Source organism: Planobispora rosea, from assembly GCF_014648175.1.
GTDB lineage: Bacteria > Actinomycetota > Actinomycetes > Streptosporangiales > Streptosporangiaceae > Planobispora > Planobispora rosea.
Genome location: NZ_BMQP01000010.1, coordinates 1 through 57088 on the forward strand (window position 1 = coordinate 1; position 57088 = coordinate 57088).

General features: G+C 71.6%; 51 protein-coding genes and 2 tRNA genes. 22 read left to right on the top strand and 31 right to left on the bottom strand.

What is annotated here, in order from left to right:
• The first annotated feature begins 381 nt into the window (after nt 1–381).
• On the top strand, nt 382–816 hold the full coding sequence (locus IEZ08_RS12030) for a hypothetical protein (protein WP_189242155.1): 435 nt from the start codon (nt 382–384) through the stop codon (nt 814–816).
• Between the two features lie 53 nt (nt 817–869).
• Nucleotides 870–1097: a hypothetical protein gene (locus IEZ08_RS12035; protein WP_189242156.1), complete on the top strand. Its 228-nt coding sequence runs from the start codon at nt 870–872 to the stop codon at nt 1095–1097.
• Nucleotides 1098–1101: 4 nt separating this feature from the next.
• Here IEZ08_RS12035 and IEZ08_RS12040 read toward each other — a convergent pair whose 3' ends face one another.
• The 7 genes from IEZ08_RS12040 to IEZ08_RS12070 all read right to left on the bottom strand — a co-directional run bounded on the left by IEZ08_RS12040 (nt 1102) and on the right by IEZ08_RS12070 (nt 8415).
• Nucleotides 1102–1869 (bottom strand): group II truncated hemoglobin, encoded by a 768-nt coding sequence (locus tag IEZ08_RS12040; RefSeq protein ID WP_189242157.1) that lies wholly within the window; start codon nt 1867–1869, stop codon nt 1102–1104.
• Nucleotides 1870–2105: 236 nt separating this feature from the next.
• Nucleotides 2106–2182 (bottom strand) — tRNA-Met (locus tag IEZ08_RS12045).
• A 116-nt stretch (nt 2183–2298) separates the two neighbouring features.
• A tRNA-Met gene (locus IEZ08_RS12050) sits at nt 2299–2375 on the bottom strand.
• Nucleotides 2376–2482: 107 nt separating this feature from the next.
• Complete coding sequence (locus IEZ08_RS12055; RefSeq protein ID WP_189242158.1) at nt 2483–5488, bottom strand: UPF0182 family membrane protein; 3006 nt, start codon at nt 5486–5488, stop codon at nt 2483–2485.
• 178 nt (nt 5489–5666) lie between these two features.
• Nucleotides 5667–6716: a YlbL family protein gene (locus IEZ08_RS12060; protein ID WP_068926889.1), complete on the bottom strand. Its 1050-nt coding sequence runs from the start codon at nt 6714–6716 to the stop codon at nt 5667–5669.
• Nucleotides 6717–6776: 60 nt separating this feature from the next.
• On the bottom strand, nt 6777–7202 hold the full coding sequence (locus IEZ08_RS12065) for a molybdenum cofactor biosynthesis protein MoaE (protein WP_068926891.1): 426 nt from the start codon (nt 7200–7202) through the stop codon (nt 6777–6779).
• 139 nt (nt 7203–7341) lie between these two features.
• The gene (locus IEZ08_RS12070) at nt 7342–8415 is read right to left on the bottom strand and encodes an NAD-dependent epimerase/dehydratase family protein (protein WP_068929163.1); all 1074 of its coding nucleotides are present in this window, start codon (nt 8413–8415) and stop codon (nt 7342–7344) included.
• Between the two features lie 79 nt (nt 8416–8494).
• Between IEZ08_RS12070 and IEZ08_RS12075 the strand changes: the two genes are divergently transcribed.
• The 3 genes from IEZ08_RS12075 (at nt 8495) to IEZ08_RS12085 (ending at nt 11519) form a co-directional block, all read left to right on the top strand.
• The gene (locus tag IEZ08_RS12075) at nt 8495–9805 is read left to right on the top strand and encodes a zinc-dependent metalloprotease (RefSeq protein WP_084780692.1); all 1311 of its coding nucleotides are present in this window, start codon (nt 8495–8497) and stop codon (nt 9803–9805) included.
• A 59-nt stretch (nt 9806–9864) separates the two neighbouring features.
• Entirely contained in the window at nt 9865–10407 is a 543-nt protein-coding gene (locus IEZ08_RS12080; RefSeq protein ID WP_373294346.1) for an NUDIX hydrolase, read from the top strand.
• Nucleotides 10408–10523: 116 nt separating this feature from the next.
• A complete protein-coding gene (locus IEZ08_RS12085) occupies nt 10524–11519 on the top strand; it encodes an endonuclease/exonuclease/phosphatase family protein (RefSeq protein ID WP_229803060.1) in 996 nt (331 codons plus the stop codon).
• A 23-nt stretch (nt 11520–11542) separates the two neighbouring features.
• On the opposite strand, the gene IEZ08_RS12090 is transcribed toward IEZ08_RS12085, so the two are convergent.
• Nucleotides 11543–12388, bottom strand: coding sequence for an alpha/beta fold hydrolase (locus IEZ08_RS12090; RefSeq protein WP_068926895.1), 846 nt, complete (start codon nt 12386–12388; stop codon nt 11543–11545).
• Nucleotides 12389–12660: 272 nt separating this feature from the next.
• Between IEZ08_RS12090 and IEZ08_RS12095 the strand changes: the two genes are divergently transcribed.
• Entirely contained in the window at nt 12661–12981 is a 321-nt protein-coding gene (locus tag IEZ08_RS12095; protein ID WP_141704242.1) for a hypothetical protein, read from the top strand.
• Nucleotides 12982–13127: 146 nt separating this feature from the next.
• Here the strand turns inward: IEZ08_RS12095 and IEZ08_RS12100 are convergent, their stop codons facing one another.
• The 3 genes from IEZ08_RS12100 to IEZ08_RS12110 all read right to left on the bottom strand — a co-directional run bounded on the left by IEZ08_RS12100 (nt 13128) and on the right by IEZ08_RS12110 (nt 15208).
• On the bottom strand, nt 13128–13769 hold the full coding sequence (locus IEZ08_RS12100; RefSeq protein WP_229803061.1) for a hypothetical protein: 642 nt from the start codon (nt 13767–13769) through the stop codon (nt 13128–13130).
• A complete protein-coding gene (locus IEZ08_RS12105; protein WP_068926897.1) occupies nt 13766–14281 on the bottom strand; it encodes a M48 metallopeptidase family protein in 516 nt (171 codons plus the stop codon). The genes IEZ08_RS12100 and IEZ08_RS12105 overlap by 4 nt, the downstream gene beginning before the upstream one ends.
• Before the next feature lie 141 nt (nt 14282–14422).
• Nucleotides 14423–15208 carry an enoyl-CoA hydratase/isomerase family protein gene (locus IEZ08_RS12110; RefSeq protein WP_068926899.1) on the bottom strand — a complete coding sequence of 262 codons (786 nt, stop codon included), beginning with the start codon at nt 15206–15208 and terminating at the stop codon, nt 14423–14425.
• A 210-nt stretch (nt 15209–15418) separates the two neighbouring features.
• On the opposite strand from IEZ08_RS12110, the gene IEZ08_RS12115 reads away from it, so the two are divergent.
• The 3 genes from IEZ08_RS12115 to IEZ08_RS12125 all read left to right on the top strand — a co-directional run bounded on the left by IEZ08_RS12115 (nt 15419) and on the right by IEZ08_RS12125 (nt 19438).
• Complete coding sequence (locus IEZ08_RS12115) at nt 15419–16519, top strand: ThiF family adenylyltransferase (RefSeq protein WP_189242159.1); 1101 nt, start codon at nt 15419–15421, stop codon at nt 16517–16519.
• A gap of 101 nt (nt 16520–16620) precedes the next feature.
• The gene (locus tag IEZ08_RS12120) at nt 16621–17988 is read left to right on the top strand and encodes an ABC1 kinase family protein (RefSeq protein WP_444544052.1); all 1368 of its coding nucleotides are present in this window, start codon (nt 16621–16623) and stop codon (nt 17986–17988) included.
• Nucleotides 17989–18367: 379 nt separating this feature from the next.
• Complete coding sequence (locus tag IEZ08_RS12125) at nt 18368–19438, top strand: winged helix DNA-binding domain-containing protein (protein WP_203863359.1); 1071 nt, start codon at nt 18368–18370, stop codon at nt 19436–19438.
• Between the two features lie 461 nt (nt 19439–19899).
• Here IEZ08_RS12125 and IEZ08_RS12130 read toward each other — a convergent pair whose 3' ends face one another.
• The 4 genes from IEZ08_RS12130 to IEZ08_RS12145 all read right to left on the bottom strand — a co-directional run bounded on the left by IEZ08_RS12130 (nt 19900) and on the right by IEZ08_RS12145 (nt 23934).
• Nucleotides 19900–20094, bottom strand: a complete 195-nt coding sequence (locus IEZ08_RS12130) for a hypothetical protein (protein ID WP_068926903.1) — start codon at nt 20092–20094, stop codon at nt 19900–19902.
• 65 nt (nt 20095–20159) lie between these two features.
• Nucleotides 20160–20429 (bottom strand): WhiB family transcriptional regulator, encoded by a 270-nt coding sequence (locus tag IEZ08_RS12135; protein ID WP_068926905.1) that lies wholly within the window; start codon nt 20427–20429, stop codon nt 20160–20162.
• Nucleotides 20430–21001: 572 nt separating this feature from the next.
• Nucleotides 21002–21868: an acyl-CoA thioesterase II gene (gene tesB, locus IEZ08_RS12140; RefSeq protein ID WP_068929169.1), complete on the bottom strand. Its 867-nt coding sequence runs from the start codon at nt 21866–21868 to the stop codon at nt 21002–21004.
• Nucleotides 21865–23934, bottom strand: coding sequence for an ATP-dependent DNA helicase UvrD2 (locus IEZ08_RS12145; protein WP_068926909.1), 2070 nt, complete (start codon nt 23932–23934; stop codon nt 21865–21867). Before IEZ08_RS12145 ends, tesB begins: the two co-directional genes overlap by 4 nt.
• 177 nt (nt 23935–24111) lie before the next feature.
• Between IEZ08_RS12145 and IEZ08_RS12150 the strand changes: the two genes are divergently transcribed.
• Nucleotides 24112–25107 (top strand): alpha/beta hydrolase, encoded by a 996-nt coding sequence (locus IEZ08_RS12150; protein WP_068926911.1) that lies wholly within the window; start codon nt 24112–24114, stop codon nt 25105–25107.
• 120 nt (nt 25108–25227) lie between these two features.
• A complete protein-coding gene (locus IEZ08_RS12155) occupies nt 25228–25479 on the top strand; it encodes a mycoredoxin (RefSeq protein WP_068926913.1) in 252 nt (83 codons plus the stop codon).
• A gap of 100 nt (nt 25480–25579) precedes the next feature.
• Here IEZ08_RS12155 and IEZ08_RS12160 read toward each other — a convergent pair whose 3' ends face one another.
• From IEZ08_RS12160 to nudC, 3 genes are all read right to left on the bottom strand, one after another.
• A complete protein-coding gene (locus IEZ08_RS12160) occupies nt 25580–25963 on the bottom strand; it encodes a hypothetical protein (RefSeq protein WP_068926915.1) in 384 nt (127 codons plus the stop codon).
• A 106-nt stretch (nt 25964–26069) separates the two neighbouring features.
• Nucleotides 26070–26276: a hypothetical protein gene (locus tag IEZ08_RS12165; protein WP_141704243.1), complete on the bottom strand. Its 207-nt coding sequence runs from the start codon at nt 26274–26276 to the stop codon at nt 26070–26072.
• Nucleotides 26277–26499: 223 nt separating this feature from the next.
• The gene (gene nudC / locus IEZ08_RS12170) at nt 26500–27480 is read right to left on the bottom strand and encodes an NAD(+) diphosphatase (RefSeq protein ID WP_229803080.1); all 981 of its coding nucleotides are present in this window, start codon (nt 27478–27480) and stop codon (nt 26500–26502) included.
• 271 nt (nt 27481–27751) lie between these two features.
• On the opposite strand from nudC, the gene IEZ08_RS12175 reads away from it, so the two are divergent.
• The 4 genes from IEZ08_RS12175 to IEZ08_RS12190 are packed head-to-tail and all read left to right on the top strand — an operon-like array spanning nt 27752 to nt 33439.
• Nucleotides 27752–28927, top strand: coding sequence for an ATP-grasp domain-containing protein (locus IEZ08_RS12175; RefSeq protein ID WP_189242160.1), 1176 nt, complete (start codon nt 27752–27754; stop codon nt 28925–28927).
• Entirely contained in the window at nt 28924–30606 is a 1683-nt protein-coding gene (locus IEZ08_RS12180; protein ID WP_203863360.1) for an IucA/IucC family protein, read from the top strand. The genes IEZ08_RS12175 and IEZ08_RS12180 overlap by 4 nt, the downstream gene beginning before the upstream one ends.
• Nucleotides 30603–32297, top strand: a complete 1695-nt coding sequence (locus tag IEZ08_RS12185) for an IucA/IucC family protein (protein ID WP_189242161.1) — start codon at nt 30603–30605, stop codon at nt 32295–32297. Before IEZ08_RS12180 ends, IEZ08_RS12185 begins: the two co-directional genes overlap by 4 nt.
• Nucleotides 32294–33439 (top strand): alanine racemase, encoded by a 1146-nt coding sequence (locus IEZ08_RS12190; protein ID WP_189242162.1) that lies wholly within the window; start codon nt 32294–32296, stop codon nt 33437–33439. Before IEZ08_RS12185 ends, IEZ08_RS12190 begins: the two co-directional genes overlap by 4 nt.
• A gap of 22 nt (nt 33440–33461) precedes the next feature.
• Here IEZ08_RS12190 and IEZ08_RS12195 read toward each other — a convergent pair whose 3' ends face one another.
• The 10 genes from IEZ08_RS12195 to IEZ08_RS12240 all read right to left on the bottom strand — a co-directional run bounded on the left by IEZ08_RS12195 (nt 33462) and on the right by IEZ08_RS12240 (nt 50130).
• A complete protein-coding gene (locus tag IEZ08_RS12195; RefSeq protein ID WP_189242163.1) occupies nt 33462–36866 on the bottom strand; it encodes an ATP-dependent helicase in 3405 nt (1134 codons plus the stop codon).
• Between the two features lie 40 nt (nt 36867–36906).
• Nucleotides 36907–40146, bottom strand: a complete 3240-nt coding sequence (locus IEZ08_RS12200) for an ATP-dependent helicase (protein ID WP_189242164.1) — start codon at nt 40144–40146, stop codon at nt 36907–36909.
• A gap of 162 nt (nt 40147–40308) precedes the next feature.
• The gene (locus IEZ08_RS12205; protein ID WP_189242165.1) at nt 40309–41928 is read right to left on the bottom strand and encodes a beta-N-acetylhexosaminidase; all 1620 of its coding nucleotides are present in this window, start codon (nt 41926–41928) and stop codon (nt 40309–40311) included.
• 89 nt (nt 41929–42017) lie between these two features.
• Nucleotides 42018–44921, bottom strand: coding sequence for a CDP-glycerol glycerophosphotransferase family protein (locus tag IEZ08_RS12210; RefSeq protein ID WP_229803062.1), 2904 nt, complete (start codon nt 44919–44921; stop codon nt 42018–42020).
• Nucleotides 44922–45029: 108 nt separating this feature from the next.
• The gene (locus IEZ08_RS12215) at nt 45030–45347 is read right to left on the bottom strand and encodes an MGMT family protein (protein ID WP_068926935.1); all 318 of its coding nucleotides are present in this window, start codon (nt 45345–45347) and stop codon (nt 45030–45032) included.
• A 16-nt stretch (nt 45348–45363) separates the two neighbouring features.
• A complete protein-coding gene (locus tag IEZ08_RS12220; protein WP_068926936.1) occupies nt 45364–45732 on the bottom strand; it encodes a hypothetical protein in 369 nt (122 codons plus the stop codon).
• A 99-nt stretch (nt 45733–45831) separates the two neighbouring features.
• Nucleotides 45832–47043, bottom strand: a complete 1212-nt coding sequence (locus IEZ08_RS12225; protein WP_068926938.1) for a S8 family serine peptidase — start codon at nt 47041–47043, stop codon at nt 45832–45834.
• Nucleotides 47037–47966: a hypothetical protein gene (locus IEZ08_RS12230; protein WP_229803063.1), complete on the bottom strand. Its 930-nt coding sequence runs from the start codon at nt 47964–47966 to the stop codon at nt 47037–47039. The genes IEZ08_RS12225 and IEZ08_RS12230 overlap by 7 nt, the downstream gene beginning before the upstream one ends.
• Before the next feature lie 206 nt (nt 47967–48172).
• A complete protein-coding gene (locus IEZ08_RS12235; protein WP_229803064.1) occupies nt 48173–49402 on the bottom strand; it encodes a S8 family serine peptidase in 1230 nt (409 codons plus the stop codon).
• Nucleotides 49396–50130, bottom strand: a complete 735-nt coding sequence (locus IEZ08_RS12240; RefSeq protein WP_229803065.1) for a hypothetical protein — start codon at nt 50128–50130, stop codon at nt 49396–49398. The genes IEZ08_RS12235 and IEZ08_RS12240 overlap by 7 nt, the downstream gene beginning before the upstream one ends.
• Nucleotides 50131–50259: 129 nt before the next feature.
• Between IEZ08_RS12240 and IEZ08_RS12245 the strand changes: the two genes are divergently transcribed.
• Both IEZ08_RS12245 and IEZ08_RS12250 read left to right on the top strand, forming a co-directional pair.
• On the top strand, nt 50260–50754 hold the full coding sequence (locus IEZ08_RS12245; protein WP_068926944.1) for a hypothetical protein: 495 nt from the start codon (nt 50260–50262) through the stop codon (nt 50752–50754).
• Entirely contained in the window at nt 50754–51056 is a 303-nt protein-coding gene (locus tag IEZ08_RS12250; RefSeq protein ID WP_068926946.1) for a transcriptional regulator, read from the top strand. The genes IEZ08_RS12245 and IEZ08_RS12250 overlap by 1 nt, the downstream gene beginning before the upstream one ends.
• Nucleotides 51057–51128: 72 nt before the next feature.
• On the opposite strand, the gene moeZ is transcribed toward IEZ08_RS12250, so the two are convergent.
• The gene (moeZ, locus tag IEZ08_RS12255; protein ID WP_068926948.1) at nt 51129–52310 is read right to left on the bottom strand and encodes an adenylyltransferase/sulfurtransferase MoeZ; all 1182 of its coding nucleotides are present in this window, start codon (nt 52308–52310) and stop codon (nt 51129–51131) included.
• 73 nt (nt 52311–52383) lie between these two features.
• Nucleotides 52384–53295 (bottom strand): alpha/beta fold hydrolase, encoded by a 912-nt coding sequence (locus IEZ08_RS12260; RefSeq protein WP_068926950.1) that lies wholly within the window; start codon nt 53293–53295, stop codon nt 52384–52386.
• A 158-nt stretch (nt 53296–53453) separates the two neighbouring features.
• Between IEZ08_RS12260 and IEZ08_RS12265 the strand changes: the two genes are divergently transcribed.
• The 3 genes from IEZ08_RS12265 (at nt 53454) to IEZ08_RS12275 (ending at nt 54889) form a co-directional block, all read left to right on the top strand.
• Nucleotides 53454–53789 (top strand): hypothetical protein, encoded by a 336-nt coding sequence (locus tag IEZ08_RS12265; protein ID WP_068926952.1) that lies wholly within the window; start codon nt 53454–53456, stop codon nt 53787–53789.
• 217 nt (nt 53790–54006) lie between these two features.
• Nucleotides 54007–54330, top strand: a complete 324-nt coding sequence (locus IEZ08_RS12270; RefSeq protein WP_141704245.1) for a hypothetical protein — start codon at nt 54007–54009, stop codon at nt 54328–54330.
• A gap of 205 nt (nt 54331–54535) precedes the next feature.
• Nucleotides 54536–54889: an SH3 domain-containing protein gene (locus IEZ08_RS12275; RefSeq protein ID WP_068926956.1), complete on the top strand. Its 354-nt coding sequence runs from the start codon at nt 54536–54538 to the stop codon at nt 54887–54889.
• A 230-nt stretch (nt 54890–55119) separates the two neighbouring features.
• Here the strand turns inward: IEZ08_RS12275 and ku are convergent, their stop codons facing one another.
• Nucleotides 55120–55941 carry a non-homologous end joining protein Ku gene (gene ku, locus IEZ08_RS12280; RefSeq protein WP_189242166.1) on the bottom strand — a complete coding sequence of 274 codons (822 nt, stop codon included), beginning with the start codon at nt 55939–55941 and terminating at the stop codon, nt 55120–55122.
• A 211-nt stretch (nt 55942–56152) separates the two neighbouring features.
• Between ku and IEZ08_RS12285 the strand changes: the two genes are divergently transcribed.
• On the top strand, nt 56153–56386 hold the full coding sequence (locus IEZ08_RS12285) for an Rv3202a family protein (RefSeq protein ID WP_068929174.1): 234 nt from the start codon (nt 56153–56155) through the stop codon (nt 56384–56386).
• A 76-nt stretch (nt 56387–56462) separates the two neighbouring features.
• Nucleotides 56463–57083, top strand: coding sequence for a TetR/AcrR family transcriptional regulator (locus IEZ08_RS12290; protein ID WP_084780696.1), 621 nt, complete (start codon nt 56463–56465; stop codon nt 57081–57083).
• Nucleotides 57084–57088: the final 5 nt, after the last annotated feature.

Consider the following 57088-nt stretch of genomic DNA (forward strand, 5'->3'; position numbering starts at 1 on the left):
GTTCCATTCCGTGTCACCATCCTAGCGGATCCGCCCGGTTCGTGTCAATCTGACCCGTTCCAGCACATCCATCCGGATTGCGACTGCCCCGTCTCCGAGGCAACCCCTCTACTTTACTCCACCATCCGGTTCATGTCCAATCGTGCGAACATGCCCGAAATGTCGGAAGTTTGGAGAGAGGGAGGCAGGGGCGCTCCCTGCACCAAGAACATTAGCAGGACTCCAGAGTCCCGAGGACAACTTGCCAACCATCCCCGGCATCCAAGCGTCCCAAACCTGGTGGTGGCGCGGGCAACCAGACGTCAAGCCATCCGCAATCGAGTCTGGATACGAAATAGGCACAAGGGCCGAGACTCTGGCCCTGCCACGGAGGTGACCACCATGACTCGCTCGGAGTTCGACGACATCCGCGCGCACATCGCAGCGGAGGCCGATCATCCCGGCGACCTTCTTCGAGTCGCCCGTTCCCTGTTGGACGATCTGGAGAGCGCGCGGATGCGAGAGGCGACCCTCCGCACCTACTACCTGCGTCTCCTCACCGCCGCGCGAGCGACAGTCGCCGCGGAGGCCGCGGGGTACCCGGCGCCGCTCACTTTCCTCACTGAGGAGTTGAACAAGCGGGGCCAACTGCCGGCGACCGAGGAAGAGGTCAACCGGATCCTGGCCGACGCGCACACCGCGGCGGCCCTGCTGGCCTCCCTGGAACGGGCCCCTGAGGAGCCGGTCGGGTTGGAGAAGACGTCAGTCCGGGCAGTTACCGGAAACGGCCCCCGTGTCCGGAGATGTTCGGGCACCAGCCGTACCCTCCCACGATGAGACCTTCCACGGCTTTGACCTGGTCTTGAAGGCATACCTGCAAGACTTCAGGCATGTGGCAGCGGGGGATGAACTGGGCTGCGACGTCCCTTGTGGGCGTCTTCGGGCTGCTCTGGCTCGGCGTCGTGGTTTTCGCAGCCGTCGATGCGTCGATGTGGTCACGGCTCGGGCAGGGGGGCTTCAGCACCTTCCTCATGGGCTGGGCCTGCTACAAGGCAGGCCTGCTGCTCCGCCGTACCGAGCCGAGGTTCGTCCCTCGGCACCGCCGGATCAGGGCGTGAGACCTCAGCCCTCGGGCACGTACGGCGGCGCCACGCCCCAGCCCCAGCGCGGCACCGGGGCCTGCCTCGGCGGGGTGGCACCCGGCTGGGAGTTGGCGAAAGCCAGGCGGGTTCCCCACTCGATGTAGCCCAGGAAGGCCGCGCGGAACTCCGGATCCCCGGGGAGGCCGACCTCGTCGGCGGCGTCCAGGAGGAGATTCACCCAGCGGCGGCGCTGCGGCTCGCTGATGCCCTTGCCGAGGTGCTGGGAGAGCATGTGCGGGTAGCCCCCGCGCTCCCGGGTGTAGCGGTCCGGGCCGCCGAAGACCTCGCCGAGCCACATGGCCACGTATCGGGGATGGCCGGGATCCATGTGCGCGAAGAGCGGGCCGATCAGGTCGTCCTTCAGCACCTTCGCGTAGAAGGTCTCGGTGAGCCGGTTGAACGCCTCGGCTCCGCCGGCCCACTCGTAGAGCGTCGGCACCGAGGAGCCCCGGCCGTGGACTCCCGTCGGCGCGTAGTGGCGCATCTCCTCGATGTCGCCGACGTAGGGCCGGATCTCGGCGAGGAAGGCCGGGAAGTCGGGGCCTTGCCGGAAGCCGCCCAGGTGATCCTCGGCGGAGGTCCAGGTGATGCGCAGGACGTAGCAGGCGGGCTCGTCCACGCACCGGGTGAGTTCGTAGTCCACGCACTGAGGGGCGTTCGCCAGAGGGACGGCGGCACGACGGTAGGCGGCCTCGAACTCCTCCGCGCGCTCGGCGGGAATGCGGTAGCGGATGTACTCAACGATCATCGGTTCACCTTCCTGGGGCGCACCTCATCGCTGACATGTAATCATGTAATCATGGATCATGTAACCCCTGTCGGCGCACTCCGTGGAGCTTCCGGCGATCCTCACGGAGGGAGCGACCGCCGACGACCGCCCCTTCTTCACGTGCTCGTTCCATCGGCACCGGGTTGTTGACCGCCCCTTCACCGGAGCCGGAAAAAGCAGAGGCCCGGATCTCGATGAGATCCGGGCCTCTGACGTGGTAGCGGGGACAGGATTTGAACCTGCGACCTCTGGGTTATGAGCCCAGCGAGCTACCGAACTGCTCCACCCCGCGTCGGTGTGTGCCATCACATTACCCGCCCCCGTCTCCGGAGGCAAACCGACTCCTCGCAGGAGGTTGACTACTCACAGCAGAAGGCCCGGATCTCGATGAGATCCGGGCCTCTGACGTGGTAGCGGGGACAGGATTTGAACCTGCGACCTCTGGGTTATGAGCCCAGCGAGCTACCGAACTGCTCCACCCCGCGTCGGTGTGTCCCCAACACTACAGGGCCTGGAGAGCAGATGCGAATCGATTGACGCGCGGGGCGTCCGGTGGACGCCCCGCGAATCTCCTGCGGCCCCCTGCGACCTCCTACGACGTCGGCGACGGCGACGGGGACGGGGACGGGGACGGTGCGGGCGTCGCGGACGGCGACGGCGTCCCGCTGGGAGCCGGTGTGGCCGTGGGAGCCGGCGTCGCCGTGGCGACCGAGGCCGGAAGGGCTCCGCCCAGCTTCCTCAGCGCCGCGTCGAGTTCCGCCTGGGCCTGGCCGTACTCCGTCCAGTTCGGCGGGTTGGCTGCCAGAGCCCGCTTCGCCTTCTCGTACGCCGCCTGGGCCTCCTCGATCGTCTTGGCCAGTTCGGTTCCGGACAGAGCCGGCTGGTCGGGCGTCTCCGGCTGGTCACCCGTCGTATCCGGCTGGTCCTCACCGGGGGGCTGCTGAGTCGTGCCCTCGCCGAAGACCTGCTTCAGGGCCTCCTCAAGGGTGTTGCCCGAGCCGACCTTGCTTCCGAAGCCGACCAGCACCCGGCGCAGGATCGGATACGGCTCCTGGCCGGAACCGCCGGCGATCTCCACGTAGACCGGTTCGACGTAGACCAGGCCTCCGGCGAATGGCAGGGTCAGCAGGTTTCCGTAACGGACCTTCGCCTGGCCCAGACCGAGCAGGTTGAGCTCACCGGAGAACTTGTTCTGGAAGTTGTTCTGCACCTGTCCCGGACCCGGAATCGTGGTGTTGGACGGCATCCGCAGGATACGCAGCTTCCCGTAGTCGGCTCCCGGGGTGGCGTTCACCGCCATGAACGCCGCCAGGTTGGGGCCCTGGCGCGGCACGAACGTGGTGGTCAGCGAGAACGACGGCTGCGTCGTCCCGGGCATCTTGACCGACAGGTAGTACGGCGGCTGCTTGACCTCACCCGCCGACGGGTCGTTGGGGACGTTCCAGAAGTCCTGCCCGCTGTAGAAAGCGTCCGCGTTGGTGATGTGGTAGCGGGACAGGACGTCACGCTGGACCTTGAACAGCGCCTCGGGGTAGCGCAGGTGCTGCTCGAGCTCCTTGGACATCTCCGCCTTCGGCTTGATGACGCCGGGGAAGGCGTTGGTCCAGGTCCGCAGGATCGGGTCGTTCTCCTCCCAGGCGTAGAGGTTCACGGTGCCGTCGTAGGCGTCCACCACGGCCTTGACCGAGTTGCGCATGTAGTTGATCTGGTCGCGCGGCTGCTGCACCACCAGTCGCGGATCGGTGACCGTGTCCCGCGTCATCGCGTCCAGGCTCTTGCTCTGGGAGTAGGGATAGGCGTTGGACGTGGTGTAGGCGTCGACGATCCAGACCACCCGGCCGTTGACGATGGCCGGATAGGGGTTGTTGTCCAGGCTCAGGAACGGCGCGACCTTGGCGATGCGCCGGGCCGGGTCACGCTCGTACAGGATCTTGGACTTGTCGGTGATGTCTCCCGAGAGCAGCAGATTGATCTCGCCGTACTTGGCCGCGTAGAGCATGCGGTTGAAGAACGAGCCGACCGGAACTCCGCCCTTGCCGGTGTAGGTGGTGTTCTTCTGTCCGCTGCCCGCGCCGGTGCTGGTGGAGAAGGGGTAGTCGAGCTCCTGTTCCCTGCCGCCCCCCACGATGGAGTACTCGGCCGAGAGCGGGTGCTCACCGAAGTAGATCCGCGGCTCGGTCAGCTTGGTCTGATCGACCAGCGGGCCGGTGACCGGCATGTCCTTGGCTGTGAAGTCGGGCAGGCCCTCGGCGTCGACCTTGTTGCCGGGCGCCGCCACGAAGCCGTACCCGTGGGTGTAGACCAGATGGCGGTTGATCCAGTTGTTCTGCTCCGCCGGCGGACCGGTGAGTTCTCGCACGGCCACCACGGTGTCGCGCATCGTGCCGGTGCTCGGGTCGGGATAACGGTCGACGTCGAGCTTCTCCGGGAAGTCGTAGAAGCCGCGGATCCGCTGCTTCTGCTGGTACGTCTGGCCGACCAGGTTCGGGTCGAGCAGGCGCACACCGGAGATCGAGGTGTCGGCGCTGACGTTGGCGTTGTCCGCGTTGCCCTGCGCGTTGTAGGGGATGACCTCGGAGCTCTCGACGCCGTAGGCCTTTCTCGTGGCCTGGATGTTGCGGTCGATGAACTCCCGCTCCCGCGCCTGCTCGTTCGGCTTGACCTGGAACTGCTGGACCAGGGCCGGGTAGACCCCGCCGATCAGGATGGCCGAGAGCACCAGGAGGCCGAAGGCGACGCCGGGCAGCATGCCGCCGGGCCGTACGATCCCCGCGAAGAACAGCGCCGCGCAGATCAGAGCGATGAACATCAGGATGGTCTTGGCCGGCAGCACCGCGTTGACGTCGGTGTACGAGGCACCGTGCACGAAACCGCGGTCGGAGAAGACCAGGCCGTACCGGTCGTACCAGTAGGCGACCGCCTTGAGCAGCACGAAGATGCCGAGCAGCGCCGACAGGTGCACCCGCGCCGCGCGCGAGGCGCGCACGCCCGGCGACTGGAGGCTGAACCCGCCGTACAGGTAGTGCACGATCGTGGCCATCACCGCGGAGAGCACCACCGCGGTGAACAGGAAGTTCAGCACCATCCGGATGAACGGCAGGGTGAACATGAAGAACGAGATGTCTTCCTTGAACTGGACGTCCACCTCGCCGAACGGCACGGCGTTGACGAACTCCAGCCAGGTCTTCCACTGCCCGGCGAGCGACGATCCCGCGAACAGCGCGAGCACCGCGACACCGATCAGGAAGATCATCTTGCGGTGCGGGTCGAGCGCCATCCGGTAGCGGTCGGCGCCGCTGACGCCGCCGCTGAACCTCTCGGGTGTCAGCATCGGCGGCATCCGGTAGGCGAGCAGCGTGTTGCCGCCCACGATGCCGACCATCAGCACCGCACCCACCACGAAGAGCAGGATCTGGGTGACGATCACGCCGGAGAACACCGAGGTGTAGTCCACCGAGTCGTACCAGAGGTAGTCGGTGAAGATGCCGGCGAAGAGGAAGAAGAACGCCACGATCGCAATCAGGGCGATCGCGACGGGAAGCAGCAGTCGCGGCCGGCGGGGCAGGCGCGCCCTACCGGCTCCGGGTCGGATACTCAAGGCCAACCCCTTGTCGTATGAGCACGGTCTGTGTCTGGCAACCTACACCGACGAGGGTCTCGCCGCGCTTAGCCGCCCTACACGGCTCGGCCGCGACATCCCGCGGTTTTTCAGGTCCAGTACGGCTAACGCACCGCGAGCCGGATCAGTGCCCGCCCCCGGTCCGTCCCAACCCGGCTCAGTCCGTCGAGCAGCTCGGCAGGGTGCCCGAGCCGGTGCGCACCACGCCGAGCGCCTGGACGGCCTCGTGGAGCGTCTTCACTTTGACCAGCGTGAGCCCGTCGGGCGCGGCGGCGAGCGCTTCGGCACAGTTCTCGGCGGGGGTGAGGAAGATCGTTGCTCCGGCCTCGCGGGCGCCCACCATCTTCTGCTGGATGCCGCCGATGGAACCGACCACACCGTCAGGAGTGATCGTCCCGGTCCCGGCGATGGACTTGCCCCCGGTCATCGAGCCGGGGGTGAGCTTGTCCATGATGCCGAGGGAGAACATCATCCCCGCGCTCGGCCCGCCGACGTCGCCGACGCTGATGTCCACGTCGAACGGGAACTTGTACCGGATTCCCATGGTGATGCCGACGACGGGTGCGCCGCCCTCCTCGGCGGCGACGGTCGGGACGGTCACGGTCACGTCCTTCCCGCCTCGTTTGACGACGAAGGTGACCTGCTCCCCCACCTTGTGCTTCTGGACGGTCGACGCGATCATCCTGCGATCGGTGACGGGGACCCCGTCGACCGAGACGATCTCATCCCCCTGCGTGAACTTCCCGTGCGCCGGAAAGCCCTTCTCGGTGCCCGCCACGACCACGAGCGCGGTGTAGTCGATCTTCAGTTCCGTGAGCGCCGCGGCGGTCGCGTCGTCCTGGGAGTTGGTCATCTCCTGGGTGTTGCGCTCCTCGACCTGCTCGGCGGTGGTCGTCGGCGGGAAGATGGTCTCCTCGGGCACGACCGCGATGGCCGGATCGACCCACCCCCGCAACGCGGTGAACAGGTCGATCCTGGTGCCGGGCCCGCCCTGGTAGGCCACCGTGACGAGGCTGAGCTTGCCGTCGGTCGGGTAGGTCTGGCGTCCCGTGATGCTGATCACCGGCTTGCCCTCGACGTCGCCGATGGTGTTCTCCGTCGGCCCGGGACTCAGCACGACGTACGGCACCGGCAGCACGGTGCCGGCGACACCCAGGCCGAGGGTGAGAAAACCGGCTGCCATCAGGGTCAGCGCACGTCGGGACATGAAAGGAAGCCTATGCGGTGATGACGATGGGGGACGGACGGCGGCACGGCGCTCCGGGCGTCACTCGCAGGCCCCCACCCATTCGGTCGAGCCGTCGGTGAAGACCTGGTTCTTCCAGATCGGGACCTCGCTCTTGAGGTCGTCGATCAGCCGCCGGGAGGCGGCGAACGCCTCTCCCCGGTGGGGGCAGGCGACCGCGACGATGACCGCGATGTCACCCAGCTCCAGGTCGCCGACGCGGTGCACCGCGGCCAGGGCGGTGACCGGGAAGTCACCGGCGACCTTCTCGGCCACTCTGCGCAGCTCCGCCTCGGCGCTGGGGTGCGCAGAGTAGGACAACCGGGTGACCGGCTTCCCGTGGTCCTGATCGCGGACCGTACCGATGAAGACCGCGGTCCCTCCCGCGGCGTGATCGCCCACCGCGGCGAGCACCTCGTCCACGGAGAGCGTCTCGTCACGAATGCCCAGCAACCGGATGACATCCACGCCGAAAGACTACCGCCCCGGAGCAAACGCGGTCGGGCCCCGCCGGATGCGCCGCATGCGCCGGCCGGACGGGGCCCGGGACAACGGGCACGAAGCCCGGGAACGCCCGGGAACGCCTGGGAGCGCCTGGGAACGGCGCCTAGGAACGGCGCTTCTTGCGGGCGACGCGGACGATCGCGGCGGTGCCGAGGACCGCCACGGTGGCGCCGGCGGCGGTGAGCGTGGCCTCCTTGCCGGACAGGCGGCGCCCGACGACGGCGTGCTTGCCCTCACGCAGCTCCAGGAGCTGGGTGAACGCGGCCTCGTTGGTCCACTGCGGTTTCCAGCCCGCCGCGCGCAGCGCGGCGCAGTCGACCACCCACGGATACACGACGTAGTGCAGGTCGGTGGCCGGGGCCGGGGTGACGCCCAGGCGGTGCAGGCGCTGGGCGGTGCCGAAGGTCAGCCCGGCGGGCAGCTCGAACCGGCGCAGCCCGGAGATCTCCTCCACCTGCTCCTGCTCCAGCCATCCCTCGCTGCCCACCGCGACCACGCCGGAGACCGTGCCGAGCGCGGCCAGCTCCAGTGCGGAGACCAGATCGTCGATGTGGCAGAACTGCCAGCGGGGGTTGCACCCCTTCACGGTGAGCAGCCTCGGCGCCTCGAAGTGCCGGGTGACCACGCTGTCCACGCCGGGGCCGGCCAGGACGGCCGGGCGCAGCACGGTCACCTCCAGGCCGGGATGGCTGCGGAGCGAGCGCCGGACCAGTGCCTCGATCTCCAGGTAGTCGCCGACGATCCCGGTGTCGAGCTCGGCCGCCACCGCGGAGTCCTCCGGCAGGGGGACCTCGTTGTCGGGCGCCGCGCCGTACACCATGGCGCTGGTGACCAGCACGACGCGGCGCACCCGGGCGGCGGCGCAGGCGGTGAGCACCGTCTGGGCGGCCCGGAGGTTGTAGGCACGCCGCTCCCCCGGGTCGGAGCCGAGCGTGTAGTCGCCCGCCAGATGAACGAGGACGTCGATGTCGGATATCCGGTTCGCCAAGAGCGGATCCCGGACGTCGAGCACCCGCCAGGTGACGTCGGGCACGTCACCGCGCTGGTCGTCGATGGCCACCACTCTGCGGAAATCCGCAGACGAGGCGACCTTCGTAAGGAACGCGCGGCCGATGCCCGAGGCCGCGCCGGTGACGGCGACGACCGGTGGCCGGAGGCGTTTCGAGGTAGGCACCAGGTCCTCACTTTGCACTGATCCGCCGTCCGACGGATAACGTGGCGGATGTGGACTCCTCCATCCTGCATGAGGTAGAGCGGTGACTGACTTGCCAGGTCGGGAAAACGACCCCAACGAGAACCCGTTCGCCATGTTCGGCAATCCTGAGCAGATCGCGGCAGCCATGCGCCAGTTCGCCGACATGCTGTCCGCTCCTCAGGGTTCCGGTCCCGTCAACTGGGACATGGCGAAGAACATCGCACGGCACTCCGTGGCCGCCGAGGGCGACCCGAGCGTCATGGAAGGCGAGCGGCGCCAGATCGTGGACGCCCTTAACCTCGCCGACCTGTGGCTCAACGAGGCCACCGTGCTCCCCAGCGGGGTGGGAAACCCCCAGGCGTGGAGCCGGTCGGAATGGATCGAGAAGACCGTTCCCGTCTGGCGGCAGCTCTGCGACCCGGTGGCCGCCCGCATGGTCGAGACCATGGGCGGCACTCTCGGCGCCGCGGGCCTGCCCGCGGAGGCCCAGGCCATGGCCGGACCGCTGATGGGCATGATGAAGCAGATGGGCAGCATGATGGTCGGCCAGCAGATCGGCCAGGCCCTCGGTTCGCTCGCCCGTGAGGTGGTCGGCTCCACCGACATCGGCCTGCCGCTGTCGGCCGACGCCGCCCTGCTGCCCGGCGGAGTCGCCGCGTTCAGCCAGGGGCTGGAGACGCCGGCCGACGAGATCCGCCTGTACCTCGCCCTGCGGGAGGCGGCCCATCACCGGCTGTTCCAGCACGTGCCGTGGTTGCGGGCGCACCTGCTCGGCGCCGTGGAAGAGTACGCCCGGGGCATCACCGTGGACGTCTCCGCCCTGGAGGAGCAGCTGCGCGGGCTCGACATCAACAACCCCGAGCAGCTCCAGCAGGTCCTGAGCGGCGGAGCCCTGCTCAAGCCCGAGGAGACCGAGCGGCAGAAGGCCGCCCTGTCCCGTCTGGAGACGGCGCTCGCCCTGGTCGAGGGCTGGGTCGGCACCGTCGTGTCCGGCGCCGCCGACGGCAAGCTGCCCTCCTCGGCGGCCCTGGGCGAGACGGTACGGCGCCGCCGCGCGAGCGGTGGCCCCGCCGAGCAGACCTTCGCCACCCTCGTCGGCCTCGAACTGCGCCCGCGCCGCCTGCGCGAGGCGGCCGCCCTGTGGCGGGCCCTGGAGGCCGACCGGGGCGTCGACGGCCGGGACGCGGTCTGGAACCACCCCGACCTGATGCCGACCGCCGACGACCTCGACGACCCGGAGCGCTTCGTCCGGGGCGAGCCCGAGTTCGACCTGTCCGGGCTGGAGGCCTCCCTCCGTGAGCCGGGCGACGAGGGCGAGGAGGACGGCAAGGACGGCGACAAGGGCGGCGGCAAGGAGAACGGCGGCTCGTGAGTGAGCGAGCCGACGGACACGGCGGCGCGGACGTGACCGGCGAAGGAGGCCGCGTCCGCCTGCACTCGGACGCCCGGGCGGTGCTCGGGCGGTGGGCCGCGCCCACCGCCGAGGAGGAGCTGCTGCGCAAGGAGTTCCTGGAACACCTGCACGCCCACGAGGACGGGATGTACCGCGAGTGCGTCCCCGGCCATCTGACGGCCACCACGGCGGTGCTGTCCCACGACGGCGAGCGGGTGCTGCTGACGCTGCACGGCAAGGCCAGGATGTGGCTCCCGATGGGCGGCCACTGCGAGACCGGCGACCTCTCGCTGGAGGGTGTGGCGCTGCGGGAGGCGACCGAGGAGTCGGGCATCCCGGGGCTGCGGCTCCTGCCCGGTCCGCTGGCGCTGGACAGGCATCGCGTCTGGTGTCATCCGCCGTTCAGCCACCATCTCGACGTCGAGTACGGTGCGGTCGCCTCCGCCGGGGCCGAGGCGGTGATCAGCGAGGAGTCTCTGGACCTGCGCTGGTTCCCGGTGGACGAGATCCCCGGCCCGACCGACGAGGCCACCCGCAGGCTCGCCCGCCGCGCGCGGGACGTCCTGCGCTCCGGAGGGTAGCCGATGCTCCCGGACCGTTTCACCGGATGTTCCTGGACCGTTTTATCCGTGCCTCACGAGCCTCTGATTAGGGTCGTTCCCATAGACGCAGGTGAGTGAAGCGGGGCAGTGTGAATGTGGATATCGCGTCCGGCAGCGACATCGGCGGAACGATCGTGACGCCGTCCCGTCGGCGTTGGCGCGTTCCCAAGGCTCTGGCCTGGGCCGCGGTCGCGCCGTTCGCCGCCTGGGCGGTGGCCAGGGTCTGCGGGCTGGAGCGCGGCTCGCTCCCCACCCAGATCATGACCGCGACGCCGTACGCGGCGGCGGGCTCGGTGGTACCCGTACTCGTCGGCGCGCTCGCCCGTAACCGTGCGGCCACCGCCATCGCGCTGGTCACCACGGCCGTGCTCGGTTTCAGCGTGCTCCCCAGGGCCGTCGGCTCGGCCGAGACCGGTACCGGCACCCCTCTGCGCGTGCTCACCCTCAACATGTTGTTCGGCCACGCCGAGCCCGCCGCCGTCATGGACCTCGTCAAACGGCTGAAGCCGGATGTGCTGAGCACGCAGGAACTCACCCCGGGGATGGTGGAGTCGCTGGACGCGGCGGGCATCGGCGAGCTGTTGCCGTACCGGGTGCTCCAGGACGAGTGGAGCGCCGGCGGCAGCGGGCTGTACGCCCGCCATCCGATGACCCCGCTGGAGAACCTGTTCCGGCCCATCGGGCACAACATGCCCGCCGCCGTGATCAACCTTCCCGGCACCAGGCCCATCGAGATCATCGATGTGCATCCCTACCCGCCGCTGGGCAGCCAGGTGCACGACTGGACGGCCGCCATCGGCGCCTTCCCGCCCCCCTCCCCCGACAGGATCCGCATCCTCGCCGGGGACTTCAACGCCAGCCTCGACCACGCGGTGATGCGGCGCTTCCTCGATCAGGGGTACGCGGACGCCGCCGACCGGGTCGGTCAGGGGCTCGTCCCCACCTGGCCGGCGGGCAAGAGCATCCCGCCGATCATCACCATCGACCACGTCGTGGTGGACCAGAGGGTGGGTGTGAACGAGGTCAGCGTCCACACCGTCCCCGGCACCGACCACCGCGCCGTCTTCGCCGACCTGCGCCTGCCCGCCTGACCGGGGGGCTCCCTGCCGGAGGGTCAGGCGAGGAAGTCCAGCAGGACCGGGCGGAGCGCATCGGGCCGGTGGAGTACTCCGTGGTCCTGGCCTTCGAGCGTCAGGTGGCGGGCGCCCGGGACGGCGTCGGCGACGGCACGGGTGGCGGCGAGGGCCCACCGGGGGCTGAGGCCGCCGTCGATCGCGAGTGTCGGCACCGTGATCGACGCCAGGCGATCGGCCGGCAGGACGTTTCCGGGGCCGCAGATCGCCACATCGTAGGGCAGCGTGTGGGCGAGCCCGGTGAACCAGCTCCAGACCTGGTCGTTCCGCATGCCCGCGACCGCCTCCGCGGGCACGTCCACCGCCTCGGTCAGGAAGAGCTCCACCGCGTCGTCGCGGCGGCCCTGCCCGATCAGAGCCTGGAGCCGCTCGGCCAGGTCGGCTCCGGGACGCCCTCTGCTGTCGTCGACCACGTACGGCGGTTCGTACACCGCCAGAGCGTCGATCGGCAGCCCCGTCCGGGCCGCCTCGATGGCCAGGATCGCGCCGGAGGAGTGCCCGAACACGGCAGCCGACCCGCCCACATGCTTGATCAGCGCGGCGATGTCCTCGACCTCCCGCTCGACGGCGTAACCGGCGATGCCGCCACCGCTGCTGTCACTGCTGACACCGCTGCTGGCACCGCTGTTGTCACCGCTGTCACCGCGCCCACGGCGGTCGTAGGCGATCGCGGTGAAGTCGGGGGCCAGGGCGGCCGCCAGCCCAGAGACGGTGGAACGGTCGTTGAAGGCGCCTCCCACCAGGATCACCGGCCGCCCTCCGCCCACGGCTTCGAAGGCGATGGCGGTGCCGTCGGCCGAGGTCACTGTCTGGAATGCGGTCGTCATGGTTCCTCCCGGGATCGCTTGTCACAGAGGGGTCGAAGTCACCGGCGGGTTCTCGACATCGATCATCGAATTTCAGCAGAGATGATGCCGGGCGCCGAAACGGCACACCACCACCCCGCCGCTCCGGTCCTACTCTCTCCTGCGCCGGTACGGCAGGCCGTCGTCCCACCCCGCTGCCGCTACGGACCTGTCCCTGTCGCTGTCGCGCGTCCGGGGCGCGGCGCTCGGAAATTCCGTGGAAACCGGGGCCGGAAGCCGGGACAGTTCTGCGCATGAAAACGAGCAGAGGATTGAAAGACCTGAAACGAGCGGCACGGTCGGGGAAACCCGTCCGCGTGTGGCGGGGCATCGATCGCGCTGATCGGCTGGACGGCTACGTCGTCGGCGTCGGTGAGAAGTGGGCCCTGCTGCACACCGTTTCGGAGGAGATCCGCCTCGACGGTTATTCGGCGGTGCGGTTGGCGGATGTCGAGCATGCGACGGCTTCGGGTTGGCCGGGTGCGCGGGATCACTCCCAAGAAGAAGGCGCGTCTTCAGGAGATCGGTCCCAGGGCCGACTGGAGCCTTTCCTGCTCCACCAGCAGGGTCGGTGACCTCACCCGGATCGACGCCGGTGGAGGGTATCAGGACGCGCTCCACCTGGTCGGAGGCTCCGCACCCGAGCTGCCTTGAGCCGGGAGGGCACGGCCGCCGGGCGAGGAGACCCCTGGCGGCGGGGGAACGGCGGCGCGCCGTACCGCTAGGCGCGGCCGGCGGCGAGGAGGTCGCGGGTGTTGTCCCAGCCTTCCAGGCCGGGATCGAGCCATCCGATGTCACCGGGGGTGCGCAGGCGGTGCCAGCCGGGGCCGGTGGCGACCATCCGGCGGCCGGGAGCCGAGGCGCGCAGGGATCGGACCGGATCGGGGTCGTCGAAGCCCGTCTCGGCCCATTCGGGATAGGGCAGGTGGGCGGCTATCGCCACGGCGCCGCCGCCCGCGGCCGGGCAGACGGCGATGCTCGCACGTCCCAGCTCCCGGAAGAGCTTCCCGATCAGCAGGGGCGGCAGGTCGGGCGCGTCCCCGCTCACCAGGACCAGCTGCCGGCCGTACGGCACCGCCTCGGAAACCGCGGTGAACGCCGCCCCGGTCAGGGCGCCGCCCGACAGTCCGGGATCGATCTCGACGACCGGCGTCCCGGGCCAGACGATCTCTTCCAGCTCCGGCACGCCCGTCACCAGGACGGGGGTCACGAAGTCGAGTCCGGCGAGCAGTTCGTACGTGTCCTCGGCGATGGCCGCGAGGAAGTCCCCGGGATCGACGCCGGGGGGCGCAGCGCCGGCCATCGCGGGCATGACGAGAACCGCGGCCAGCCGCGTCTCCTCACCCGGCGTCCGTCCGGTCACCATTCCTCGGCGGCGCAGTTGGAGGCCATGGAGAATCCTTCGAGGAACCCGCGTGCCCGCTCGGCCTTGGGATAGTGTTCCACCAGCGCCCAGAACCGGGGACCGTGACTCGGCACCAGCAGGTGCACGAGCTCATGCATGATCACATAGTCGACCACCCAGGCGGGCATGCCGCGCAGCCGGGTGGAGATCCTGATGGTGCCGTGGTCCGGTGTGCACGAACCCCAGCGGTGCTGCTGGTTCTCCACCCATCGCACGCTCGCCGGTCGCGCTCTGCCCTCCAGATAGCGCGCCGACAGGTCGTTGGCCCGCTCCAGCAGGTCCTCGTCGGAGGGGCGCCTTCGCTGCTCCTTGGCCGCGAGCCGGTCGAGCATCCGGCGCACCCATTGCTCCTCGTCGGTCCTGCTCAGCCCGTCGGGGAGCAGCACGATCGTTTTCTCGCCATCGCGGTACGCCGAAACGGTCCGCCGGCGACGAGAGCTTCGACGGACCTCGACTGTCTCGGGGGGCACATATGCACGGTAGCCGAGAATGGTGAATTCCCACCAGAGGGCAGAACACGTTCCTGCTGGTCAATCCCCGTTCGTAGATTGTTCAGCGAGACCGATCCACTATGACCGTGAGTTATGGAATTAACCTGGATATCACCAGTCTCATGAGTTCCGGAATCTTGGAACCCGCCGTTCTCTCTGGGCGGCCAGTCCTTCGCGCATGTCGTCGGAGGTCATCGTCACCGGCTGGGCCAGGGATTCCCAGCGCAGTGCGGCCTCCAGGTCCGCGTGCCCGCCTCCGGAGAGAGCGATCTTCGTGAGACGGGTGGCGATCGGAGCGTTGGCCGCGGTCCTGGAGGCGATCTCCATTACCTCGGCGAGCAGCGTCTCGCGGGGAAAGGCCCGGGTGACGAGCCCCGCGGAGGCCGCCTCGGCGCCGAGCATCGTCCGCCCGGTCAGCAACATCTCCCTGGCCACGCCCACTCCCGCGACCCTGGGCAGCAGGTAGGTCGCCGCCATACCCGGGTGCAGGCCGAGAGAGGTGAAGGGAACCAGCAGTTTGGCGTCCTCGGCGGCGTAGACCAGGTCGCAGGCGAGGGCGAAGCACAGGCCGGCTCCGACGGCGGCGCCGTTGACCGCGGCGATGGTCGGCACCTCCAGGTCGGCGATCGACAACCACGTCCGGTAGAAGCCCAGCATCCGGTCACGCAACACGGGCACACTCTCGGCGCCTCGTTCCGCCAGCCAGGAGAGGTCTCCCCCGGAGGAGAAGGCGTTCCCCGCACCGGTGACGACGACGCACCGCACGTCGCGGTCCTGGCGCAGTCCGGCGATGGTCTGCCGCCACTGCTCGGTCATCGCGTCGGTCATCGGGTTGCGCCGTTCGGGACGGTTCAGGGTGAGCACCACGACGCCGTCGTCCCGCCGGTCCACCAAGAGCTCGCTCATGCCGGGAGCGTAGTGGACGGGGACAACGTGCGCCCGGCGCCGGAATCCAGGGTTCGGGGCCGGAATCCACAGTCGCGTCCGGGCGCCTGGAGTTATCCACAGGACGGGAAAGGCCGGGCCGGAGCCGTGCGGCGGCGTGACACGCTGACACCTCCTGCGGACGGCACGTTCCGGCGGTCCCGCCGGGACGCCCTGGAGAGAGGCGACCCCATGAGGCCACGGCTCAAGCCCGCGCTCCGGCGCATCCACCGCGACGAGCGGACTCTGCAGTTCGGCACGCATCCGCACCGCGCGGTCGTGCTGACCGATCTCGTGCCGGGGGTCCGCCGGTGGATCGAGAGCCTCGACGGCACGCGGGACCTCGCCGGGGCGCTGACCGCCGCCGCCGATGCCGGGATCGGCGAGAGACAGGGACGCCTGCTGATCGACATGCTGGTCGGTCAGGGTGTCGTGGACGACGCCGGGGTGCCCCCGCACCCGCTGCGGGCCCTCACCCTGGCCGAGCGTGATCGGCTCCAGCCCGATCTCGACGCCCTCTCGCTGCCCGCAGGCGTCACCGACGGCGGGTTCGCCGCCCTTGAGCGCAGGCGCGCCGCCCAGGTCCGGGTGTACGGCGCGGGCCGGGTGGGCGCGCAGCTCGTCGCTCTCCTCGCCGCCTCCGGGGTGGGGCGGATCTGCGTGATCGACCCCGGTACGGCCCGCCCGCGCGACCTCGCGCCCGGCGGGCTGACCCCGTCCGAGCTGGGGATGAGCAGGCAGGACGGCGCCGTGGCCGTGGCCCGCAGGCTGGCGCCCGCGATCACCGCGTGGACGGGGGAGAACGCGGCGCACCTGGCGGACGGGTCCCGCCGTCCCGACCTGGTGGTGCTCGCTCCGGTGGAGGCGCTGGACGGGTTGCTGGTGCGGGAACTGGCCGCCTGGGAGATCCCGCACCTTCTGGTGAGTGCCTTCGAGGGTTCCGGCTCGGTCGGCCCGCTGGTGCTGCCGGGGCGGAGTGCGTGCCTGCAGTGCCTCGATCTCGCCCGGCGCGATCGGGATCCCGGCTGGCCGGTCGTCAGCGCCCGGCTGGGCGGCTTCCCCGCGGGCGAGATCGCCTGCGGGGCGGCGTTATCCGCCCTGGTCGCGGCCATGGCGACCGGTCATGCGCTTGCTCTGATCGACGGCCATGGAGCAACTGTGACCAACGGCACAATAGATATATTGCCTGATTGGAGATGGAAGAAGACCCCTTGGAGCGTTCATCCTCAATGTCGTTGCTTCCGAAACGAGTTCGGCTCACTGACAATGGGCGCGTCGGCTACCTGCCGTTGACAGACACCAGAACCTGCCGTTGACAGACACCAGAACCTGCCGTTGACAGACACCAGAACCATCATGACGAAGGGAGGGAGCGGCGTCTCGCTGACGGGGGCATGCCGCGAACCAAGGTGAGTGACCTTCCGCGCCGCGCAGTCACGCGCTCCGCCAAGCTGGCCGCCCTGCCCATCGGGTTCGCCGGACGCACCGCCCTGGGCCTGGGCAAGCGCATCGGGGGGAGATCCGCCGAACTCGTCGCCCAGGAGATTCAGGAACGCACGGCCGAGCAGATCTTCAAGGTCCTCGGCGAGCTCAAGGGCGGGGCGATGAAGCTCGGCCAGGCGTTGTCCATCTTCGAGGCCGCCCTCCCCCAGGAGATCGTCGGACCCTACCGGGCCACTCTCACCAAGCTCCAGGACGCGGCCCCGCCGCTGCCCGCCAAGACCGTGCACAAGGTGCTCGCCGAGCAGCTGGGAGACGACTGGCGCGAGCACTTCCGGTCGTTCGAGGACCAGCCGACCGCCGCCGCCTCGATCGGGCAGGTGCACAAGGCCGTCTGGCACGACGGGCGCACGGTCGCGGTCAAGATCCAGTACCCGGGGGCCGGCAAGGCCCTGATATCCGACTTCAACCAGCTCGCCCGTCTCGGCAAGCTCTTCGCGGTGCTGCTGCCGGGCCTCGACATCAAGCCCGTGCTCGCGGAGCTGCGCGAGCGGATCGTCGAGGAGCTCGACTACCTGCGGGAGGCCGAGGCCCAGCACGCCTTCGCGCTGGAGTTCAAGGACGACCCCGACTTCCTCGTCCCGGACGTCGTCGCGGCCAACGAGCAGGTGCTCGTCTCCGAGTGGGTGGACGGCGTCCCCCTCTCGCGGATCATCTCCGAGGGGACCCAGGAGGAGCGCGACCGTGCCGGTCTGCAGTTCGTCCGGTTCCTGTTCTGTTCCCCGTCCCGGGTGGGCATGCTCCACGCCGACCCGCATCCGGGAAACTTCCGGATCACCGAGGACGGGCGGCTGTGCGTGCTCGACTTCGGCGCGGTCAACCGGCTGCCCGACGGATACCCGCCGGTCTTCGGCATGCTCACCCGGATCTTCAACCAGGGTGACATGGAGACCGTGATCCAGGGTCTGCGCGACGAGGGATTCATCCGGCCCCACATCGAGGTGGACCCCGAAGCCCTGCGGGCCTTCCTCGCCCCCTACGTCGAGCCGACCGCGGTGGAGGAGTTCACCTTCAGCCGCGAATGGCTGCAGGAGCAGGCCGCCACGGCCACCGACCTGCGTCCCGGCAACGTGGTGCGCCAGCTCAACCTGCCGGTCTCCTACGTCCTCATCCACCGGGTGCACGCGGCCGGGGTCGGCGTGCTCTGCCAGCTCGGGGCCACCGCCCGTTTCCGTGACGAGGTCATCCGCTGGGTGCCCGGCTTCGCCGACGAGGACCCCGACGGCTCCGACGATCTCGCGGAGGAGCCCCTCGCCAGCTGAGCGGCACCACCCGGTCGCCAGCCGGGCGGGTGGCCAACCGGCCGACAACCGGGCGATCGTCTGACGACCGGCCGCATGGCTCTTCCCCGTCGCGCTGGTAGCCGTTCCGTTTCCGTACGCCCCTGATACCGGATCCACAACGATCGGTTGAGAGTACAGGCTGTCCCAAGTTGTGGAATGAAACGTTCCGTTCTGATAATCTGGGGTCTGAACGTTCCGTTCCAAAAAGATGGGGTTCGTCATGACTTTCCTCACCGGTGACCCGTCCCGGCCCGACTCGCCGGCCGGCGTCTCGCCGATCGGCTCCTAAGGTGGGCCAGGACCTCCTCACCCAGGCCATCGGGCGAAACGCCGCCAGCGGTCCCGTGAGGGCGGAGCATTGATCGTTTCCCAGCGCACCCTCAACCGGACGCTCCTCGACCGACAGTTCCTGCTGAGCCGTACCCCTCGGGCACCTCTGGACGTGATCCGGCACCTGGTCGCCGTCCAGGGGCAGGAGCCCAACTGGCCGTACGTCGGGCTGTGGACGCGCATCGACGGCTTCCGGCACGAGCACCTGGACACGCTGATCCACGACCGCAGCGTGATCCGCTCCACCTCGATCCGCAGGACCGTGCATCTGATGCGTCCCCGTGACTTCGCCTGGCTGCGGCCCGCGGTCGAGCCCGTCGTCAGCGTCGCCCTCAGGCATGCCTACTACGCGCGGGAGATCGAAGGGCTCGACCTCGGCGAGCTGGCACGGATCGGCCGGGAGATACTCACCGGCCGGATGCTGACCCGGCGCGAACTCGGCCGGCTGCTCGCGGAGCGGTTCCCCGGACGCCGTGCGGGCCGGCTCGCCGACGCCGTGGAAATCCTGGAGCCGCTCGTCCACGGCCCGGCGGCCGGTGTCTGGGGGAAGTGGAGGAACCGCTCCACGATCGAGGTGGCCCTCGCGGAGGAGTGGACGGGCGTCCCCATGGCCCCGCAACGGCGGCTTGAGACGATGGTCGTGCGCTACCTGGCGGCGTTCGGCCCGGCGAGCGTCATGGACGTGCAGGCCTGGGCCGGTGTGACGCGCCTGCGCGAGGTGGTCGAAGGGCTCCGGTCCCGCCTGCGCGTCTACCGGAACGAGGACGGCAAGGAACTGTTCGACGTGCCCGAGGCGACGCTGGCGGATCCCGAGTTGCCGGCCCCGGTGCGGTTCCTGCCCGCCTTCGACAATGCTGTGCTCGCCCACCGGGACCGGAGACGGATCATCAGCGAGGATGATCGCCGGCGCATCGCCCCGGCGGCGTCGGGCGGCGTTCCGGTCTTCCTTGTGGACGGCTTCGTCCGCGGCGTCTGGACGGTGAAGGACGGCGCCGTGCTCGTCTCACCGTTCCGGCCGCTGGCCGATCCCGAAGCAGTTCTCGCGGAGGCGGAACGCATGCTGCCCTTCATCGAGGCCCGCACCGCCGAGATCGGGTGACCGGGGAGTGATCTCCGCGTGAGGAGATCCGTGAGATCCACGTGACGCGGCCCCGGCTCTGGGGAAGCGCGGAGATACGGCGAAGGGGCGGCCCGGGAGAACGGGCCGCCCCTTCGCCGTCATCAGTCCGGCCGAAGTGTCGTCGGTCCGGGCCGGGGTCTCATCGGTAGCCGGGGTGTCATCGGCAGCCGGGGTGTCATCGGTACGGGCTCCGTCGAGCCCGTGCCCGGGAGACCGGTTGTCGACCCTGGGACGGAGATCTCAGGTGATCCCGCCCCAGGGGACGTGGCCGGTTCCGGGGTCCGGAAGACACGTACGGCTCCGCAATTCCGGGGGTCCGGGAGACGCGTCCGGCTCCAGGCGTCCGGGGCCGGGTCCGGGAGACCCCTTCGGCTCCGGGGTGGAGGGCCCGCACATCCCTTCCGTGCGGGCCCGTTCCCTCTGTTCGCGCTCCGCGGTCCTCAGACCAGGTTCAGGAGCGCGTGGCGCAGGCGGGCGGAGGCTCGCTCCGCGTTGCGGCGAGCGCGCTGGAGGCGCTGGATGCTCGCGGCGCGGCGGTACTCCTCGGCCTCGCGGTGGAGCGTACGTATTCGGTCCCGTACCAGTTCTTCGTGCATAGACGGGACGTCGAGGCTCCGGCTGGTGAAGCTGGTCATCTGAAGTGGTCCTTTCGGAAAGTGCTCTGGTTCTTGCTGGTTCTTGCTGGTTCTACTGGTGGTCGTCAGGCGGCGACCGGGGTCTTGCGGGGACGTCCGCGCGGACGCTTCCGCGGAACGACGACTCCCCGCAGGATGAGCTCGCCGCCCCACACGCCCCACGGCTCCTCGCGCTCCAGCGCGCGGGCCAGGCAGGCCTGCTGGATCGGGCAGTCTCCGCAGAGCGCCTTGGCGACCTCCACGTCCTCCGGAGACTCGGCGAACCAGAGGTCGGGGTCGGTACGACAGGGGATCGTGGCTTCGTCGATCAGGTCCATGACCGTCTTGGCCCCCATCTGTGTCACCTCTCGTTTGGTGTTGATCTTTTGGACTACCTCGTGGGTGGGGGTCAGGGATGTCGCGACAAACAAGAAGGCCGCGGATCCTGTCTGCGGATCCGCGGCCTGAAGGCTCTCCCTTTTCAGGTCATGTGACCTGAGGGTGCCTCCAGGGTTGCGGACCACGCAGTCCACCGTTTCCGATGTGCTTGGTCTGCTGTGCGTAGTCGCCGGCTTCCGCCGCCGGGACAGCCGGGACGCCCATCGCCGGGTAGGCGGGGAGGACGGCCTTGCAGCTGGCCTGAACCTGGAAGAGGACAGACTTCTCCTGCCGGAGCTGAGCGGCCACGGCATCCGTGAGGATGGCCCGGCGTCGAGCGGTGGGCAGGGTGGTGCCAGTGCATGCGGAAGCGAGCCCCGTCAGGGCCGGCATCTGCATAATCAGGCTCTTCACAGCGGACTCACCTCCATTCGTAGATCGCCGGACAGGAGCGTCCGACTCGCTTGACCAAGACCCTAAACCCGCGAACGGGAAGGGGCAACATATTTTCTACCTGCAGTTTTACGGACTACAGAACGCCGATCACGGGTTACAGAACGCGGATCATCGCCTCCTGAACCACGGACACCGCCAGTTCGCCGGACCGGGTGAACATCTGCCCCCGGGCCAGTCCCCGTGCCGACCCCGACCAGGGAGACTCCTGGGCGTACAGCACCCAGTCGTCCGCGCGCAGCGGCCGGTGGAACCACATCGCGTGGTCCAGCGACGCCCCGGCCACGTTGGAGGCGCCCCACGCCAGGCCGTGGGTCAGCAGCACCGTGTCCACCAGGGTGAAGTCCGAGGCGTACGCGGCCAGCACCACGTGGAGCAGCGGGTCGTCGGGCAGGTCCGCGTCGTAGCGGAACCACACGTTCGTCTCCGCGCCGCGCAGCTCCGGGTCGCGGTGCGCCTCCCAGGTGAGCGGGGTCACGTAGCGGATGTCCACCGGCCGCGGCTTGCTCAGCCAGTCGCGCCACGACGGGTCCTCGCCCAGCACCTCGCGCATGCGCTCGCGGAACATGGGCAGTTCCTCCGGCGCGGGGACCTCGGGCATCGCCGACGCCTGGTGCTCGACGCCGCTCTCCAGAATGTGGAAGGAGGCCGACATCGTGAAGATCGCCTTGCCGTGCTGGACGGCCACGACCCTGCGGGTGGTGAAGGACCGGCCGTCCCGGACCCGCTCGACGTTGTAGACGATGGGGATCGACGGGTCACCGGGCCGGATGAAGTAGGCGTGCAGCGAGTGCACGTACCGGTCCGACGACACCGTACGGCCCGCCGCGACCAGCGCCTGGGCCGCCACCTGTCCCCCGAAGACGCGCTGGATGCGCTCCTCCGGGCTGCGGCCCCTGAAGATGTCGAGTTCGATCTGCTCCAGGTCGAGCAGGTCGAGCAGCTCCTTGAGCGCCTCGTTCACGCCGTCTCCGTTCCGTCCCCGGCGGCCCGGCACAGGCCGAGCACCGCATCGCCGTACCGCTCCAGTTTGACGCGCCCGACCCCGGCGATCGCCAGCAGGTCCTGCTCGGAGATCGGCACCCGTTCGGCGATCGCCTGGAGGGTGACATCGGTGAAGATCACATAGGCGGGGACCTTGGCCTCCTTGGCGGTGGCCGTCCGCCAGGCCTTGAGGTTCTCCAGCAGGGCCTCGTCATAGTCGACGGGGCAGGTGGCGCACCGGCCGAGCTTCTGCTCGGCCGCGGTGGCCAGGGTCTTGGCGCAGACCCGGCAGCTTACCGGGGCGGTGACCGTACGGCGTTCTCTGGGGGTGGCCGAGGTGGCGCGGCTCTTGGCGGCGGGGCGGCCGGTGAGGCCGTCGAGGAAGCGGGAGGGCCGCCGGGAACGGCGCCCGCCCGGCGAGCGCGCCAGCGCCCACGACAGTCCCAGGTGGACCCTGGCCCGGGTGATGCCCACGTACAGCAGGCGGCGCTCCTCCTCGATCTGCTCGGGAGTCTCCGCGTAGATGATCGGCAGCATGCCGTCGGTGAGGCCGACCAGGAAGACCGCGTCCCATTCCAGGCCCTTGGCCGCGTGCAGGGAGGCGAGCGTCACTCCCTCGACCGGCGGCGCGTGCTGCTCGCTGGCCCGCCGCTCCAGCTCGGTGACGAAGCCGGCGAGGTCGGCGCCGTCGGCCGCCATGTCCTCGGCCAGATCGGCCAGGGCCTTCAGCGACTCCCACTTCTCGCGGGCCTTGCCGCCGCCGGGGGCCTCGGGGGTCAGGCCGACGCCGGCCAGGATGTGGTGGACGGTGGGAGCCAAGTCGTCGTCGGCCCCGGCCGAGCGGGCCGCCCCGCGCAGCAGCACGACCGCCTGGCGCACCTCGGGGCGCTCGAAGAACCGGTCGGCGCCGCGCACCAGGTAGGGGATGTCCGCGCGGGCGAAGGCCTGCTCGTAGGCCTCCGACTGGGCGTTGACCCGGAACAGCACGGCGATCTCCCGGAGCGGGACGCCTGCGTCGGCGAGCCCGCGCACCGCGCGCACCACGCCCTCGGCCTCGGCGGTCTCGTCGTCGTACTCGCTGAAGACCGGCTCGGGGCCGTCCGGGCGCTGGGCGATCAGGGAGAGCCGGTGCGGGGTCCGCGCCGCGGACAGGACCCGGTTGGCCAGGGAGACGACCTGGGGAGTGGAGCGGTAGTCACGGACCAGCTTGATCACGGCGGCGTCGGGGTGCTCGACCGAGAAGTTGGTCAGGTAGCGGGGGGTCGCGCCGGTGAAGGAGTAGATCGTCTGGTTGGGGTCGCCGACCACGCACAGGTCGTCCCGGCCGCCGAGCCAGGTGTCGAGCAGCAGCTTCTGCAGCGGGTTGACGTCCTGGTACTCGTCGACGACGAAGTAGCGGTACTGCTGGCGGATCTGGGTGGCCACCTCGCGGTGCTCGGTCATCAGGGCGGCGGTGAGCTCCAGGATGGTCTCGAAGTCGACCAGGTGCCGCTCGCGACGGATGATCTCGTAGGCGTCGTAGAGACGGACCACGTCCTCGGCCGGGATCGGCGGGGTCCGGTGCGCCTTCCGGGCCGCCTCTGCGTAGTCCTCCGGACCGGTCTGCGTGACCTTGGCCCACTCGATCTCGGAGGCGACGTCGCGCAGTTCGGAACGTTCGAGGTCCCTGCCGATCTGGCGGCACGCGGCGATCAGCAGCGGCAGCTTCGACTCGATCACTCCGGGCGGGTCGCCGCCGATGACGCGGGGCCAGAAGTAGGTCAGCTGGCGCAGCGCCGCGGCGTGGAAGGTACGCGCCTGCACCCCGGGCGTGCCGAGCGCGCGCAGCCGCTGCCGCAGCTCCCCGGCCGCCCGTGTGGTGAACGTCACGGCCAGCACGCCCTGGGCGTCGACCGCTCCGCTGCGTACGGCGTGCGCGATGCGGTGGGTGATCGCCCTGGTCTTCCCGGTACCCGCACCTGCGAGGACGCAGACCGGACCGCGCACCGCTTCGGCGACCTCGCGCTGCTCGGGGTCCAGCCCCGCCAGAACGTCAGCGGGTTCCATGGGGCTCCTTAGCGCTCGTCGACGGTCCGGGCCGGACTATTTTTCCAGTCACCGGCCAAGCTTCGCCCATTCTGGCACCGTACCGTTGTTCACTTGGATAACCGCTGAGATGCGCAAACAGCGTCCTTTACTCCACAATAGGTCCGAACCAAGCCCCGGGGGAAAGGAAGAGAGTCCGTGCGAACTGCGGCAACCGTAGGCGCGCTCGCCCTGGCGACGTCGGTGCTCGCGCCCTCCGGGGCGCATGCGACCTCAACCGGAGAAGGTCCCTTCGCCGCATCCGCCTCCGGCGTGTCCGCCGGGACGACGACCGCGGGCGATCCGACTCCGGCTCCGACCCCCACCCCGGCGCCCGTCCCGACACCCACACCCACGCCCACCGCCGACGTCATCCCCCAGGGGACGGTCGTCGACACGGTCGCGTACGGTCCGCACTCCCGCCAGCGCATGGATGTCTGGCACCAGCCCGACGACCTCCGGCGTCCGGGTGTCTTCCTGATCCACGGCGGCTGGTGGTCCTCCGGGGACAAGAAGTACATGACCGAGGTCAGCCGGAGCTACGCCGAGCTGGGCTACACGGTCTTCAACATCAACTACCGGCTCTCCGGCGACGCGTCGTGGCCGGCCCAGCGCGTCGACGTCTTCGACGCCATCGCCACCGCCCGGCGGCACGCGGCCCTGTGGTCCTTCAACCCGAACAACTACGTCGTCGTCGGCTTCTCCGCGGGCGGCCACCTCGCCACCGCGGTCGGCACCTACAAGACCGGCGGCCTGCCCGGGCTGAAGGGCGTGGTCGGGATCTCTCCCGTGGTCTCCCCGCTCACGGCCTACATCGAGGGGGCCGACAGCCCCGACCCCAACAAGCGCAGGCTGCGTACGGCCGCCATCCGGCTCGCCGGGGGCTGCGGGCCGTCCGGGAAGTGCGCCAGGATCTGGCAGAGCATGGAGGTCCCCGAGCACGCGAGCCGGGGCGACGCCCCCATCCTGAGCGTGCACGCGGAGAACGAGTTCGTCCCCCCCATCCACAGCACCCAGCTCCAGGCCCGCCTGCGTCAGGTCGGCGTTCCCATGACCGTGCTCACCGAGCCTGGCATCGACCACAGCGCACCGCTCTACCGGCTGCCCGGCGTGGCGGAGAGGGTGCAGGCGTGGATCGCGGGCAAGCTGCTCTGAGCGGACCGCTCTGATCCGGCCGCTCCGGATGGGAAGATCTATCTCAGCATCGGGAAGATGTGCGGCGCCCTCTGTGTTGACAACGATCGCCGGACATCGCATGAGGGGATATTTAACGACATGGCGCTCACCGTTTACACAACCACGTGGTGCGGCCCCTGCAGGCGGCTGAAGGCTCAGCTCACCCGCGAGGGCATCGCCTACGAGGAGATCGACATCGAGCGGAACCCCGACGCCGCCGAGTTCGTCATGAGCGTCAACAACGGCAACCAGACCGTCCCCACGGTCGTCGTGCACTCCCCGTCCGGCCCGATCGCCCTGACCAACCCTCCGGTCACGGAGGTCAAGCGTCTCCTTGAGGGCGCCGCCTGACGTTCCGCCCGGACATCCCGGCCCGCGGCCCGGCCCCGTCGAGTCGCCGGACCACCGGACCGCCGGACCGGAGCCCCCTGCCCGGACGCCCCGCTGGAGATCACCGGCGGGGCGCACCCGTCTTCTGGGTTCCCGCCTTGCGGGCGCGGAGCGGAATCGGCTCGGGCTCCTGGACCTTGGCCGCGCCCGCCGGCTTACGGGCACCGGACGCGGCCGGCTCGGCGCCCCTGCTCCTGCCCGCGCCGCTGACGGTCCGGTAGGCGTTCGCGCCGTCGGGCCCGGCCGTGTAGTGCAGTTCCTCGAAGAAGACCGTGCCGTCGTCACCGGCGTAGGCCCGTGTGATCTTCAGGCTCGCGCCGTCCCGCCCCGCCTGGGCCTCGGACCGCTCCCAGAGGGTGTCGGCCATGGCGGTCCCGGAGAATCCGCCGAACAAGAGCGCCACGATTACGGCGCCGAGCAGACGGCGCGCTGTCCTACCGGTCATTTGATGTTCCTTACGAGATCAAGGGATGCTGCGATGGAAGGCGTGGGCCCCGCCCGCGCACTGGACGGGGCCCACGTTCGTCACGGTGAACGGCTCTCCGCAGGTCTCAGTCGGCGCCGCTGACGGTGTGCGTGCTCGATGCGCCCGTGGGGCCGGCCTGCTGCGACGACGTCTTGAAGAAGGCGGACCCGCTCCACTCAGAGTGGTTGGACGGATCGTCGTGATCACCCGCCAGGGCGAGGGACGAACCCGACAGGGCCAGGGCCGCCGCCGCCATCGTGGTGAAGGCCATGCGGCACAGTGCTCTGCTCATATGACTCCGGTTCCTTTCTCGTCCGGTCCCATCGCGGACCAGGCTCCGATCGGATCCGGTCTCCCCTCGACTCCCAGCCGGGGAACTGATCCCGGATCCGAGGAGTCGATACCCTCACACCCCTACATGAACACGCATAGTTAGCACATGACTACATAGAGCAAATGGCCGCCAAATCACCTATTGATCTCCCCGACATTCAAGGATGGTACGGACGATCCGGTCACCAGTCCCCGTGGAGATCCCCTCCGTACCAGGTCTCGATCAACCGGCGGGCGATCGACACCACGGGCGGCAGACGCAGCTCACCGCTCCGCAGTGCGGCCGCCATCTCCTCGCGGGTGAACCAGCGCGCCTCGGCGATCTCCTCCGCGTCGGGGACCAGTTCGACGGACGTGGCGCGGGCGAAGAAGCCGAGCATCAGGCTGCGCGGGAACGGCCACGGCTGGCTGCCCAGGTAGCGGGGAGCGGTGACGCTCACCCCGACCTCCTCGGCCACCTCGCGGATCACCGCCTGCTCCAGTGACTCCCCGGGCTCCACGAATCCGGCCAGCACCGACATCCGCCCCTCGGGCCACTGCGGCCCCCGGGCCAGAAGGCACCGATCCTCGCCGTCGTGGACGAGCATGATCACCGCGGGGTCGACCCGGGGGAAGTGCTGGCTGCGGTCGTCCGGGCACACCCGCATGTGGCCGCCCGCCCGGACCTCCGTACGGCCGCCGCAGCGCGGGCAGAACTCGTGCGTGGAGTGCCACGCCTCCAGGGCGACCGCGTGGACCAGCAGCCCGGCGTCCAGGTCTCCGAGCAGGGCGCCCACCTGGCGCAGTCCCGCGGGCACGGTCTCTCCCTCCGGCAGCGCCCCGGCCTTCAGCGGGGCGACGATCCGCGCGGTGGCGGCCCCGTTGCCCTCCGCGGCCCGCAACGGGGCCGCCACCGCGAAGTAGGCGACACCGGCGGCGTCCACGCCGAGCAGGTAGCGCTCCCCCTCGGGAGCCTCGCCCGGGGGCAGGAGGACGAGTCCGACCTCGTCCCCGCTCCGCCGTACCAGGGCCTGCCCGTCGTCGACGACCACGACCCTGGTCGCGCCGTCCGCCCACGCCCGCCGGATCCATTCGGCGTTCTCGCGCAGCGCCGCCGAACGGTCGATGGCGCTGCGCGCGAGCAGCAACGGCCCCAGCAATCCTTCGTCCACCGTGATCTCCACGCCGCTCCGCCCCTCCCGAACCGGCTGCATCTTGCGATTCGCCGGATTGATGCTCTCCCGGGGGAACACCGTATCGCCGCCGGGGAAGTCCCTGGCAGCGGCGGGGGTGACGATGCCGTCCTCCTCGCGACGGCGCATTCCTGGCATGAACCATGCCCTCCAGCCAAGACAGACATTTAGGGTGATTGGCAGGTCGGGCCACACGATGATCGCCGTCCTACTAAGATGCGGCTGGTTAGGTTAGCCTTACCTGATACTCGGGGGTCCCTCCTTGCGGCTGTACCTCACCGCGCTCAAACCGACCGACTCGGTCACCGACGGCTTCCTGCCCGCGGCGCGCGCCCTGGGCTGCGACACGACGATCCTCACCGACCGGCCGGAGCAGTACGGGGGCTCCATGGCCGAGGGGGCCGAGGTGCTCGCCTGCGACGTGCGTGACGCCCGCGCGGTGATCGACGTCATCGCCCATCACCGCGCACCCGGCGCGATCTTCTCCAACTCCGACCACATCCAGGCCGAGACCGCCCTGGCCGCCGCCTACTTCGGCCTGCCCGGCAAGGACTGGCGGGCGTGCGTCACGGCCAAGAACAAGGCGCTCACCCGGCGGCGGCTGGCCGCGGCCGGGATCGAGACCGTCCGCTCGGTACGGCTGGCGCCCGGCGACCCGGTCCCGGAGCGGGACGTGCCGCTGCCCGCCGTGGTCAAGCCACGCGAGGGCGTGGCCAGCGAGGACGTCGTCCTGGTCCGGGACGGGCGCGAACTGGCCGAGGCGGTACGGGCGATCCGGAACCGGCGGCCGGGCGAGGCCCTCGTCGTGGAGGAATATCTCGACGGCCCGCTGCGCACGCTGGAGACCCTGGGCGACGGCGGAGAGATCCGGGTGCTCGGCGGCTTCCGGACCACCCTCGGGCCGCTGCCGTACTTCGTGGAGGAGCGCCTGGACTGGGAGCCCCCGCCCGCGAGGGAGCGGGATCACGTGCTGCGGGCCCTGCAGGCGCTGGGGGTGGGCTTCGGCGCCTGCCACACCGAGTACGTGACGACGCCGGACGGGCCGCGGATCATCGAGATCAACTATCGGGTGATCGGGGACCACTGCGACTTCCTCCTGGCCGACCTGCTGGGAGTCCCGCTGTTCGAGCGGATCCTCGGCGTCCACCTCGGGCGGGGCCTCGGCGACTGCGGCACGGCCCTGGGCCACGGGACCGCCCTGAGCGTCGTCGCGGACCGCTCGGGGACCGTGGTCGCGGGCCCGGGGACGGTCACGCCGCCGACCGGCGACCGGGTACGGCTCTGGCACCGGCCGCTGCGCACCGTGGGCGACCGCATCGACCAGAGCCACACGAACAGGGATTATCTGGGTATCGTCCGCGCCATCGGGCCCGACCGGGGAAGCGTGGACGAGGCCATCGCGGCCTTCGACGCCGAGAGTCCCTGGGTGGTCGCGTGATCGCGGGAAGCGCCGTCACCGGGCGGGAGCCGTACCTCGCCGCCCGCGTCCTGAACGCGCTCCTGCGCGAGGACTACGGCGGCCTGGCCGGACGGGTGACCCGGAGCAAGGACGGCGTCGCCGTCATCCTCACCGGCGGGCGCCGGGTCCGGCTGGTCCCGGGCTCGCTCTTCCAGGACTTCGTGGTGGCGCCCGAGGAGCTCCTCCGGCTGGAGGACGTGCTCGCCACTCTCCGGGAGGTCTCCTCCCCGGCCGACGCCCCCGGGGTCGAGGCGTTCGCCCGCGAGTGCCACGAGGCCCTGCGCGCCCTCGACCTCCACGACGAGCACCGCGAGGACGTCCTGGCCCGGCTGGACCACAGCGTGCGCTACGAGACGCTGGCGGCCTTCGTCGACCATCCGGTCTATCCGACGGCGCGCTCCCGTACCGGGCTGACGGACGGGGAACTGGTGGCGTACGCGCCGGAGTTCGCGCCGAGCTTCGCGCTGCGGTGGGCGGCGGTGCCGCGGGAGCGGGTCACCGGGGCGCCCGATCCGGCGCAAGCGCCAGGACCGGCCGATCCGGCGCAAGCACGAGGGCCGGCCGATCCGGCTGGGGCGTTCGCGGCGGCCGGGCTGCCGCGGAGGCTCGCGGAGACGCACGCACTCTTCCCCGTGCATCCGCTGACCGTCCCCGCCGTACGGGAGATCCCGTGGGCGGTCGTCGGACCGGCCCCGCATCTGACGGTCAGGCCCACGCTCTCGATGCGCACCGTCGTGACCGGCCCCCGCACGCAGCTGAAGCTGCCGCTGACCACCAGCACACTCGGCCTCCGCAACCGGCGCTCGATCAAGCCGGGCACCCTGGCCGACGGGGCGCGGGCCGAGCTGCTGCTGCGCGCGATGCCCTTCCCCGGGGTCGTCCTGGCCGACGAGCAGACCTACGCCCACGCCGGGCACGAGTACCTGGGCTGGCTGGTCCGCCGTCTGCCGCCGGGCGAGATCGTCCCGGTCGCAGCGCTGCTCGCGCCGCTGCCCGGCGGGGGCACGGTCGTGGAGGCGCTCGCGGAACGGCTGTCCGGCGGGGACGTGGAAGGGCTGCTCGGCACGTATCTGCGGCTGCTGTTCGGGTTCGGGGTGCGATTGTTCGTCGGGTACGGCACCGCGCTCGAAGCCCACCAGCAGAACCTCGCACTCGTCCTCGGCGGGGACGGCGGCCCCGCTCCCGGCCCCGGCCCCGCTCCCTTCCGGCTCCTGGTCAAGGACAACGACGGTCTCCTGGCCTCCCCCGGCCACCTGCGGGCCGCCGGCCTGGCCGTACCGGACTTCACCGACGGACGCATGCTCACCGACGACCCGCACGCGCTCGCCGACGTGTTCGTGACCATCACCCTCCACCTGGCCGCCGCCGCCCCGGTGTTCGGCGCGCTGCCCGCGCCGCGGGCCGCCCGGCTCGTCGGGGACGCGCTCGCCGAGGCGCTGGAGCCGTACGGCGACGACCCGATGGCCCGGCTGCTGCGGGCCAGGACCCTCGACGCCGCGCGGCTCGTCGGCAAGTCGATGGTCACCGCCGGGACCCTCGTCGACAAGGCGCGCACCGGGGCGCGCGACGTGAACAAGTTCTACGGCACCAGCGGCCCCAACTACCTCCGCCAGCCCCCCGCGGCCATCCGGCCCGTGACCCAGCAGAGGACCACATGACCACCGGTCTCGCGCTCGACTCCCCCGCCGCCGTCGCCGAGGGGGCGACCCTGGCGGCGCTGCTGCGCTGCACCGTCAGAGAGGTGGCCGGGCCACGCGGGCACGTCTGGCACGCCGGGCCGTACGTCCTCCTGCGCGTGGCGGGCGACCTGCTCCGGGCACGGACGCGCGGCGGGCTCGCGCTGCGCTTCGAGGGCCTGCCCGAGCGGCTGGAGGACGGCTGCTGGCGGCCGCTGTCCGCCGACGACCTCGTCCGGCTCGTGGAAGGCGAGCTGGGCGGCGGCAACGAGGAGTTCGCGCCCCAGGTCCGGGCGAGCCGGGAGGCCATGGCGGCGCTGCTGCGGGCCCGGCGGGAGACCGCCGCGCCGGCGGACCCGTGGCTGGCCTCCGAGCAGGCCCTGGTCTTCGGGCACCCGTTCCACCCCAGCCCGAAGGCCCGCGGCGGCCGCGGCTCCGGCACGGGAAACGGCACGGGAAACGGCGCGGGAAACGGTCGTCGCGGCGTCGGAGACGACGGGGAAGGGGACGCGGCGGACTGGCTCGGGTACGCCCCCGAGGCGCACGCGCGCTTCCCGCTCCGGCTCCTCGGGGTCCGCCGCGACCTGCTGGCCGAACAGGGCGACACGGCGGCGCTGGACGGGCTGGGCGCGGCGCCGCCCGGATACGCTCCGCTCCCCGTCCATCCCTGGCAGTTCGACCTGCTCGCGCCGGAGCTGGCCGCGCCGCTGGCCGACGGGAGGCTGCTCGACCTGGGGCACGGCTCCCGCCCCGCGGTCCCCACCTCGTCGGTCCGCACGGTCTACGAGCCGTCGATCGACCGGTGCCTGAAGTTCAGCCTGGACGTGCGGATCACCAACTGCGTGCGGAAGAACTCCTGGTACGAGCTGGCCGGGGCGGTCGAGCTGACCTCGCGCCTGGATCCGGTGTTCCGGCGGCTGGCCGCGGAGTTCCCCGGGACCCGCTGGCTCCCCGAGCCCGGTTACCGGTCGGCGGATCTCGGCGTCCGGTTGATGGAGGGGCTCGGCGTGATCATCCGGGTGAGCCCCTGGTCGGTCTGCCGTCCGGGTGTCACCCCCCTGTTGAGCGGCGCTCTGGCCGCGGGCGGTCACCCCGGCGCCGACGTCCTCCCCGCGGCCGCCGCGGCCGCCGCGGCCGACCCGGTGCGCTGGTGGCGCGCCTACGTGGAACGGGTGGCGCCGCCGGTGCTGGACGCCTACCTGAACCACGGCGTGGTGCTGGAACCGCATCTGCAGAACGTGCTGGTCGGCGTGGACGACGCGGGAATGCCGGTGGAGGCCGTCTTCCGCGACCTGGAGGGCACCAAGCTCGTCGCCGGCCGCCACGACGTGTCGGAACTCCCCGGCCGGGTCGCCGACCGGCTCACCTACGACGCGGCGAGCGGCTGGAACCGGGTGCTCTACTGCCTGATGGTCAACCACCTGCCGGAGGTCGCCGCCACGCTCGCCGGGACGGTCCCGGAGACGGACGCGCTGCTGCGGGAGCTGTGGGCGGTCGCCGGGGAGGTGCTCGCCGGCTACGCCGCCTCCCGGGGGTGGCCGCGTGAGCTGTCGGAGCTGCTGGCCGGGGTGCCGCTGCCCGCCAAGGCCAACCTGTCGGTGCGGTGGGCGCGGTCGGCGGACCACGCGGCGGGGTACGTCCCGGTGGCCAACCCCCTGGCGATGTTGTCATGACGTTCCCGGAGGCCCTCCCCGTGCTCCCCTGCGCCCCCCTGTCCGAGATCCCCGGTGACCTGCCCGCGTACGTCTACGATCTGGCCGCCCTGGACGCGCACGCGGCCGCGGTCCGGGCGGCGCTGGGCGACGTCGAGCTCTACTACGCGGTCAAGGCCAATCCCGACCCGGAGCTGCTGCGGGTGCTCGCCCCGCACGTGGACGGCTTCGAGGTGGCCTCGGGCGGGGAGCTGGCGCACGTGCGCGCGCTGTCGCCGGACACGCCCGTCGCGCTGGGCGGGCCGGGCAAGACCGACGCGGAGCTGCTGGCCGACGTGACGCGGCTGCACGTGGAGAGCCCTTCCGAGCTGCGGCGGCTGCTGGCGCTGAGAACGGCCTCGGGGCGCCCGGCCGACGTGATGCTCCGGGTCAACCTGGACGTCCCGGTCGAGGGCGCCTCGCTGGCCATGGGCGGCGGCGCCACCCCCTTCGGCATGGATCCGGACGGGGTCGCGGAGTGCCTCGGCCTGCTCTCTCCCCGAGCCGGGCAGGACGGGCACGGGCCGGTACGGCTGCGCGGCCTCCACGCCCACCTGGCCAGCGGGCTGGACGCCGGGCGGATGCTCCGGCTGGCGGAGGCCGTACTGGACTACGCCCGCGCCGTCGGGATCACCGAGGTCAACCTCGGCGGCGGCATGGCCGTGTCCTACACCGACCCGGCCGCCCGGTTCGACTGGAAGACCTACGGCGAGGGCCTGGCGGCGCTCCGGCGCCCCGGCGAGGTGCTGCGGATCGAGCCGGGGCGCGCGCTGACCGTCTACTGCGGGCGGTACGTCACCCGGGTGATCGACGTCAAGCGGGTCCACGGCGAGCTGTTCGCGGTGGTCGCCGGGGGCACCCACCACCTCCGCACCCCCGCCACCAAGGGCCACGACCAGCCGCTGGCCGCGTGGTCGTCGGGCGAGGCCGGCGAGCCGGTCACGATCGTCGGCCAGCTCTGCACGCCGAAGGACGTCCTGGCCCGGAGGGTCCCGGTCCGGGTGGAGGCGGGCGACGTGGTCGAGTTCGCGATGGCCGGGGCCTACGCCTGGAACATCTCCCACCACGACTTCCTGATGCACCCGAAACCGGCGTTCCACTACCGGTGCGCCCCGGACCGGTGACACCACCGGTCCGGGGCGCGTGTCACCGGTCCTTGAGGAGGGGGACCGACTCGACGAGCGCGACCAGCCCGCGCTCGTCGAGGAGGTCCACCGGGCGGACCGTCTCGTTGAAGCGCACGTAGTGGAAGGCCGCGCTCACCCGCTCCAGGGGGACGCCGGCCAGGTGGGACCAGGCCAGCCGGTAGGCCGCGAGCTGGACGGCGGCGGCCGACCGGGTGGTGGGCATGAGGCGGCGGCCCGTCTTCCAGTCGACGACCTCGTAGCCGCCGTCCGGAGTCTGGAAGACGGCGTCCATCCGGCCGCGGACCACCCGGTCGGCGATCATCGTTTCGAACGGCACCTCGACGTCGAGGGGCTCGCGGGTCGCCCACTCGCTCTCCTCGAACATCTCCTGGAGCTCCACCAGCCGGGCGTCGGCCTCCTCGATCTCGTCACCGGCGCCGGGCAGCTCGAACTCGTCGATGAGGCGCTGCTGGCCCCACCGTGTCTCCAGCCAGTGGTGGAAGGAGGTGCCGCGGCGGGCCAGGGGCGCGGGCTTGTTCGGGACGGGCCTGCGGATCTGCCGTGCCAGGGCCTTGGGGTCGGCGGCGAGGGTGACCAGGGACGAGACGGTGAGGTGGGTGGGCAGCTCGACCGGGCCGCCTCCACCCCGGCGGCTGTTGCGGTCCCGTTCGCGCAGGAGCAGTTCGGTGTCCCGTACCCAGGCCTTCGCCCGTTCCCTGTCCCAGCCGCGCAGCTCCACCAGGCGTGGGTCGCCCTCACCCGCCGGTTCCGCGGACTCCGCGGACTCCGCGGTTTCCGCGGTTTCCGCGGTTTCCGCGGTTTCCGCGAACTCGGAGGGCTCGGCGGGCACGGCGGCTTCGGCGGGCACGGCGAGGGCGTGGAGGGCGGCCTCGACGAGGAAGGCGCCGTCGACGGTGGCCTCGTAGCGGACGCCCTCGGGCGTGACGGGCCAGATGGCCTCGGCGGGGTCGGCGAGCAGGGGGTTGGTGGCGTCCTCGGCGGCCGGGGGAGCCCAGGTGTCCACCCGGTCGCAGGTCTCCCGGATCTCCACCAGGAAGTCCGAGGGCTCCAGGGGCTTGGCCGCGCTCCCCCAGCGGTAGCCCGAGGCGATCAGCAGGTAGTGGGCGCGGGTGACCGCGACGTAGGCCAGCCGCCGTTCCTCCAGCAGGTCGCGGTCGCGGCAGCGTTCGTCGAACTCGGCCAGTTCCTCCCTGCCCAGCCCCTCCAGCCGGGGCAGGTCGGAGGCGTCGCCGCGCAGCGGGTAGGGCAGCTTGCGCGGGTTCTCCGTCCACCTGGGGCTCATCACCGGACGGGCCGGGAACATGGTGCCGACGGTCGGCGAACCGGACTTCGACAACGCCTGCGACATCCCGGGCACGATCACGACCGGCCACTCCAGACCCTTGGAGGCGTGGATGGTCATCAGCTTCACGCTGTTGCTCTCGCCCACCCTCCCGGCGTCCAGGCCGTTCTCCTCCTCGTCGGCGGCCTTGAGGTAGGCCAGGAACGCACCCAGCGTCGGATCCTCGGAGTCGCCCGCGAACCGGGAGGCGGCGTCGACGAAGGCGTCCAGGTCGGCCCGGGCGGCGAACGGCCCCGCGGCCGCGCCCCGGGCCGCCACCTCGATGTCCAGGCCGAGACGGCGTTCGACCTCGACGATCAGGTCGGGGAGCGGCTGTCCGGCCCGGGCGCGCAGGGCCCGCAGTTCCTGGGCCATGGCCGTCAGCCGGACCCGCGCCAGCGGCGAGAACAGGTCCTGCCACTCGGGCCGGTCGGGCAGCTCGTCCAGCGCGTCGACCAGGCTGCCGCGCTCCTCGGCCAGGTCCGCGACGACCTGGTCCAGCGGGTCGGCCACCGGGGAGGCGCCCCCGCGGTGCTCCCGGTTCAGCTCGCGGGCCCGCTCGCCCAGCTCCTTCAGGTCCGCCGGGCCGATCCGCCAGCGCGGGCCGGACAGGAGCCGGACCAGGGCGTCACCGGCCGTGGGGTCGTAGAGCACGCGCAGCGTGGCCACCACGTCGGCGACCTCGGGCACGGTGAGCAGCCCGCCCAGGCCGACCACCTCGACCGGGACGCCGCGCTCCTCCAGCGCCCTGCGCAGCGCGGGGAACTGCGAGCGTTTGCGCGCGAGGATCGCCACGTCGTGCGGTTGCAGGCACTGCGGGCCGCCCCACATGCTCTGCTTGGCCTTCTTGCGCTCCCCCTCGCCCCAGGGCAGACCGTCCGGGGCGGTGTCGCTCCCGAGCAGCCGGCACACCTGGTCGGCCACCCACTTCGCCTCGTCCTCGGCCGTCTCGTGGAAGGCGCACACCACCCGGCCGCGCTCGACCCGGTTGCCGCCGGGCACCAGCACCGGCACCTCCCTGGCCTCCATGCGCAGGGGGAGCTGCACCCGGGCGGCCACATCGAGGACGGCGTCGCCGTTGCGGAAGCTGACCGAGAGCTGGCGGACCGGGGCGAGCTCCCCGGAGGCCGTCCTGAAGTCGCGGGGGAAGCGGGTGAGGTTCCCGGCCGAGGCCCCGCGCCAGCCGTAGATGGACTGGCAGGGGTCGCCGACGGCGGTCACCGGATGGCCACCGCCGAACAACGAGCGGAGCAGGACGAGCTGGGCGTGGCTGGTGTCCTGGTACTCGTCCAGGAGCACGACGGCGAACCGGTCCCGCTCGATCCGGCCGACCTCCGGATGCCTGGCCGCGATGCGGGCGGCCAGCGCCATCTGGTCGCCGTGGTCGACGACCTCGCGCCGGCGCTTGAGCCGGTTGTAGGCCTCCACCAGCGGCAGCAGCTGCTCCCTGGCCCGCTGGACGGCCAGGGGCCTGCGCTGGGCGACGATCGGCGAGCCGGGGAGCGCCTCGTAGCGCGCGGTGAGCCAGGCGCCCACCTCCCGGATGTCCGCCGGGTCGCGCATGTGCTCGGCCAGTTCCCCGGCCAGCTCCAGCACCGCGCGGGTGACCGTGGCCGGGCCCCACTCGATCTGTTCCATCGGGCCGTCGTAGGCGCTGACCACGTGCCCGGCGAGCTGCCAGGCGATGGCCGGGGTGATCAGGCGCATGGTGGGTTCCAGCGCCTCGCGCAGGGCGTGGTCGGTCACCAGCCTGGCGGCGTAGGCGTGGTAGGTCGAGATGGTCGGCTCACCCGCGAGCAGGTCCGCGGGCACGTCCTGGCCGAGGGCGGCCAGGCGCTCGCGCACCCGGTGCGACAGCTCGCTCGCGGCCTTGCGGGTGAAGGTCAGGCCGAGCACCTGCTCGGGCCGGACCAGGCCGTTGGCGACCAGCCAGACGACCCGCCCTGCCATGGTCTCGCTCTTGCCCGACCCCGCGCCGGCCACCACGACCATCGGTTCGAGCCCGGCCTCGATCACCGCGGCCTGTTCGGGAGTCGGGGGAAGGATGCCCAGCTTGGCCGCGAGCTGGATCGGACTCAGCAAACTCGGCCTCCATCGGTGCGGCGGTCCGGCGGGGTACGGCTCAGCACACCTGGCCCCCGCTCTCGTTGACCGGGCAGCTCGCCCGCGCCGCGCAGGTACGGCAGCCGTCGTTGACCTTGGCGTGGAAGAAGGGCAGGGACATGCCCCGCGCCACGGTGTCCACCATGTCGTGGGCCCAGCCGGGGTCGGCGTCCTCCGCCAGGGGCTTCTGGACCTGCTCCCGGGGGTCCTTGCCCGCGGCCTTGCCGACCTGGACCAGCGCGGCCCCGCCCGGCTCGGTCATGCCGTGCCGCTGGAAGGCGCCCAGCAGCGCGGCGAGCTGGTAGACCCCGAGCTGGGGATGGCGTTCGAGGTCGGCGTCGGAGGGTTTGCCGCCGCCGGTCTTGATGTCGATGATCACGGCGCGGCCCTGGTCGTCGCGCTCGACCCGGTCCACCCGTCCCTTGATCTGCACGCCCTCGGAGACCGTCGCGACGAAGGACTCCTCGGTGGCGACCAGCTCGCGGGGGTTCTCCCGGTGCCAGCGGACGAACTTGGAGATCATCTGCTCGGCGACCCGGCGCTGCTTGCGGTTGTACCAGACACCGCCGAAGTCCAGCTCGTCCCAGACCTTGTCCAGCTGCTTGGTGAGGGTCTCCTCGGTGGGCATGCCCCCGGCGGCGAGCACCGCCAGCGCGTGGACGACCGTGCCCAGGCCGCGGGCCACGTCGGTGCTCCCCGCGCCCACGGAGGTCTCCAGCAGCCAGCGCAGGCCGCACTTGGTGAAGCTCTCCACCGCCGAGGGCGAGATGCGCACGATGTCGTCGGGCCAGCCGAGCGGGCGGTCGTCGGAGATCGGGGTGAGGGCGTACCACTCGTCGGGGTGGGCGCCCTGCACCCCGGCCGCGGCCAGCCTGGCCAGATGCTCGGCGGCGACCCTGCGCAGGGACTCCGGCCGGGTCGAGTCGCACACCGCCGCGCGCAGGTCGGCCACCAGCGCGGGCATGCTCAGCCAGCGGGACCGCTCGTCCATGACGGCCGTCTCCTCGTCCGACCCGGGCACCAGCTCGGAGAGGAACCGCGACGGCCGCTCCTCGACGTCCTCCCCGCCCACGGCGGTGACGACGAGCCTGCTGCGGGCGCGGGTCGCGGCCACGTAGAACAGGCGGCGCTCCTCGGCCAGCAGCTGGGAGGCGATCGCGGCCCTGACCTCCGCAGGGTTCTCGCTCTCGGAACCCTCCGCGCGGGCGGACATGTCGTCGGTGCTCAGGATCGACCCGCGCGGCCGCAGGTCCGGCCAGGCGCCCTCCTGGACCCCGGCGACGACCACGAGGTCCCACTCCAGGCCCTTGGCCCGGTGGGCGGTCATGATGCGGACCGAGTCGCCCTCGGGCGCCCGCGCGGCGAGGGAGTCCTCGGGGATCTCCTGGGAGATCAGGTCCTGCACGAACACGTCCACGCCCGCGTGGGGCAGCCGGTCGACGAACTTGGCCGCGCGGTCGAAGAGCATCATGACGGCGTCCAGGTCGCGGTCGGCCTGCCTGCCCCGGTGCCCGCCCGCGGCGCTCGTCTCGCTCCACTTCTCGGCCAGGCCGGTGATCTGCCAGACGGCCCAGAGCGCGTCCTCCGCGGTGCCGCCCTGCCGTACGGCCTCGGTGGCCGCGGCGATGAGCCGGGCCACCCGCTCGGCGGGCAGCGCGACGTGCGGCTCCACCATGACCAGCTCGCGCGCGTCCTTGAGGGCCGCGATGAGGAGCTCACCGGAGGATCTCGGCCTCCCGGTGCCCGGCGCCTGGGGAAGGGGCGTCTCCTCGTTCTCAGGCCCCTGCGGCGCCTGCGGTTCCTCTGCCGTCCGGGGCTCCTCTGCCGTCCGGGGTTCCTCCGGCGTCTGGAGCCCCTCCGGCGCATGGGGCTCCAGGGCCTCGTGCTCGGCGATGCGCAGGGCGCGGCGCAGGCGGCGCACCCCGATCATGTCGGTGCCGCCGAGCGCGCCGGTCAGCAGTTCCTCGGCCAGCCCCTCGTCCAGGGTCTCCGGGTGGAGGGCGACCTGGATGAGCTGGACCAGCGGCCGCACGCCCGGCTCCTGGAACAGCGGCACCTCGCCGCCGCCCACCACGACCGGGACGCCCGCCGCGACCAGCGCCCGGCGCAGCAGCGGCACCTGCCGGGTCGCCGACCGGACCAGCACGGCCATCCGCGACCAGGGCACCCCGTCGAGCAGGTTGGCGCGGCGCAGGGTGTCGGCGACGAGCGCCGCCTCCTGGGTGGGGCTGTCGGCCACCACCACCCGGACGTTCCCGGGCTCCGCGTCCGGGAGCGCCGTCAGGTCGCGGTGACCGGCCCGGCCGGGGATGGCGGGCAGCCGGGCGGTGACGCGGCGGGTGGCCGCCAGCAGGCCGGGACCGCTGCGGCGGCAGACGCGCAGCGCGACGACGGGTGCCGGCTCGCCGTCCGCGGTACGGAACCGGTCGGGGAAGTCCATGATCCCGTGGACGTCGGCGCCGCGGAACCCGTAGATCGACTGGTCGGGGTCGCCGACCACGATCAGGTCCCGGCCCTCCCCCGCCAGCCGCTGGAGCAGCGCCTCCTGGGCGGGGTCGGTGTCCTGGTACTCGTCCACGAGGACGACGTCGTAGGCGGAGCGCTCGCGGAGCCGTACCTCGGGGTCGGCGAGCAGGCCGGCGGCGGCGCGGATCAGCTCCGAGTAGTCGAGCACCGGCTCGGGGTCCAGGTCGAACCGCTCCAGGTAGCGGTCCGCGAACCGGCCCGCGGCGGCCCAGTCGGCGCGGCCGTGGCGGCGGCCCAGCTCGACCAGGCCCCGCCCGTCCAGGCCGCGCTCGGCGGCGCGGGCGATGAAGTCCCGCAGCTCCTGGGCGAAGCCACGGGTCTTGAGCGCCTCTCGCATGTCCTCCGGCCAGTGGACCGCGCCGTCCTCCAGCTCGCCGAGGAGCAGGCGGCGGATCTCCAGCAGCTGCTCGGGGCCGGTGAGCAGCCGGGGCACCGGTTCACCGGCCAGGACGGCCTCGCGGCGCAGCAGCGCGTAGGCGTAGCTGTGGAAGGTGAGGGCGAGCGGCGTCCGGGTCGTCCGGCGCAGCCTGGCGGTGATCCGCGCGCGCAGCTCGTCGGCGGCCTTACGGCTGTAGGTGAGGACGAGCACCCGTTCGGGGTCCGTTCCCCGGCTCCGCACCCGGTCGACCACGGCCTCCACTATCGTGGTGGTCTTCCCGGTGCCGGGACCGGCCAGGACCAGCAGAGGGCCGCTCTCATGGGCCACGACCGCCCGTTGATGCTCATCGAGCACGGGGGCAACGGCCCTCCCCGTGTCCCCGCGACGCACCAACCGCCAGCCCTGACCACTCACAGCTCGCAATTCCACCAGATGTCGGGCAGTGATCGTGCCGAGTCCACGCCTCCGGCATCGTGAACGAGGGCTCCGGCCAGGTCACCGCGGGAGCCCGAGGAGTCACTCCGGCCAGGTCACCGCCGGGGAGCGGTGGAAGTCGACGCCCAGCCCGGTCCAGCGGGGCCCGTACCCGGCCAGGCGGGCCGCGAAGTCCTCGAACTCCCTCGCCCGCCGCGGCGTCCAGGCCACCTCGGCGACCGCGGGCAGCCGGGGGAAGGCCAGATACTCCAGGTCGTCCATCGTCTCGGCGGTCTCGGTCCACAGCGGGGCCTCCACACCGAGCACCTGGCCGTCCCCGACGCCGGGGATCGCCGTCGCGGGGTCCCAGTCGTAGGCGTCCTCAAGCTCGATGAACCCGGCCCAGCTCAGCCCGAGGCGGGTCTCCTCGTCGTATTTCATGTCCAGGTAGGTCCGGGAGGCCGGGGACATGACGAGCTTGCCGCCCTGCCGTACGGCCTCCAGGGCGTCCTCGGGCGTCCCTTCGGGCCGCCAGTACTGGGCCACGGTCCCCGGGGCGAGCCGGGCGCCGCCGATCTCCTGCCAGCCTGCCGCCCGCTTGCCCGCCGCCCCGACCAGCTCGACCGCCCGCCCGACGAAGCGGTCGTACTCCTCCTGCGTGAGCTCCTTCACCTCGTCCCCGCCGATGTGCAGGTAGGGGCCCGGGGTCAGGCGGGCCATCTCCCCGATCACGTCGGCCACGAACCGGTCGACGGCGGGCGCGCCCACGCACAGCGCGCTGAACCCGACGTCCGTCCCGGTGTACGGCTCGCGCCGTCTGCCGTCGCAGCTGAGCGACCCGTCGGCGGCCAGCGCCGCGTTGACGTGGCCGGGCATGTCGATCTCCGGGACGACCTCGACGAACCGCTCCCGGGCATAGGAGACGATCTCCCGGTAGTCCCGCTCGGTGTAGAAGCCGCCGGGCCCGCCGCCGACCTCGGTGGCCCCGCCGATCCGGGTCAGCTCGGGCCGTCCCCGGACGGGCAGCCGCCAGCCCTGGTCGTCGCTGAGGTGCAGGTGGAGCACGTTGATCTTGTAGGCCGAGACGAGGTCGACATAGCGCTTGACCTCCGCGGCCGTGAAGAAGTGCCGGGCGACGTCCAGCATCGCGCCGCGCCAGGCGAACCTCGGCCGGTCGGCGATCCGCACGCCGGGCAGGGTCACTCCGGCCTCCGCCGCGGTCCCGGCCCGGTCCGCCGGCGGGAGGAGCTGGCGGAGCGTCTGCACGCCGCGGAACAGCCCGACCGGCCGGGCCGCCCGGACGCGGATGCCCCGCGCGTCCACGGTGAGCTCGTAGGCCTCGTCGGCGGGATCCACCAGGACGGCGCCGGCGGTGCCGGACTCACCCGCTCCCGCGGACGGGTCGGCGGTGATCTCCAGCCGGACCGCCCCGCCCTCTCCCGTGCGCGGCGCCCACCCGGTCACGTCCCGTACGGCCTCCGCCAGGTGCCCGGCCACTCCCCCGGCCTCCGGCGACGCCGTGATCACGGTGTCCCTGCCGATCGTGAACCCGGCGCCCCGGTAGACCACCTCGACGGGGAGGGGCACCAGGCTGTGCCTCCCCTGCCCCGCGGGCGGGGTCCCGCCCCCGCCACCGTCCTCGCCGCCGCCCCCGCCGGAACACGCCCCGGCGGTCAGCGTCACGACGGCCAGGACGGGGGCGAACAGCGCGCGCCATCTCATGCCCGCATCAGATCACCGGAGCCCGCCCCGGGAAAGGAGGAATCGGAAAGTCTCTTTAACGTTTCCCCCCGCCCCAGGGCTCCACGGCCTCAGGAGCCGAAGACGTGGTCGACCACCCTGGCGGTGGCCTTGCCGTCGTCGCGGGGGGCGTAGGTGTGCCGGAAGCGCGCGTAGCGGTCGGCGTGGGCGGCGGCCACCTCGTCGATCGTCCGGAGCGCCTCGATCACCTCGGCGCTGCCGGACAGCAGCGGGCCGGGGGCCTCGGCGGCCAGGTCGAGGTAGAGACCGCGCTTGGCCGAGTAGCGCTGCAGGTCGTAGGTGAAGAACACCATCGGCCGGCCGGTCGCGGCGAAGTCGAACATGACCGACGAGTAGTCCGTGATCAGCACGTCCGCGACCAGCAGCAGATCCGTTATGTCAGGATATGTCGTGACGTCGATCCCGAGCCCCGCCGGGACGTTCGGCGCCGCCTGCATCGAGTGGCCCCTGATCAGGAACTCGTGGCCCGGACCGAGCACCCGCCGCGCCTCGGCCAGGTTCAGCTTGACCGAGGCGTTCTTCCGGTCGTAGTCGCGGAACGTCGGCGCGTAGAGCACCACCTTGGCGCCCTCCGCGACACCGAGCCGGGCGCGCACCCGCGCCGCCAGCTCCTCGCGGTCCGGGGACGACAGCACGTCGTTGCGCGGGTAGCCGCTCTCCAGGACCTCGCCCTGGTAGCCGAAGGCCTTGCGCAGGAGCGGGACGGCCCAGGGGCTCTGCGCGACCAGCAGGTCCCAGCCGCGAACCTCGACGGCCTGCCGGTGCCAGGCCGGCGGCTTCGGATCGCGGGACATGTGCGGCAGGTCGTTGCCCATGCGCTTGAGCGGGCTGCCGTGCCAGGTCTGCACCACGGTCTGGTCCTCGCGCGCGCGGAACCAGGGCGGCAGGAAGGCGTTGGTCACCACGTACCGCGAGCGGGCGAGCGCCGCGTAGTGCTCCCGGCTGCCCGCGCGGACCACGGTCGGCCGGATGTCCGGGCCGAACCCGAGCTCCCGCGAGCCCGGCGGCGTGAACGCGCCGTCCTTGACGATCCAGATGTGCTCGCGGTCGTCGCCGCGCCGCACCCGCTCCTCGTAGATCGCGCGGACGTTGCCCTCGTACTGCCGCCCGTCGTAGGCGACGTAGACGGTGGCGTCGCTTCGCTCGCGGTTCCGCTCGGCCGGGTAGAAGGCGCGCTGCAGGGCGTGCAGCCCGCCGGGGCCCTTCTCGTCGTCGGGCCGGACCTCGGCCACGACCAGCATCGGCACGTCGAACCGGGTGGAGATCAGCCGGTACTCACGGCCCGCGACGGTCTTCGGGCTCTCGTCGAGCGTCTCCAGGGCCGCGTGGTCCATCCGCACCGGGACGATCTCGCCGGACTCCTCGCGGACCGCCAGGCTCCAGTTGCCGCTGCTCAGCGGGACGGTCTCGGCGAAGCGGGGCATCGCGGCGGGCGTGAGCCGTACCGTGAAGCGGGCGCCGTCGCGCTCCAGCTCGGTGGCGTACATCAGCCCGCTGCGGTGGCGGATCGTCAGCTGGGCCCGGCCCGAGCCGGGGTAGGCGCCCTCAAGCGTGAGCGAGCCGTCCTCGCCCCAGACCGCGGACGAGACGGTCGGGCGGACGCGGTGCGCGGCGACGAGCACCCGGTCCCGCCGGTCGCCCAGGACCGTGATCTCCCGCTCGCCGATGACGGTGCGGCTCTCCATCGCGCTGCTGCCCAGCATCACCGGGGCCGCCGGGTCGCCCTTGGGCTCGATCCAGAGCCTGCCGCCGTCGCGCTCGGACAGCAGCGACGGCACGGCCAGCGGGACGACGACCCGGGTGCCGCCCTCGACCGGGGTGAAATCGGCCGCGATGCGGTGGCCGTCGAGGCGCGCGTGCCCCTTGCCGACCTTCTTGCCCGGCAGGAAGACCGTCAGCTCCAGCCGCTCGCCGTCCAGCCGCACCCCGGTCAGCTCGGCCCGGGTGGGCTGCAGCACGACCTGCAGGGCGCGGTCGGAGGTCCAGACGGGCCGGATCCACCAGCGCGGGCGGACCTCCAGGCCCGAAGGACGCTCGGTCCGGCCGCTGACCGGGCCGCGGAGCAGGCCGACCGCGCGGGCGCCCCGGCTCCAGATCACGATCTCCGCACGCCAGGTCGTGGTGTCCCGTACGGTGGCCCGGCGGCGCAGCAGCCGCTTGCCGCCTCGGACGACGGCCCGCAGCGCGGCGCGCCAGCGCAGCGCCCGCGGGGACAGCTCGGCGGTGAAGCCGGACCAGTCGTAGTTGCACCCCGCCTCGCGGGCGCCGTGGGTGGCCTCCGGGTGGTGGATCCGGCGGGTGCGCAGGCGCACCGGGGGCAGCCAGCGCGGACCGCGCAGCACGACGGTCGCCCGGTTGAAGCGGCGGCTGCGGACCGACAGGCCCGCCAGGTAGGCGTAGCCGGTGATCCGGAGCCGGTCGCCGGACCAGGAGACGTCCTCGATCTGCGTCACCGGGATGAGGTCGGCGGCGCGCAACCGGTAGAGCGACTCGGGAAGCTCCTCACGGAGCGGCAGGTCGGCATACCAGCGCATGCTCTTCCTGACCCGCCGGGACGGCTCCGCGGCGGCGGCGACGAGCTTGCTCAGGGCGTCGCCCTCGGCCAGCTCGTCCACCCCGCGCCGGTCGATCAGGTGGAAGGCCAGCCGCCGGGCCACCGGCAGATCGAGCTTGACCTTGGGGTCCACCCCGGCGAGATAGGGCTTGACGGCGGTGACGAACTCGCGGCGGCGGGCCGCCCCGCGCTTGACCGCGATGTCGAGGCGGGAACCGAGCGGCCCGGCCAGCACCTCGGCGTCGAACTGCCTGCGCTCCGCAGGAGTGAGTCCCTCCGCGAGCACCGAGGCCATGATCGAATCGAGTGGCTCCCCCCGGTCGCAGAGATCCTGTACGGCCCGCAGCCGCTCGGCGAGGCGATCGCCGCTCGTACGCACGGGTGAGGCGCCGGTGGCCATGGGGAAGGCACCGCCTTTCAGGACAAGACTGCGTCTCCGTCCCACGCCATGTTAGTGGCCCGGGAGAGCCGGTTACGCGCTCTTTGGGAGTGTCCGTCCCATAGCTCTTCAGGACTGTCCGTCCCACCGCGCGACGCGCATGTCCGCCCGCGCTCCCCGCAGCGGGGTCCCCTCCTGCCGCCAGTGGGCGAGACAGCGCTGCTCGTGACCGGGTGGCGGGGTGCCGTCGGCGTGCACGACGCGCCACCAGGGGACGCCTCCGCCCCAGCGGGACATCACCCTGCCCACCTGACGGGGGCCGCCCTCGCCGAGATACTCGGCGATGTCGCCGTAGGACATCACCTTGCCGGACGGGATGCGCTCGACCAGATCGAGCACCGCCTCGGCGTAGGGGTTCGGGTGGCCTTCCGGTTCCGGGCGCGGCATGCGGCGGATCCGGGCGCTACACGGTCCAGGCGGCCGGGCCGGCCGCGAGGATCTCGTCCAGTTTCCCGAACTCGTAGGCCGTCGAGCCGTTGAGCTGCTCGACGACGCCGTCGCGGATCGCGTAGGACTCGCCGTCCTCGCCGACCAGGTGTGCCCCGAGCAGGCCGGAGACCCGCGCCAGCTGGGCCACCTGCCAGTCGGACCCGGGCGCGCCGATCAGCGTGCCGTTCCAGGAGGCGACCGCGTGGACCGCGTCTCCGTGGCGCGCGAGGACCTCGCCCTCCTCCTGCGAACCGCGGAACTCGAACCCCGCCCGCCCCAGCACGTTCGCCAGTTCCGCGAACGAGAGAGGCGCCGGACGCTCCACCCGCAACTCGTACCCCATGAGGCGCGACCCTAGCGAACCTTCACCACCGTCCGGACCGGGAAAGGCGACATCGGCCGGACCGCGTCCGAACAGTGTCCAAAACGCAGTCGAACCGCGTCAAAGACGGTTCCCGGATCCGGCTTTCCGGGTGAGGACCACCACGGTCCCGGTGAACGCGAGCACGCCCGCGGCCAGACCGGCGCCGTACAGCCACAGGCGGACCGGTTCGGGACCGGGCCGGTCCGGCTCCTCGGGCAGCGGTCCCCCGCCGAACCGGCGGCCCTCGGCCACCGGGACCGGGGCCGCGGCGGCCAGCAGCTCCCCCGCCCTGCCGAGCGCCGCCGCGGCGTCCACCACGCCGAAGCCGATGTGGTCGTCGTATCCGTCCACGGGGGTGAGCCGGGCGGTGGAGGTGAGGGCCCGCGAGACCAGATGTGGCGGAATATCCGGATATTTCGCTTTGATGAGTGCGGCGACGCCCGCCACGAGCGCGGTCGCCGAGCTCGTCCCGTCCGACAGCCCGTACCCCCCGCCGGGGAGCACCACCGGGACGTCCACCCCGGGCGCCGAGACCAGGACCGACAGGTTGTCGCTGCTGAACGGGGCGGGCCTGCCCTCGCGATCGGACGCCCCCACGCCGATGACCCCGGAGTACCCGGCGGGGAAGTTCCAGAAGGAGGTGGCGTTGGTGACGGCGTACTCGCTCTCGCCGCCGTTGCCCGCCGCCGCGACCAGCACCACGCCCTTGGCGAGCGCGCGGGAGACGGCCTCACGCTCGGCCCGGTTCGGGCCGTAGGCGCCCAGGGACATGCTGATCACCTGGGCCCCGTTGTCGACGGCGTGGTCGATCGCCCGGGCCACCGGGCTCTCCCTGCGCGTGCGCTGCTCGCTCTCCGGGGGGATCACGCCGTCCTCGTAGTCCTCGGCGAACCTCAGCGGCAGCGACAGGATCCGCGCCTCCGGCGCGATCCCGAGCAGGCCGCCGTCCCCCTTGCCGGCCCCCGCGATGAGCGCGGCCATCGCGGTGCCGTGCTGGCCGGCGGTGCTCTCCCGCCCGGCGTCGGCGGACCCCATGTCGGGCCCGACGGTGACCTTGCCGCGCAGCTCGGCGACGTCGTCGTCGACCCCGTCGTCCACCAGGGCGACGGTGACCCCGGCGCCCTTGGTGACCCGCCACGCCTCGGGCGCGTTCAGCGCCTCCAGCACCCATCGCTGGTCCTCGCGGATGTCGGCGGCGCCGGCCGGGGCGGCCACGGCCGCGCACAGCGCCGTCGAGATCGCGGCGAGCGCGACCGTCGCCCGGAACCGCCCCCGCCCCCGCCTCAGCACACGTTCCCCTGGGTGCAGCGCGGCACGGCGGGCTCGGCGCCCAGGGCGTGGGCGATGCGCCCGGCCACCGACTGGGCCGTCGGCCACAGCTCGCTGTGCGTGATCTCCTCGGGCGCGACCGCCGCGCGGGTACGGCCGTCGGCGTAGCCGGCGGTGGAGAAGACGATGTACGGCCCCACCCCGACCCAGGCGTTGCGCTGGCGCTGGGCGGCGCCGAACAGCTCACTGGCGGTCCCGGGGAAGGCGACCGGCCGGACCCCCACCCGGTCGTCCACCGCGAGCTGCCCGGCCGCGGCCCGCCGCTTCTCCGCGTCCTCCATGACCGCGACGCCCACGGTGACCACGAAGGTGGACGTCTCGTCCACGTAGGTGGCCCGCAGCAGGGTGCGGCAGCCGTTCTCGATGAGGACCGACCCGACCGCGGCGTCCGTGCCGGCCCGGCACGGCACCTCGGGTGCGATGCCGATCCGCTGGGCGTACTGCCGGGTCCGGGTGAGGCCGACGTACTCCAGCTCCTGTGGGAAGACCAGGGTCGTGGGCCAGGTGCGCCAGCGCCTGGCGACGTCCTGCTGGACGTAGCGGTTCTGCTCCTCGGCGGTCAGCGGGCGGGAGGCGGTCTCGCGCAGCAGCCCGACCGCGCCGGAGAGCACGGCGGTCGTGGCGACGGCCAGGATGATCCCGGTCAGCAGGAGGAAGGCCGTACGGTAGCGGACCCCCCGTTCGAGCGCGGCCGCCTCGGCGCGCTCGGCGGCCAGCCGGTCCCGTGCCGCCGCGGGCCAGGGACGGACCCGCCGCCTGGTCACGGGCGCCGCGGGCGGACGGCCCGCCGTCCCGCCGCCGGCCCCGCCGCCCGGCGTGCTCGAACCGGCCGCCCCCGAGCCCGGGCTCTCTCCCGGCGGCTCCTGAGACCCGTCCCGCCGCACCGCGTCGCGTCTCCTCCCGCCCCTCAGGGCGCGGGATCCGGCGGGCGGCCAGCCACCGCCGCGGGCATGCGACGAGGAGGGCTCAAGACGCCGTCGTGGCTCCTGGGACCTCCCCGGTTGCGACATACTTCGATGCTACGTCGCCGGACCGCGCCACCACAGCGCCGGAACGTGTCCGTTGCCTTACTTTCCGCTATCCCGTCCCGTTAGATCGCCGTCCGCGTCCGGACGGCGACCAGCACGACCGCCGCCAGGGACGCCAGGGCCCCGAGTCCGGCGGCCAGAGCCATCCCTCCGTAGAAGGTGATCCTGTCGCGGTCCCGGTGGATCATCCGCACCGGCTCGCCGGCCTGCCCCAGCGGCCTGGCGGGGTCCTGGACGCCTCGGCCCTCGGCGGTGTGGGTGTGGCCGGCGATCCTGGCGGCCTCGGCCAGCGCCCGGCCGGCGTTGACCACGCCGAAGCCCGTACCGGTGTCGTAGCCGCCGGCGGGCCGCCGCGTCGCCCCGGCGGTCAGCGCCTGGACGACCAGCGCGGACGTCATTTTCGGATATTTCGCCTTTATCAGGGCAGCTACCCCGGAGACCAGCGCGGCCGCCTGCGAGGTGCCGCGACCGACCCAGTACTCGTCGCCGGGACCCGCGCCGAGGATGTCCACCCCGGGCGCGGCCACCAGCACCGAGGGATTGGCGTTGGAGAACGACGCCCGGCGCAGCCCCCGGTCCGTCGCCGCCACCGAGACCACTCCCGGGAAGGCCGCCGGATAGGAGTAGGGGGCGTGCCCGCGCCGCCTGCCCTCCCCGTCGTTGCCCGCGGCCGCGACGAGCACCACCCCCTTGGATATCGCGTAGCGGATCGCCGCCCGCTCCTCCCGGGTCGCCAGTTCCTTGGAGATCGACATGTTGATCACGTCGGCGCCCTGGTCCACTGCGTACCTGATGCCCCTGGCCACCACGTTCTCGAACCGCTCGGCGGTGTTGAACTCCTGGAAACCGGCCTCCTCGTCCTCCAGGATCACCCGCACCGACAACACCCTCGCGCGGGGCGCGACCCCGATCACCCCGTCCCGTCCGCCCTCGCCGTGGCCGTGCCCGGCGATGAGCGAGGCCATGTAGGTGCCGTGCAGGCGCAGGGGCTCCGTACCCGGCGGGTTGGCGCCCGCCGTGAAGTCCTTTCCCTCGGTCACCGACCCGGCCAGGTCGCGGTGGCCCGGATCCACCCCGGAGTCCAGTACCGCCACGGTCACGCCCTCGCCTCGCGAGATCCGCCACGCCTGGGGCAGCCCCAGGGTCCGCAGCACCGCCTGCTGGCCGTCGCGCACCTCGTCGGCGTGGGCGGCCGGAACCGCGGGAGCCGTGCCCAGCAGCGCCGCGCCCAGCAGGAGGGACGGCACCGCCCGGCCCAGCACCGTCCGGCGCAGCACCGCCCGGCTCAACACCGCCACTCCCGCGAGGCGCAGTCGGGCGGGAGCGGAGCCGTCAGGCCCGCGAGGATCCGGTCGGCGATGTCGCCCGCGAAGGCGAACATGGTCGGCCGCTGCTCCCCGGCGGCCTTCGCCGGACGGCCGTCGACCTGGCCGGCGGTCACCATGACCAGGTACGGCCCGCTCTTGCGCGCCAGGCTCGTCTGCCGGCCCGCCGCGGTGAAGCGGTCGACGACCGTGCCGGGGAAGGACAACGCCCTCAGCCCCGGCGCGGGACGCCCGCCCCGGGGCAGCGCGGACATGGCCGCAGCACCGCCCGCCTCGTCCGGGAACGCCGCGACGCCGACGGTGATGACCACGCCCTGCAGCGCGTCGAGATAGGTCGCGCGCAGGATCGCCCGGCAGCCCGCCCGCCGCAGAGGTTCCCTCAGCGCGGCGTCCACGGCCCGGTCGCAGGCGGTCCGCGGCGAGATGCCCACTCGCCGGGCCTGCTCCATGCCGCCCTGCTCGGCGGCGTAGCGCACCGTCTCGGGGAAGACGCGTCCCGCCGGCCACGCCCGCCAGCGGCGGGCCACCTCCTCGGCGGCCGCCCTGCGCAGCTCCGCCGCGCTGGGACCGCGGGTGAGCTCGGCCCCCGCGACCCCCGCGGCGACCCCGGCCACACCCGCGCAGGCCAAGGTGAGCACCGAGGCCGCGACCAGCGCCGGCCACACCCGCCGGCGGCGGCCTGGCACGTCGTTCACGCCCCGACCTTAATCCGGGGCGGTGGATGCTACCCCCCGTTCCGCCTTTATCCGGACCCAGGAAAGTACTTGCCAAATCGGAAAGGAGAAAGTACTTTCCTTGATGGAAAGTAGATGAGAGGAGCCCCCGTGAACACCACCCCTCACGACGCCCACATCTCCCCCGAGGAGGCCGCCCGCACCCTGTCCGGGATCCGCGCCACGCAGGCCAGGGCCGTGCGCTCCACGCCCTGGTTCCCCGCCTGGTTCGTCGTCGGCATCGGCCTGTCCGTCACCTGCATCCTGGCCTCCTCCGATCCGGCCACCCCGGTCCCGCTGAGGGTCGCCGGGATCCTGCTGGCGGTCGCCGGGATCGCCGGCTGCTCCATCGCGCTCAGCCGCGGCGGCAGCATGCGCGCCCACAAGAGCGTCACCGACGCCGCGGGGCTCGTCGGCTACTTCGTCTGGGTCTTCGCGATCGCCGGCCTCACCGTGGCGTTCGCCCTGTTCCTCGCCTTCCGGGAGGTGCCGTTCGCCGCGGCCTGGGCCGGTCTGGCGATGACCGCGGTCATGGGGCTCACCGGTCCGCTCCTCGCCCGCTGGATCTCCCGCCGCAACGCGGCCAAGATCGAGAGGGGAGCGTGATGGAGCTCGACCCGGTCATCCACGCCCCCGTGCGCCTGCAGATCGTCGCCCTCCTGGCGGCGGCGGAGGAGGCCGAGTTCGGGTTCGTCCGCGACCAGGTCGGGGTGAGCGACTCGGTGCTCTCCAAGCACGCGAGCGCCCTGGAGACCGCGGGATACGTCAAGATCCGCAAGGGATACGTCGGCAAGCGGCCCCGGACCTGGCTCAAGCTCTCCGATCAGGGGCGCAGGGCCTACCTCGCCCACGTGGCGGCCCTGCAGGCCATCGTCGCCCGCTCCGGGCTCACCCTCACCCCGGAATGAACGACGCCCCGCGGAGCGGAGGGCTCCACGGGGCGTCGGCCGTACGGAGAACCGGGCGGACCGGCGGGCGGGTCAGTAGGTCGGCAGGCTCGGGTCGATCGTCTTGATCCAGCTCAGCACGCCGCCGCCCACGTGGACCGCGTCGGAGAAGCCGGCGTTCTTGACGATCGCCAGGCACTCGGCGGACCGGACGCCGGACTTGCAGTGCAGCACGATCTTCTTGTCCTGCGGGAGCTTCTCCAGCGCAGAGCCGTTGAGGAACTCACCCTTGGGGATGAGCACCGCACCGGGGATGGAGACGATCTCATACTCGTTCGGCTCGCGGACGTCGACCACGTAGATGTTCTCGCCCCGGTCCTGCCAGGACTTGAGCTCGGTCGCGGTGATCGTGGAGCCGGAGACCGCCTCCTGGGCCTCGGCGGAGACCGCGCCGCAGAACGCCTCGTAGTCCTCCAGGAGCTGGGTGACCGTCGGGTTCTTGCCGCAGAGCACGCACTCGGGGTCCTTGCGGACCTTGACCGAGCGGTAGTTCATCTCCAGGGCGTCATAGATCATCAGACGGCCGACCAGCGGCTCGCCGATGCCGGTGAGCAACTTGATGGCCTCGTTGACCTGGATCGAGCCGATCGACGCGCACAGCACGCCGAGCACGCCGCCCTCGGCGCAGGACGGGACCATGCCGGGGGGCGGGGGCTCCGGGTAGAGGCAGCGGTAGCAGGGGCCGTGCTCGGCCCAGAAGACGCTGGCCTGGCCGTCGAAGCGGTAGATCGAGCCCCAGACGTACGGCTTGCCGAGCAGGACCGCCGCGTCGTTCACCATGTAGCGGGTGGCGAAGTTGTCGGTGCCGTCGACGATCAGGTCGTACTGGGCGAAGATCTCCATGACGTTCTCGGTCGTCAGGATCTCGTTGTGGACCACCACGTCGATCAGGGGGTTGATCTCCCGGACCGAGGCCGCGGCGCTCTCCGCCTTGGGGCGGCCGACGTCGGACTGACCGTGGATGACCTGGCGCTGCAGGTTGGACTCGTCGACGACGTCGAAGTCGATCACGCCCAGGGTGCCCACGCCCGCGGCCGCCAGGTACAGCAGGGCGGGGGAACCCAGACCGCCGGCGCCCACACAGAGCACCTTGGCGTTCTTCAGGCGCTTCTGGCCGGCCATGCCGACATCGGGGATGATCAGGTGGCGCGAGTAACGGCGCACCTCGTCGACGGTCAGCTCGGCTGCCGGCTCTACCAGCGGTGGCAACGACACAGTTCTGCTCCCGTTTCAGGGGTCGTGAGTGGTGCGGCTAGCGCACCACTCACAACCTAGCCGGGGGCCGCCGTCATTCCCCAATCGTGACCGGCGCCGTCTCAGATATCAGACGCCGTGCCTCGCGGGCCACCCGCTTGGGCAGCTCCATCTGCGCCACGTGCCCGGCGTCGGGCAGCAGCACCAGCCGCACGTGCGGGAACGTCCGCCCCGCCCGGGCCGCCATGCGGTGGTTGACGAGCCGGTCACGGCGGCCGTGGATCACCAGCGTGGGCGCCTGGATCCGGGCCGCCTGCCGCCAGAGGCTGTCCTCTCCGCGCCGGAGGTACTCGGCGACGAGCCCGCGCGCCGAGTTGAGCAGTGCCGACCCCGCGTACGGCAGGGCGTCCCGGCGGCGCAGTTCCTCCACCGCCTCCCGCAGCCGCTCCGGGTGGACCCGGCCGACGTCGGCGTAGCACAGGCTCATCGTGGCGTTGAGCCTGCGCTCGGCGGGCAGCAGGCGCAGGCGGTCGAAGGCCCACTCCCCGAGGCCGGGCACCGCCGACAGGGCCACCCGCGCCGGGCCGTACCTCGGCGTCAGGTCGGGCAGGGCCGGGGAGACCAGGGTGAGCGAGCGGACCAGCTCGGGCCGGGTGGCGGCGAGCCGCACCGCGACCGCGCCGCCCAGGGAGTTGCCGAACAGGTGGACGGGCCGGTCGGCGACCTTCTCCACGAGCGCCGCCACGGTCCGGGCGTGGGCGGCGATGGAGTAGTCGCCGTCGGGCGGCTCCGGGGAGTGCCCCGCGCCGGGCAGATCGACCGCGTACCCGGTCGTCACGTCCGACAGCTCGCCCATCAGGTCGGTCCAGTTGGTGGCCGAGCCCGCGAGCCCGTGCACGTAGACCGCCGTCTCGGCCGGGCCGCGCGGCGTCGAGCGCACATGGACGCGGCGGTCTCCCAGCTCGACCAGCTCTCCCGGCCAGCACGGGATCGGATTGTCCCCCACGTGTCCTCCTGACGTTCACTCTCCGTCCCGACGTTATTCCACAAGAGCGATGCTGGAGAACCTAAGCGTTCGGCATAGAACCGAGCGTCGCCGCCCATTGCTCGCCGAACGGTGACATCCAGGACGGAGCAGACACCTCGTCGAGAAGGAGCTCCACCATGCGACTCAAGCGCTTCGCCGCCGCGCTCGCCACGACGGCCGTCGCCGCCGGCGGCACGGTCGTGACGGGCGCCGCCCTGGCGAGTCCGGCCGAGGCCGCCGGGCTGGGCTGCGTGTTCCTGGTCAAGCACCGCGCGCCGGTGAAGTCCAAGCCCGCGAAGAAGGGGAAGGTGGTCGACCGGCTCCGCAGGGGCGACCGGACCCTGGGCAGTTGCCGCCGGTACGGCCAGGAGAAGAACTGGCACCGGGTCGTGGGCACGCGCGACCTCACCAAGGGATACACGAGGCAGAAAAACCTACAGAAGCTCGGCACAACCGAGGATTTCGGCATTTAGCCACATAGCCAGGCAGTCACACCCTGCATCGCATCTCGGCCCGTTCATGCCGTGGAGTCCGATCAGACTCCACGGCATGTCCCTTTTGTCCGAAAAAGTGAAAAGGGCACGCCTATTAACGCTATGCATTTGGTATATGACGCTAAGTGCTCGTTTTTGTATCACGAATCCGGACATCAAGGCCGTAGTCACCGCATCGAGAGAGAAGGAGTGACTAATGATCTTTAAACGACTCGCTGGCGTCATGGTCGCCGCGGCCGTCGCGGGCGGCGGAACGATCGCCCTCAGCGCCGCCACCGCGACCGCCGCGGAGGCCGCGACCTGCGCCTACCGGGTGCGCAACGTCCCCGCCGGCAGCGTCCTCGCCGTGCGCGACATCCCGCGGGCGTACGGCACCGTCGTCGACTCTCTCCTGCCCAGTCAGATCACGTTCGGCAAGTGCGCCCTCCAGAGCAAGAACTTCCGCGGCGTCGTCGGCAGGAAGGGCGTCAGCGGCTACTCCCACAAGCGTTACCTGAAGAAGCTCTCACGGCTGTCCTGACAGCCCGAGCGGCCCTCGGACGGCCGGTGACACGACTCTCACACGGTGGGCTCGGCATGCCACATCCATTGGCGAACACATGAGCCCTGGGGAAAGACGCGTCCGACAACTTCCGCCTCCAAAGAATCGCATATGCCCTTTGTATGGCTATATGTCCGATTAAGGCGATGAGCTAGTCCGAATCGACTGCAAGGAAGTGACTGAAATGAAGTTCCAGCGCCTCGCAAGCGCCCTCGCGGCGACGATCGTCGCCGGTGGCGGTGGCCTGATCGCCCTCAGCGCCGCCACCGCGGCTCCGGCCAGCGCCGAGACCGCCTGCTTCTACAAGGTGCGCAACGTCTCGAGCGGCAGCTACCTCAACGTGCGCAGGGGTCCGGGTATCAAGGCCAACGGCAGGAAGTACAAGGTCATCGACGTTCTCTACCCGGGTCAGACGACCGTGGGGGCGTGCAGGCGCGCCACGGAGAACTGGCGGTCGGTGGTCGGCAACGCCGGGCGGCCGGGCTTCTCCCACAAGTACTACCTGAACAAGGGCCGGAAGTTCCAGTTCGAACCCTAAAAGATCACCTTGTCCATCAGGTGATCCCGTGCCGTGGCGCCCGCGAGGGCCCACGGCACGAGCACACCCGGCCCCGCCTTCCCCGACCCGCGCACTCCGGCCGCGGCCGGACGCTCCGCACGGGCACGCTCCCCGCCCCCCTCAAGCTCACGGACACCCCCTCAGGCCCCGGGACACTCCCCGCTCAGGCTCAGGGACGTTCCCCGTTCAGGCCAGGGGACGCTCCCTCCTCAAGCCGACTTGGGGGCCTTGCGCGGCTTGCGCTCAGATGTCCGCCGATCCCGCTTCGCGGCGTCCACACTGGCCCGCAACACGGCCATCAGGTCCGCCGACGGACCGCCCTCCGCGACCGGGGCCGCCGGCCGTACGACCTCGTGACCCGCCACCTTCGCCTCGATGACCTCCTGCAGCGCCTCCCGGTAGGCGTCCCGGTACGCGGCCGGGTCGAAGTCCTCACTCATGCTCTCGATGAGCGAGGCGGCCATCCTCGACTCCTGCGCCCGGATCTCCACGCTCTCCTCCAGGAACTCGAACGCCGCCTCGCGCACCTCGTCGGGCCAGAGCATGGTCTCCAGCACGAGCACGCCGTCCCGGACGCGCAGGGCCGCGAGCGACTCGCGCTGCCGGAGCGCCACCTTGGCGATCGCCACCCGCCCGGAGCGCTCAAGCGCGTCGCGGAGCAGCACGTACGGCTTGACCCCCATGGAGTCGGGCTCCACGTAGTAGGACTTGTTAAACAGGATCGGGTCGATCTGGTCGGCCGGGCTGAACTGGAGCACCTCGATCCGGTGCGCGGTCGTCAGCGGCAGGTCCTCAAGGTCGTCCGGGCCGAGCACCACCATCTCCCCGGCGGGCAGCTCGTAGCCCTTGGCGACGTGGGCGAAGGGCACTTCCTCCCCGCAGACCTCGCAGACCCGGCGGAACCTCACCCGGCCGCCGTCCTCCCGGTGCACCTGGTGGAAGGCGACGTTGCGCTGTTCCGTCGCGGTGTACAACTTGATCGGAATCGTGACGAGCCCGAATGACACCGCGCCGTTCCAGATGCTCCGCATGGCGCCTCCCCGGTCTCGGCTGCCTCTGAAGTTTTCCCATTAATTTTCGCGCACATGTTCGTAAATGTCGCCAGATGGAGGTAAACACTCACCGGCGGGGCACATACCCGCCACAGAAGATCCGATGCCCCGGCCCTGTTCGATCGGGCGGGGGCCGACAACGTACGCTGGGTGACGTCCAGTGTTCGTGAAGGGACGGAAGGACGGGCCGATGTCGGAGATGGACGTGAACGACGGCACCCTCGAAGAGATCGACGACAACCCTGCCGACGAGTTCGCCGGGGAGATCGACGTCGAGACCCCCGAGGCCGACGCGGCCGAACAGCACCGCGGCGTGCGCCCCGGGAACACCTCCTGGCCCGACCGGATCCCGTTCGACGCCGATCCCGCCGACGCCACCGACCAGAGCCGGGAGGTCGAGCTCGACGAGGACGACTATCGCTGACCTGGTTACCCGCGCGTAGGATGACCCGAGACATAGAGTGCCGGGCACTCATAGAGCATCCCGCAAGGAGACCGCCGTGACCGCTACCCCGGACGCCAAGCCCCGGGGCACCCGGCTACCCCGGATGGCCCGCCGCCGCCAGCTGCTCAGCGCGGCGCAGGAAGTGTTCGTGGAGAACGGCTACCACGCGGCCGCGATGGACGAGATCGCCGAGCGGGCCGGGGTCAGCAAGCCGGTGCTCTACCAGCACTTCCCCGGCAAGCAGGAGCTTTACCTGGCCCTGCTCGACCTGCACGTGGACGACATGATCGCCCGCTGCCGCGACGCCCTCGCCTCCACCACCGACAACAAGCAGCGCGTCCAGGCGGCCATCGGCGCCTTCTTCGACTTCGTCTCCGGCCAGGGCGAGGCGTTCCGGCTCGTCTTCGAGTCCGACCTGCGCAACGTCGCCCAGGTCCGCCAGCGCATCGAGCGCAACCTGCGGGAGAGCGCCGAGATGATCAGTCAGGTCATCCAGGAGGACACCGGCTGCTCCAGCGACGAGGCCCGCCTGCTCGGCGTCGGCCTGGTCGGCATGGCCGAGGTCAGCGCCCGCTACTGGATCAGCAGCACCGGCTCCATCCCCAAGGACGCCGCCACCCAGCTCATGGCACGCCTTGCCTGGCGCGGAATCTCGGGGTTCCCCCGTACGAGCTGATCGTT

What these genes read in the sequence shown, in the direction of transcription:
- IEZ08_RS12145 (WP_068926909.1), bottom strand. Translation starts at nt 23,934, where the DNA reads ATGGAACCCGCTGACGTTCTGGCGGGGCTGGACCCCGAGCAGCGCGAG.
- IEZ08_RS12035 (WP_189242156.1), top strand. Translation starts at nt 870, where the DNA reads ATGTGGCAGCGGGGGATGAACTGGGCTGCGACGTCCCTTGTGGGCGTC.
- IEZ08_RS12220 (WP_068926936.1), bottom strand. Translation starts at nt 45,732, where the DNA reads ATGGGGTACGAGTTGCGGGTGGAGCGTCCGGCGCCTCTCTCGTTCGCG.
- IEZ08_RS12040 (WP_189242157.1), bottom strand. Translation starts at nt 1,869, where the DNA reads ATGATCGTTGAGTACATCCGCTACCGCATTCCCGCCGAGCGCGCGGAG.
- IEZ08_RS12165 (WP_141704243.1), bottom strand. Translation starts at nt 26,276, where the DNA reads ATGAGCAGAGCACTGTGCCGCATGGCCTTCACCACGATGGCGGCGGCG.
- IEZ08_RS12030 (WP_189242155.1), top strand. Translation starts at nt 382, where the DNA reads ATGACTCGCTCGGAGTTCGACGACATCCGCGCGCACATCGCAGCGGAG.
- IEZ08_RS12060 (WP_068926889.1), bottom strand. Translation starts at nt 6,716, where the DNA reads ATGTCCCGACGTGCGCTGACCCTGATGGCAGCCGGTTTTCTCACCCTC.
- IEZ08_RS12265 (WP_068926952.1), top strand. Translation starts at nt 53,454, where the DNA reads ATGCGACTCAAGCGCTTCGCCGCCGCGCTCGCCACGACGGCCGTCGCC.
- IEZ08_RS12135 (WP_068926905.1), bottom strand. Translation starts at nt 20,429, where the DNA reads ATGGGGGCCAAGACGGTCATGGACCTGATCGACGAAGCCACGATCCCC.
- IEZ08_RS12215 (WP_068926935.1), bottom strand. Translation starts at nt 45,347, where the DNA reads ATGCCGCGCCCGGAACCGGAAGGCCACCCGAACCCCTACGCCGAGGCG.
- IEZ08_RS12275 (WP_068926956.1), top strand. Translation starts at nt 54,536, where the DNA reads ATGAAGTTCCAGCGCCTCGCAAGCGCCCTCGCGGCGACGATCGTCGCC.
- IEZ08_RS12120 (WP_444544052.1), top strand. Translation starts at nt 16,621, where the DNA reads ATGCCGCGAACCAAGGTGAGTGACCTTCCGCGCCGCGCAGTCACGCGC.
- IEZ08_RS12210 (WP_229803062.1), bottom strand. Translation starts at nt 44,921, where the DNA reads ATGGCCACCGGCGCCTCACCCGTGCGTACGAGCGGCGATCGCCTCGCC.
- IEZ08_RS12285 (WP_068929174.1), top strand. Translation starts at nt 56,153, where the DNA reads ATGTCGGAGATGGACGTGAACGACGGCACCCTCGAAGAGATCGACGAC.
- IEZ08_RS12185 (WP_189242161.1), top strand. Translation starts at nt 30,603, where the DNA reads ATGACCACCGGTCTCGCGCTCGACTCCCCCGCCGCCGTCGCCGAGGGG.
- IEZ08_RS12130 (WP_068926903.1), bottom strand. Translation starts at nt 20,094, where the DNA reads ATGACCAGCTTCACCAGCCGGAGCCTCGACGTCCCGTCTATGCACGAA.
- IEZ08_RS12250 (WP_068926946.1), top strand. Translation starts at nt 50,754, where the DNA reads ATGGAGCTCGACCCGGTCATCCACGCCCCCGTGCGCCTGCAGATCGTC.
- IEZ08_RS12090 (WP_068926895.1), bottom strand. Translation starts at nt 12,388, where the DNA reads ATGACGACCGCATTCCAGACAGTGACCTCGGCCGACGGCACCGCCATC.
- IEZ08_RS12160 (WP_068926915.1), bottom strand. Translation starts at nt 25,963, where the DNA reads ATGACCGGTAGGACAGCGCGCCGTCTGCTCGGCGCCGTAATCGTGGCG.
- IEZ08_RS12095 (WP_141704242.1), top strand. Translation starts at nt 12,661, where the DNA reads ATGAAAACGAGCAGAGGATTGAAAGACCTGAAACGAGCGGCACGGTCG.
- IEZ08_RS12190 (WP_189242162.1), top strand. Translation starts at nt 32,294, where the DNA reads ATGACGTTCCCGGAGGCCCTCCCCGTGCTCCCCTGCGCCCCCCTGTCC.
- IEZ08_RS12270 (WP_141704245.1), top strand. Translation starts at nt 54,007, where the DNA reads ATGATCTTTAAACGACTCGCTGGCGTCATGGTCGCCGCGGCCGTCGCG.
- IEZ08_RS12155 (WP_068926913.1), top strand. Translation starts at nt 25,228, where the DNA reads ATGGCGCTCACCGTTTACACAACCACGTGGTGCGGCCCCTGCAGGCGG.
- IEZ08_RS12205 (WP_189242165.1), bottom strand. Translation starts at nt 41,928, where the DNA reads ATGAGATGGCGCGCGCTGTTCGCCCCCGTCCTGGCCGTCGTGACGCTG.
- ku (WP_189242166.1), bottom strand. Translation starts at nt 55,941, where the DNA reads ATGCGGAGCATCTGGAACGGCGCGGTGTCATTCGGGCTCGTCACGATT.
- IEZ08_RS12115 (WP_189242159.1), top strand. Translation starts at nt 15,419, where the DNA reads ATGAGGCCACGGCTCAAGCCCGCGCTCCGGCGCATCCACCGCGACGAG.
- IEZ08_RS12110 (WP_068926899.1), bottom strand. Translation starts at nt 15,208, where the DNA reads ATGAGCGAGCTCTTGGTGGACCGGCGGGACGACGGCGTCGTGGTGCTC.